Here is a 57671-nt window from a genome sequence, read left to right on the forward strand (position 1 = left end):
GCTCCCACATTTAATGCATTTCAAGTGAAGATTTGGGCTTAACCGTAAAAATGCGGGCGTGGCGGCAGGCTGACCTTGACGATCTGCTCACTGCTCTGCGCTTCAATACACGCATCCGCCGCAACCGCCGCCGCAAAGCCATCCCAGGCCGACGGCCCGCCGACTTGCCCGGCGCGCACGCTGTCGATGAAGGCTTGCAATTCGACGTCATAGGCGCCGATAAAGCGGTCCTTCCAATCCATCAGAATCGCATTCGACAGCTTGGCCCCGCTGCGCAGTTGCACCTGCGAAGGCTCCGGCAGTTTGGCGATGCCGGTCTCCCCCACCACCTCGCACTGGATGTCATAGCCGTACTGGCAGTTAACGAACACTTCCACATCAATGCGCGTGCCCTTGGCGGTTTCCAGCAGCACGATCTGCGGGTCGCGCAGGTGGGCCAGGGCCTTGCTCGATTTACGCGGGAATACCACTTGCACCGACACATAGTCGTCGTTGAGCAACCAGCGCAACACGTCCAGTTCATGGATCAAGGTGTCGGTGATCGCCATGTCGGTCTTGTAGTTCTCGCCCACCGTCGGGTTGCGATGCGCGCAGTGCAGCATCAACGGCTCGCCGATCTGGCCGCTGTCGATCACCGCCTTGAGAGCACGATAGCCTTCGTCGTACGGGCGCATGAAGCCCACTTGCACCAGGCGCTTGCCAAAGGCAATTTCGGCGTCGACGATTTTACGGCAGCCTTCTGCGGTGACGGCCAAGGGCTTTTCGCAGAACACCGGCTTGCCGGCGGCGATGGCCGCGAGCACGAATTCTTCATGGCTCGGGCCCCAAGAGGTCACCAAAATGGCCTCGACTTGCGGCGAGTTGATCAGCGCATGGCCGTCCGGATAAACCTCGGCGGTCAGCTTCAAGTCAGCGACGACCTTGGCGGCTTGCTCAAGGTTGATGTCGGTCACGGCCACCACCTGGCTGTTGAGCAGGGTCTGGCTGCAACGACGAATATGGTCACGGCCGATGGCGCCCGTACCGATAACACCCAGCTTCAAAGACATACCTTCACTCCTCTTGTTATTAGTACTGCCGGGCCTTGGCCAGCTGTTCATTGAGTTTTTTCGCCGCTGCATTGGTGCGCTCACTGGTGGACACCTGGGCCACACCCACCCGCCACCACGACAAGTAACCGTGGATCATGGTCTTGGGCAGTACCTTGATATCGATCAGCGTCGACACCGTTTGCGTGCGCGCATCGGCCAGGGCCGCTTCGAGTTGTTCCACGGTGCTGACTTTGTAGGTCTTGCAACCATAGGCCGCCGCGCTCATGGCGAAATCCACCGGCACCAGGCCGCCGTCGAGCTTGCCGCTGTCGGGGTCGCGGAAGCGAAATTCGGTGCCGAAGCTCTCCATGCCGTTGCCAATCTGCAGGTTATTGATGCAACCGAAGGCCATGTTGTCGAGCAGCACCACATTGATCTTGCGCCGTTCCTGGATCGAGGTGGCGAGCTCTGAATGCAGCATCATGTAGGAGCCATCGCCGACCAAGGCGTACACCTCCTTGGACGGTTCGGCCAGTTTCACGCCAAGGGCGGCATTGATCTCGTAGCCCATGCATGAATAGCCATACTCGACGTGATAGGTGTTGACGCCTTTGCTGCGCCAGCTGCGCTGCAAGTCACCGGGCAGGCTGCCAGCGGCGGCAACGATGATCGCGTCATCGGCCAGGGTGTCATTGAGCACGCCGAGTACGCGGCTCTGGGTCAGGCACGAGCCGGTCAGTTCGATAAATTCGCGCAGCACTGCGCGGTCCAGGTGGTCATCGACCTCAGGCACAAAGTCGTCGCCCTGGTAGTGCACCTGATACACGCGGTCCACTTCCGCGTCCAACTGGGCCTTGGCGTCGGTGGCCTGCTCGCCCCAGCCAGCGCGGTAGTCGCCCAAGGCATCGGCCAGCGCCTCAAGGGCGACTTGGGCGTCCGCCAGCACTTGTACACCGTCGAGTTTCAAGGCATCGCAAGGGCTGATATTCAGGTTGAGAAACTTCACTTCAGGGTGCTTGAACAGCGACTTCGACGCGGTGGTGAAGTCGGTGTAGCGCGTGCCGATGCCAATGATCAGGTCCGCTTCCGGGGCCAGCAGGTTTGCCGCCAGGCAGCCGGTCTCGCCGATACCACCGAGGTTCAGCGGGTGGCTTGAGACCACCGCGCTCTTGCCGGCCTGGGTTTCTGCGAAGGGAATATCAAAGCGCTCGGCAAATGCCTGCAACGCGGCATTCGCGCCGGCGTACTTGACCCCACCGCCGCAGATGATCAGTGGCTTGCGCTTGCCCCGGAAGGCGGCCAATGCGTCGCTGATCATCGCCGCCGTCGGCGGGCGACGCTCGATGCGGTGTACGCGTTTTTGCAGGAAATAGTCGGGATAATCCCAGGCCTCGGCCTGCACATCCTGCGGCAGGGCCAAGGTCACCGCGCCGGTTTCGGCCGGGTCGGTGAGCACGCGCATGGCGTGGATCGCCGCCGTCATCAACTGCTCGGGCCGGTTGATACGGTCCCAGTATTTGCTCACGGAGCGGAAGGCATCGTTGGTGCTGATGCTCAAGTCGTGGAATTGCTCGATCTGCTGCAACACCGGGTCGGGTTGGCGGCTGGCGTAGACATCGCCGGGCAACAGCAGCAACGGGATACGGTTGGCGGTGGCGGTTGCGGCGGCGGTCAGCATATTCGCCGCGCCGGGGCCGACCGATGAGGTGCACGCATAGATCTTGCGGCGCAGGTGTTGCTTGGCGAAACCGATGGCGGCGTGGGCCATGCCTTGCTCATTACGGCCCTGATGCACCACCAGGTCGCCGCTGTCCTGCTCCAGGGCCTGGCCCAGGCCCAGCACGTTGCCGTGGCCGAAAATGGTGAAAACCCCGGCGACAAACTTGCTCTGCACGCCATCGACTTCGATGTACTGGTTATCCAGAAACTTCACCAGGGCCTGGGCCATGGTCAATCTTGTTGTGGTCATCACTTGCACCTTGTGTGAATGCAGATCCATTGTTCAACAGAGATCTAATGTGGGAGCTGGCATCAGGTTCGGGGGTTTTGCAGGTGGGCGATGCTTGCCCCGATTGCCTGCTGAATATCCGCCGACGCATGCACGCTTTCCGCAAACGGCTCAAACGACAGGTAACCGCCGTACCCGCTGCTGAGCAAGGTGTCGATCTGCGCGGCATTGCCGAGAATATCGCCCTCGCCCACCAGCACGCGGTGGCCGTCGCGGATCGAATTCAGCGGCGCGTCACGGTCTTCGACGCCGGAGATATGCACCAGGCCGGTCAGTTGCGGGAAGAACTCCTGCTCGCTGGCCAGGTGATGGTGGAAGGTGTCGTGCACCAGGCGGAACACATCCAGGCCGCCAATCGACTGGATCGCATCCACCGCCACGCGTTTGCGGCGCAGCGCACATTCTTCGAAGCCGAGGGGCTCGATAAAACCGAGAATCCCGTACTCGCGCAGGATCGGCGCCAGCTCGCTCAACGCCGTGCGCAAACCGGCGGCGCGCTGGGCTTCGTTGCGCGTGTCGCCGCGCTCATTCAGCGGGCACATCACCAGGCCTTGCGCGCCGCATTCGCGGGCATAGGTGGCGAGCTTGATCGCCTGGGCGCGGCGCTCGTCATTCCACACATCAAAGGGGTACAGCGCGTTGATCGACAGCACCGTGATGCCCTGCACCGCGCACAATTCGCGCACGCGGCTGGCGGGTGTGCCGAATTCGATTTCGTCGCCGTTGAGGTCGTTGCGAATTTCGATGGCATCGCACTTGAGCGCGGCCGCCAACTGAATGAAATCCGGCAGGGACAGGTTGGGTGCGACCATGCGGTTAAGGGCAAAACGCAGCGGCGACTTCATTGTTGTTGTTCTCCGTTCAAACCGATTAGAGGTCCAGCAGCCAGCTGTGCTGTGGGTCGTTATGGAAATGCCAGGCGCGCTTGGGGCCGGCCATCACGTTCAGGTAATACGACTCGTAGCCGTACGGCACGCTGACCGGGTGGTAACCCTTGGGCACCACCACCAGGTCGCTGTTTTCCACGGCCATGGCCTGGTCGATGCTGCGGTCGTCGGTGTACACGCGCTGGAACACAAAGCCTTGCGGCGGGTTGATCTGGTGGTAATAGGTTTCTTCGAGAAAGCTCTGGTGCGGCAGGTCGTCGGTGTCGTGCTTGTGCGGCGGGTAGCTGGAGGAGTGCCCCGACGGCGTGCGCACTTCCACCACCAGCAGCGAATGGGCCGGCTCGCTGTCGGGCAGGATGTCGCACACATAACGGGTGTTGGCGCCCTTGCCGCGTACGCTGCGCTTGCACTGCTCGGGCCGGATCAGGCGCGGCTCAAAACCTGTGGCACCGGGCGCGGCGCACACCGCGATTTGCACGTCGCTCAATGCGGTAATCTGCGCATCGGTGCCGGGCGGCAAGTAGGCGGCAAAGGGTGATTTGTCTTCGAACACCGAGTGGCGATCACCGAGGTTCTGCCAGTTGAAGCCCTCGCCCTCGATATTCACCCGGCCGCTGAGCAGCACCAGGCACAACTCCTTATCACCGGCGGTCACCGGCAGGGTTTCACCGAGGCTCAGGCGGTAGGCGGCAAAGCCCACGTATTCCAGGCGCCCGGCTTCCAGGGCAACCATGGTTTGCCCGCGTTTGCTGCTTTTGACCAACAAGCTCATCACTCAAGTCCTCTCGTTGAGAAGCGCGCGCAAGGTGTCATAGCCCTTTTTCGCATAGATATAGCTGGGCGCCACGGCCGGGTCCTGCTCGGCTTCCACCACCAGCCAGCCTTCGTACTGGGCCGCCAGCAGCACATCGAGCAGCTCGGCGAAGTCGATATCGCCATCACCGGGCACGGTGAAGGTGCCGTTGACGATGCAATCAGGAAAGCTCCACATCTGGTTGCGCGCCAGTTGCACCACCGGTTTGCGCACGTCCTTGAAATGCACGTGGCAGATGCGCTCGATGTGTTTGCGCAGCACCTCTGTGGGCTCGCCGCCACCCATGTAGCAGTGGCCCGAATCGAACAGCAGGCCGACTTCCGGGCCGGTGCGGCGCATCAGCTGGTCAATGTCTTCAGGGGATTCAACGTACGCGCCCATATGGTGGTGGTAGGCCAGGCGCACACCTTGGGACAGGGTGAAGCGCGCCAGCTCAGTGAGTTTGTCGGCGTAGTCCTGCCAGGCCTGCTCGCTGTGAAAACGCGGGCGCTCGATCAAGCGCACCTTGGCGCCCTGGATCGAATCGGCGACTTCACCGTAGACCAGCACCTTGGCGCCGTTGAGTTTCAGCAGCTCGACATGGCTGGCGATGGCTTCGATTTCTTCCGCCACCGAGCGACGTGCCAGGCGGCTGGAATACCAGCCGGAGACCAGCGCCAGGTCATAGGGGCGCAGCACATCGCCGACGCCTTTGGCGTCCTTGGGGAATTTGCCGTTGAGTTCAAAACCTTCGTAGCCAATCTCCTTGCCTTCGCTCAAGGCGGTGCTCAGCGGCGTTTCACCGCCCAGGGCCGGCAGGTCGTCGTTGCTCCAGGAGATCGGGTTGATGCCAATTCGGATTGCGGGCATGGCTGCACCTTTTTGTTATTTTCAAAGTTGCATGAGTTCTGCTTTATGTGGGAGCGGGCTTTTGTGGGAGCTGGCTTGCCTGCGATAGCATCACCTCGACTCGGCAGTTAGACCGAGTCGCCTGCATCGCGGGCAAGCCCGACTCCCACAAAAAGCAGCTCCCACTTTTGATTGCATTTCAAGTTGAAGGCTATGTTTAGGTTCGGGCACTGCGCCAGGCATTGATGAGCTGCTCGAAGGTGTGTTGCACCTGCTCGATCAGCGTTTCATCATCAATCTCCCCCGCCATCCACGCGCGGCTGGGTTCCTGGAAGATCGTGCGGCCCACGGCGAACCCACGGCAGGTGCTGCTCTTGCTGGCTTGCTGGAAGCCATCGGCAAGGCATTCAGCCGAGGCATTCAGGCCCAGCAACACCACACCACGGCAGTACGGGTCGCGCTCCTGGATCAGTTCATCGAGTTTTTTCCACTCTTCAGCCGACTGCGCTTCGATTTTCCACCACGCCGGGTAGATGCCCAGGTTGTACAAGCGCTTGAGGCTGCGATAGAGCACATTCGGGTAGGTGGACGGGTGATCCTTGGGCGGAATGACCTCCAGCAGCAGTTCGTGACCGCTGACCAGCGAGGCCTCGTACACCGCCTTGAGCTGGGCTTCCTGCTCCAGGCGCAACATCGGCTCGTCGTCGGGGTGGTATTGCACCAGGCACTTGATGATTTGTTCCTGGGGCCAGGCAATCAGGTTGCTGCCCACCGAACGGCCGTGTTCGAACGCCAGCGGCCGCGAGTTCTGCACTTCCACCGGGCGCGCGATCCACCAGCCGCGCCCGCTGGCAGCATTGAGCGCGTCCTGGCCGAAACGCTGGTCGGCCAGCAGGCCCACATCGGCTTCAACGCCCTGCTCGCGCAACTTGGCTTCAACGCGTTCGACGGCCTGGATAAACAGCTGCTTGATGGCGCTGATGCGCGTTGCGTCCTGGCCGCCTTTTTGCGCCAGGTCCACCAACTGCCAGCGGTGGTCGAAGGCAAACACGAACAGCTGCTTCCAGGCTTTGCGCGGTACGGTGACACGGTGCAGGCGTTGCAGGGTCACGTCCTGGTCAGGTCGGGTGATGGGCACCGGGCTGTTGAACAGGTAATCGAGTTCGGCAGGCGTGGGCATGGCCGGCGCACAGGCGTGGCGCGACACCACCAGGCCGCCACAGGCATTCGCCAGTTGGCTGCAACGTTCATCGCTGGCATCGTTGAGCCAGCCGCTGAGGAAGCCCGACATAAACGCATCGCCGGCGCCCAGCACGTTAAGCACTTCAACCCGCACGCCCGGGTAGATGGCGCCGTCTTCGAGCCGCGCCGGGATCGCGCCGTGGATCACCGTGCAGCCCTGCGGGCCGAGCTTGACCACCAGGGTAGCCGGGGTCAGTTCACGCACAGTGCGCAGCGCGGTGAGCAAATCCTCACTGCCGCCGGCAATCAGGAACTCTTCTTCGGTGCCGACGATCAGGTCAAAACGCGGCAGGATTTTCTGCACATGCTGGCTGACGTTCTGGTCGGCGACAAACCGGGTTTCGCCGTCCGCCTTGCCCGCCAGGCCCCACAGCACCGGGCGGTAGTCGATATCGAGCACGCGCTTGACGTTGTGCTTGGCCGCGTAATCCAGGGCCTGGATGCTGGCCTTGTAGACGCCGTCGGTGGAGAAATGCGTGCCGGTGATCAGCAAGGCTTTGCTGGAGGCAATAAAGGCTTCGTTGATGTCTTCGGCGCGCAGGGCCATGTCGGCGCAGTTTTCGCGGTAGAACACCAGCGGGAAGGTTTCGCGGTCTTTAAGGCCCAGCAGCACCAGCGCGGTGAGGCGTTCCGGGTCGACCTTGATGCCGCTGACATCGCAGCCTTCACGGGCCAGGGATTCCACCAGGAAGCGGCCCATGTGGTCGTCGCCGACCCGGCTCAACATCGCCGATTTAAGCCCCAGCCGCGCAGTGCCGAAAGCGATATTGGCGGAGGACCCGCCGAGGTATTTGGCGAAGCTGGACACGTCCTCAAGCCGCGCACCCACTTGCTGTGCGTAGAGATCGACGCCCAGGCGCCCGAGGCAAATCAGATCCAATTGACGCCCACTGGCAAAACGAGTCTGGCCCATGCTGGCTCCTGTTATTTTTATCAGCCTGCGTGGTGCCGCCGAGGTGACGGCACACGCTCTTGGTGACAGCAGACTAGAACGTTCAGCAGCACCAATCAATATTTATTCCATAATTATTTTTAGTGGAATATTTTTTCCAATAAGCCAGCATAATGGCACGCCAGCCCTCCTGCATCGTTTCAGCAGGCCACGGCTGCCGTGATGCCGGGGTATTTTTTTGCGCCTACCCTGTAGACTTGCGCCCACCTATCAGCGCATCAGAAGAACAAGCCAAAAGGATTGCCCATGTCCCGCACCGATCCCGAGACCACCCTGGAAGCCACGCTCGCCAGCCCTCCGATCAATGCCGAGCGCCTGTTGCAGCTGATCACCGACGAATACGAAAGCCTGCCGCGCCAGCTCAAACGCATTGCCAGCTACATGAGCCAGCAGAGCGACCGGATCATGGTCGACCGCATCAGCGACATCGCCCGTGAATGCGAAGTGCACCCCTCGGCCATCGTGCGGTTCTCCCAGCGTTTCGGGTTCAGTGGTTTCAGTGAGATGCAGGCGTTGTTTCGCGAGGCCTACACCCACAAGACCACGCCGGTGCAGAACTACCAGCAGCGCATTCGCAGCATGATCGCCAACAAGTCGCAAAAAGCCAGCGGCGGCGACCTGGCGCGCGAGTGCGTGAATGCCACCCTGTCGGGCATCGAGCGGCTGGGGCTGGAACTGGATGATGTGGCGTTCGAGAAGGCCGTGGATCTGGTGGTCAACGCCGACAACATCTACGTGGTCGGTGTGCGCCGTTCCTTTGCGGTGGCTGATTACCTGGTCTACAACCTGCAGCACACCAACAAGCGCATTCACTTGATTTCCGGTTTGGGCGGCAGTTACCGCGAGCAGATGCGCAGTGTGCGTGCCAATGATCTGGTGATTGCGATCAGCTTTACGCCCTACGGTAAAGAGACTCAGCATTGCTTGCGGATTGCCCAGCACCATCAGGCCAAGACCTTGATCATCACCGACAGCAACCTGTCGCCGCTGGCCAAGCGGGCGAACGCGGTGTTGTTGGTGAATGAAGGGTCGTCGTTTGCGTTTCGCTCGTTGAGCGCCACCTTGTGCCTGTGCCAGGCGTTGTTTATTGCGGTGGCGTATCGGTTGGAGTTGAAGGTGGATGAGATTCATGAGCAGGTTGGGTTTGATGACTGAGTTGGTGGTGATGGACTTACCCACATACATAAAGCCAGTTCCTTCAGTTTGGTTAGTGTTTTGTTGTGGGGCGGCGTAGCAGGCGGTAGGCGGCGGGGATTACGAAGAGTGACAGCAGCGGCGCGGTGAGCATGCCGCCGACCATCGGCGCGGCGATGCGGCTCATGACTTCGCTGCCGGTGCCGCCGCCCAGCAAAATCGGCAGCAAGCCGGCGATGATCACGGCCACGGTCATGGCTTTGGGGCGTACGCGCAGCACCGCGCCTTCGGTGATGGCGGCCAGCAAGTCACCGTCCTTGCGCTCGGCCCAGGCGTTTTTCAGGTACAGCAGCATGATCACGCCGAACTCCGCCGATACACCGGCCAATGCAATAAAGCCCACGCCCGTGGCCACCGATAAATTGAAGCCAAGCCAGTACAGCAGCCACACGCCACCCGTTAGCGCAAAGGGCAACGTGGCGATGATCAACAACGCTTCGTCCACGCGGCGGAACGTCAGGTACAGCAACACAAAGATGATCAGCAAGGTCGCCGGCACGACCAGCTTCAGGCGTTCATTCGCCCTCTCCAGGAATTCGAACTGCCCCGAATAACTGAGGCTCATGCCCGGCTGCAAATGCACCTGCTGGTTGATTGCCTCACGCAGGTCTTTCACCACCGACGCCAAATCACGCTCGCGCACGTCGATATAGACCCAGCCGGAAGGCCGCGCGTTTTCACTTTTGAGCATCGGCGGGCCGTCGCTGACCTTGAGCCTGGCCACGGTGCCGAGGGTGATCTGGCTGCCTTGCGGCGCGTAGATCGGCAGGTTGTCCAGGGCCGTTACCGAATCGCGCCACTCCTTCGGGTAACGCAGGCTGATCGGAAAACGCGCCAGGCCTTCCACGGTTTCGCCGATGGTTTCACCGCCAATCGCGCCGGACACAATCGACTGCACATCGGCAATATTCAGCCCGTATTGCGCGGCGGCCGTACGGTCGATATCCACGTCGATATAGCGCCCGCCGGTCAAGCGCTCGGCGAGTGCCGAGCTCACGCCGGGCACGGTCCTGGCGACCTTTTCCACCGCCTGGGTCACTGCATCGATCTGCATCAGGCTGGTGCCTGCCACCTTCACGCCAATCGGGCTTTTCACCCCGGTGGCGAGCATGTCGATGCGGTTGCGGATCGGCGGGATCCAGATATTCGTCAGGCCCGGCACCTGCACCACACGGTCGAGTTCTTTCACCAACTTTTCCGGGGTCATGCCGGCGCGCCATTGGTCCCTGGGCTTGAACTCAATGGTGGTCTCGAACATCTCCAGCGGCGCCGGGTCGGTGGCGGTTTCGGCGCGACCGGCCTTGCCCAACACATGGGCCACTTCCGGTACGCTCTTGATCAGGCGATCGGTGCGTTGCAGCAACTCACCCGCGGTTTGCGTCGACAGACCCGGCAATGCCGATGGCATGTAGAGCAAGTCACCTTCATCCAGCGGCGGCAGGAACTCACCGCCCAGTTTCGACAGCGGCCACACCACGCTGGCGACCGTCAACAGCGCCAGCAGCAAGGTCATGCGTGGCCAGCGCAGCACGGTATCGAGGGCCGGTTGATAGAGCTTGATCAGGCCGCGATTGAGCGGGTTGCGCTGCTCGTCGGGGATACGCCCGCGAATCCAATAGCCCATCAGCACCGGGATCAACGTCACCGACAACCCGGCCGCGGCGGCCATGGCGTAGGTCTTGGTGTAGGCCAGCGGGCCGAACAGGCGCCCTTCCTGGGCTTGCAAGGTGAACACCGGGATAAACGACAGCGTGATGATCAGCAAACAGAAAAACAGCGCCGGCCCGACTTCCACCGCCGCCGCCGTCACCACCTGCCAATGCTCCTCGCCCTTGAGCGCGCGGTTGGGATGGGCGTGATGCCAGGCTTCGATTTTCTTGTGGGCGTTTTCTATCATCACCACCGCCGCATCCACCATCGCGCCAATCGCAATCGCGATGCCGCCCAACGACATGATGTTGGCGTTGATGCCCTGGAAACGCATGATGATAAACGCGATCAACACGCCCACCGGCAACGAGATAATCGCCACCAATGACGAGCGCAGGTGCCACAGGAAAATCCCGCACACCAGCGCCACTACCAGGAACTCTTCGAGCAGTTTGTGGCTGAGGTTGTCCACGGCACGGTCAATCAGTTTGCTGCGATCGTAAGTGGTGACGATCTCGACGCCGGGCGGCAGGCTGCTTTTCAGTTGCTCCAGTTTGGTCTTGACCGCCGCGATGGCCTCACGCGCATTTTTGCCGCTGCGCAGGATCACCACGCCGCCGACCGCTTCGCCCTCGCCGTCGAGCTCACTGATGCCCCGGCGCAGGTCCGGGCCTAGCTGAATCGTCGCCACATCGCCGAGGGTCACCGGCACATTGTTGCTGTCGAGGCGCAGCGCAATGGCGCGGAAATCGTTGAGCGTTTTCAAGTAACCGGAGGCGCGCACCATGTACTCGGACTCGCCCATGTTCAGTACCGAGCCACCGGTTTCCTGATTGGCCTTGCCGATGGCGTCCGCCACTTGCGCCTGGGTAATGCCGTGACTGGCCAGGGCCAGCGGGTCGAGTTGCACCTGATACTGCTTGACCTGCCCGCCGATGGTCGCGACTTCCGCCACATTCGGCAGGGTCTTGAGTTCGAACTTGAGGAACCAGTCCTGCAGCGCGCGCAACTGCGCCAGGTCGTGCTGGCCGGTGCGGTCCACCAATGCGTATTGATAGATCCAGCCGACGCCGGTGGCGTCCGGCCCCAGCGCGGGTTTGGCCGATGCGGGCAGCCGCGCCTGCAATTGGCTGAGGTACTCCAGCACCCGCGAGCGTGCCCAGTAGAGGTCGGTGCCTTCGTCGAACAGCACGTACACATAGCTGTCGCCAAAGAACGAGAAGCCGCGCACGGTCTTGGCGCCGGGCACCGACAGCATGGTGGTGGTCATCGGGTAAGTGACCTGGTTTTCGACAATTTGCGGCGCCTGGCCAGGGTACGGTGTGCGAATGATCACCTGCACATCGGAGAGGTCCGGCAACGCGTCGACCGGCGTGTTTTGCACCGCCCAAACGCCCCACGCGGTAACAAACAAGGTGGCGAGCAACACCAGAAAACGGTTGGCCACCGACCAGCGAATCAACAGGGCGATCATGGCTGGGCTCCGGGCTGCATGCCCATTTCAGAAGTGCCGGACGATGGCGATACTAAACCGCGTAAACTTGCTTCAGAATCCAGCAAAAATTGACCGGACGCGACCACCTGCTGGCCTTCCTGCAAGCCACTGCGAATTACGGTGTAGTCCTGGTTTTCCGCGCCCGCTTCAACCTCCACCGGCCGATAGTGCCCGCCCGCCTCGGCCAGCATCACCAGCACGCGTTTGCCGGTGCGGATCAACGCTTCGCTCGGCACCTGCAACACCGCTTGCACGCTGGTTTGCGCCAGGCGCACCTGGGCGGTCATGCCGGGGCGCAAGTGGCCGTCGGGGTTGGGCAGCTCGACGCGAACCTGCACGGTGCGGCTGTCCAGGGCGTTAGCGGGCAGAATCGCGCTGACGACGCCGTTAACGGCGCTCCCCGGCAACCCGACAAAGTGCGCCGTCACGGCTTGCCCTACCGCCAACGTGGCGCCTTGGGCTTGCGGCACCGCCACCTGCAACCAGACCCGCTCCAAGCCATTCACTCGCGCCAGAGTCTGCCCCGCCGCAACGGTCATGCCTTCGCGCACGTCCAGGGTTTGCAAGGCGCCGCTCAACGGCGTGGTGACAGTCAACACCGATTGCACCCGACCGCTGCGTTCCATCTGTGCGACAAGCCCGGCGGGCATACCACTCAGGCGCAGACGTTGGCGCGCGGCGCTCAATAAACCACTGTCACCGCTACGGCGCAGGGCAAGGAATTCTTCCTGGGCCGCCGCCCATTCGGGCACCAGAACGTCCGCCAACGGCGCGCCAGCCTTGAGTACATCGCCGGGCGCTCGCGCGTAAACCCGCTCGACAAACCCGGCAGCCCGCGCCTGTACAATCGCAACATCGCGGTCATTGAAAGCCAGGATTCCCGACAGCTCCAAAGTGGACGTCATCACACCTCGACTGACCGTCGCCAGGCGCACGCCGATGTTTTGGGTTTGGCGTGGGTCGATCTGCACCGTCGGCGAATCCGCCGCAGCGTTATCGGCATAGCGCGGCACCAATTGCATGTCCATAAAAGGCGACTTGCCGGGCTTGTCGAATTTCTGTTGCGGGTACATCGGGTCGTACCAATACAGCGCCTGTTTGTCGTTTTGGGCAGGCACCGATGCCGGGGGCTGCCATTGCGCCACGCCGTAGCCCGCGCCCAGGCCGAGCAACAGCAGCGCTGCCGCGATTCGATTATTCATTGTTGGGTTCCCCATAGGCGAAGTACAGCTGGGCGCCGGTCAAGGCCCGCTGCTCGATGGCATCAATCTGTTTGAAACGCGCATCGACCAGCTCACGGCGGGCGCTGACCACGCTGATCAAATCGCCTTTTCCCGCGCGATAACCGGCGAGGCTCAGGGCGACTTTCTCTTCGGCCAGCGGCACCAGGCTGTCCTGGCTGCGCTGCACCGCGCGGTCCAGGCGCTGGTAAACCGCCAGCGCGTCATCGAGCATCTGTGTGTGCTCGCGGGTGGCGGCTTCGCGCTCGGCGTCCAACTGGTCCAGCGCCGCCTGTTTGGCGGCGATGCCGGGGTTTTGTCGGCGGCCGGGGAATATCGGCAAGTCGAAGCTCAATTGCAGGCTGACCATATCGCCGTATTCGCGGCCACGGTGTTGGTAGTCCACCTCCCAACTCCAATCCGAAGTCTTTTGCGCCTTGGCTTCCTGCACACGCGCTTGCGCTTCGCGGGTGCGCGGCACAAAGGCTTGCAGTTCCGGATGCTGGTGCAGGTTGTGGCTGTAGCCATGGCTGTCGATGGTCCAGTTCGGCAGTTGCCCGCTGGGGGCTTCATTGGCGGCCGCGCCGATCCAGCGCTTGAGAGCGGCGCGGGCCTGGGCGCGTTGCTGGGTCAGTTCGTCTTCGCGCTCGGCCAGTTCGGCGGCTTCCTGCTTGGGCACCACGCTGTCGGCGGCCTGCCCGCGCCCACCGGCCAACTGCGCGCGCACGCTGTCTTGCAGCAGGCGGTTCTGTTGGTAGAAGTCCTGGAACAACGCCTGTTTGCGTTCCACCGCGTACGCGCGAATCCAGGCCTGGGCCGTGGCCTGGCGCACGTTGAGGCGTTCAATGCGCCCTTCGGCGGCCGCGGTTTGCACCGTGGCATCGGCCAGCTCGATGCGCGCCTTGCGCTTGTCGCGGCTGGGCACCTGTTGCTGGATACCGATCATTTGGTCGGTCATGTCATCGCCATACAACGTGCCGCGATTCGGCCCGCCGATGGGAAAATTCTGCAGGCCCACCACCAGTTTCGGGTCGGGCAGTTCGCCGGCCGGGATGGCCGCTTGGGTTGCCGCGTACAGTTTGGCCGCTTCGGCGGTCAGCGAAGGCGCGTTGTTTTGCGCCAGGCGCAGGGCGTCATCCAGGGTCAGCGCATGGGCAAGCGCAGGCCATGTGAGCACGCCCACCACCAGGGCGCGCAGGTAGGGGGAATTCATCTTGAAGATTCCTGATCGGTTCCACTGCGCGCCGCGTTATGCGGCCCACAGCAAGGCCATCCCGTGTGGGGGATGGGTCTTCAGGTGCAACCGGAATCAGGAACGGGGTGGGCGCCAGACGCCGGACGGCGTGCGGTCGGGGATGAAATCCGCAGAACGGCTGGCAGCCAGCGGATGCGCCAGGGGCAGCGGTGCCTTAAGCACCGCCAGGGAGAGTTGCAGCAGGCCGCCGGTCTTGCATTCCTGGCCAGGCTTGCAGGCCTTGCCATGGTCGGCGCCGTCCTGGCAGCAGTCCGGGGCCATGTCGGTCATCATCTGCATGCTCGACATTTTCATCGGGCAAGGCTCGGTGCTCGACGGCACACCCGCCATCCCGGTCAGGGGAAGCGTGAGGCTTAACAGCATGACCAGGATTAAACGCAGAAGGCGGCTCATGGGGCGCGAGTCTAGCCAAGCGCGAGTTATGCCGCTATTAACAATTGCGTGAGAAATCGGCCGTGATAACGGATCTGCGCCAGGGTCAATGCGGTGTAGCCGATGATCACCGCAGGCGGCAAACGGGCTTCCACGCAGAACTTGCCCAGCGGCTGCAACGTCAGCCCGACGGCGGCGGCGCGGGTGCAGAACTCGCTTTCCTCAATGCCGCTCGGCAACCACAGCACAAAGTGCAGCCCGGCTTGCTGACCGCTCACCGCGCACTCCGCTGGCAGACAGCCGAGCAACGCATCGCGCCGCGCCTGATACGCCTGACGCGAAGCTCGCAGGTGGCGCACAAAGGCGCCGCTGCCGAGGAATTCCACCAGCCCCAATTGATCGGTGGCGCCCACCGAGTGCCCGGTGAGTTGCAGGGTGCGCAGCAACGCTGGGCGCAACGCCTTGGGCACCACCATGAAACCCACACGCAAGCCGGGGAACAGGTTCTTGTTGAAGCTGCCGCAGTAGATGACTCGGTCGCCGGAGTCCAGGGATTTAAGCGCCGCCAGGGGCGCGCTGTTGTAGTTGTATTCGCTGTCGTAGTCGTCCTCGACCACCCAGGCGTCGGCGCGAGCGGCCCAATCCAGCAGCGCCAGGCGGTGCGAGACTGACAAGGTCATGCCCAATGGGGCCTGGTGCGCCGGCGTGACATAGGCCAGGCGCGCAGCGTCGGGCAATTGGGCGGTGTCCAGGCCTTCGGCCGTGACCGGGATCGCCAGGACATGCGCGCCGGCCAGGCTGAACAGGCGGCGCGCGGGTTTATAGCCAGGGTCTTCGACACAGGCGATGTCGCCAGGTTTGAGTACGGTGCGGGCGATCAGGTCCAGGCCGTGGCGAATGCCGGTGGTGACGATCACTTCATCCGCCTCGCAGTGCATGCCGCGGTAACTGCGCAGGTAGTCGGCGATCTGTTCGCGCAACGCGGGCAAGCCGGCAGGATGGGCAGCCTCCAACACGCCAGGCCCGGCGGCGAGCAGCCCACGGGAAATACAGCGCGCCCAGGCTTTGAGGTCGAACAGCCCGGCATCCGGGCGCCGCGCCACAAACGGCACATGGCTTTGCACGCCCGCCTCGGGCTGGTCAGGCACGGCCACGCGCCGTGGCGTTTCGCTCTGCGCCGGGGCTGCAATGAATTGCTCGGGAATCACCGCACACACCCGCGTACCGGAACCCGCGACCCGCTGCACATAGCCTTCGCTGTGCAAGCGTTCATAGGCCGCTTCCAACGTGCCACGCGACACCAGCCAGCGCTCCGCCAGGCTGCGGGTCGACGGCAAGCGGCTGCCGGCGGGCAGTTGTCGATTCAGGATGGCGGCGCGCAAGGCGTCGTAGGCGCCCTGCTGCTTGCCCCCGCCCAAGGTGTCCGGGCGCGGCAAGTCCAGGTTGGAGGCGGCTTTTCCTCGGCTCATAGTGGTCCATTCCCTTCAAGCATAAGTGGCCCAAAGGATTAAACCACAATACAGCTAGAGTTCGGGCTCTACTCTTTGCGAAGAAGACTCCCATGACTCAACGCGCCCTCTCCTTCGGCTTCTGGCTGGTGCTGCTGACCGTGCTCATCGCCCTGCCGCGCCTCACTCTGGACTTGCACCTGCCAGCGCTGCCCACCATGGCCGACCACTTGCGCGCCAGCGACAGCCAACTGCAACTGACCCTCACGGTGTACGCGATCGGCTCGGCGATTTCCCTGCTGGTCAGCGGCCCGTTGACCGACCGCTTCGGCCGTCGCCCGGTATTGTTGGCGGGCCTGTTCCTGTACGTGGTCGCGACCGTGGTCTGCGCACTCGCCGACAGCCTAGAGGTGCTGATCGTTGCGCGGCTGTTCCAGGCCTTGGGCGGTTGCTGCACCACGGTGATTGGCCGAGTGATCGTGCGCGACTATTTCGACCGCGACCAACAAGCGCGCCTGCTCGGCCTGATCTCCATGGCCATGGCCATCTCGCCAATGGCTGCACCGGTGCTGGGCAGCCTGATGCTGCCCTTTATCAGCTGGCGCGGGCTGTTTGCAGTGCTCGGCGTAATTGGCGCAGGCTTGTACCTCACGGTGTATCGCCGCCTGCCGGAAACCCGCCCACCGCAAGTCGCCGCCGCGCCGCCGAGCAACCTGCTGCGCCTCTACGGCCAACTGCTGCGAGACCGCTATTTCCTGCGTTATTCCCTGGCAATCGGCTGTGTGTACAGCACGTATTTCCCGTTTATCAGCGAGTCTTCGGCCCTGCTGCAACGCGGCTACCACCTGTCTGCCACGGCTTACGCGCTGGTATTCGCCGCGACGATCAGCGGCTACATGCTCGGCGCGAACCTGTTCCGGCGCCTGGTGCGGCGCTTTGAACCCGACCGTTTGATCAATGCCGCCATTGCCTTGAATGTGCTCGGCTGCGTGATGCTCGCAGGCGCCACCGTCGCGCTGCCACAGGCATGGCTGGCGATTGTGCTGCCGATGGTGGTGATCATGGTGTCGGTGGGGATGGTGATTCCAGCGTGTCAGCTGTCGGTGTTGCAGCCGTATGGCGCGATTGCCGGAACGGCGTCGGGGTTGTTCTTCTTCACCCAGATGTTTCTCACTGCCGTGAGCAGTTGGATCACCGGGTTGTTGTCGGACGGTACGTCGCTGCCCTTGGTGATCATGACCTCTGTGGCGAGCTTCCTACTTCTAGTGAGTTGGCTGACCTTACGCAAACCCAAATGTGGGAGCGGGCTTGCCCGCGATAGCGCCGTATCAGCCAGCACCTAGGTCACTGACAGACCGCCATCGCGGGCAAGCCCGCTCCCACATGTTTTAAAGCAATCAGTGCATGAAGATCGCGATCAGAATAATGACCGGGATAGGCACACCGAGGAACCACAGCAGTAATGAGCGCATCATGTTCTCCTTAATTAACGAACGTAGTTTTCAGTCTCGACATACACCACGGCATCCCGACGGCGACCGCCGAAGGTGGCTGCGAAGCTGGCGAAGAACGCACCGATCAGCAGGGTGATGAAGGTCCAGAGCGAGGTGTAGGCCGCGACTTTCGCTGCGGTATCGGCGGCTTGCTTGGCTTTGAGCTTGGCGTCTTCAACGGCTTTACGGGCGTCGCCGTAAACCTTGTCGATGCGCGCTTCGGCGTCGGCCTGGCTGAGGTTGGTGCGCTGGCTGATCAACTGGGCCAGGTAGGCACGGTCTTCAGGGGCCAGTTGGCCGTCATTGCTCAGGGTACGAGTGAAGATGCGTGCTACGACGCCATGCACCGCGTCATCGCTGACGGCCGCTGGGCGGTCATCGCGAAACAGGCTGTCGACGTAGTAGTCAAAGTCGCCGCTGTTGGCGCCTTTGGCTGCGCTGCCTGCCGCCTGGGTCAAGCCACTGGCCGCACCGGCAGCCACGCCTGCGCCGGCTTTAACGCCGCCGCTGACCACACTGCTGACCGAACCGACCACCAGCATTGCGGTGACCAGCGTGGCAACAGCCCACGCCAGGAACCCATGGGCGGTGTCGCGAAAGTACACCTCATCGCCGTGCATACTGGCCCACTTCACGCGCAACCGACCGGCGATATAACCGCCCAGGCCCGAAGCGACGATCTGGGTGAATGCCAGCCAGACAATCGTGGAAATGCCAAGCCCCTTGGCGCTGATACCGCTGTCGGCCCACGGCGACACCGCCGAAAAGCCCAGGCCGAAACCCAACAGCACGAGGATTAACGAGAGTGCAGCCGCCGCAGCGGCCCCGGCGAAAATCGCCCCCCAGGAAACCCCGGAGAGCGAACTTGACTCTTGCAGCGTGGATGAGGATGTGATCATTGTTGTTTTGCTCCCGGCAGGAAAAATAGTGTTACAAGTCTCAAAAGGGACAGTGCAGGCACCATGCCAGTCCGGCTAAAAAATAAACTTCTTATATTTCAACAAGATATAAATTTTGAACTAACTTGAACCATGCAAGTTGCAAGAAATGACTGTTTTGAGCGGGCGTAATGCATTCCTCGGCGAACACCTGACCTGTGGGAGCGGGCTTGCTCGCGAAGGCGGTGTGTCAGCTACTCATGAGCTGGCTGATACACCGCCTTCGCGAGCAAGCCCGCTCCCACACTGACTGTGTACCCAGGCATGAAACTTGTGTCAGTTTTGCCAAGATGAAGTTTAATTTAGGAAGCGTTCAGGCATTTCTTGGCAAAATGCCCCCACTTCTAGTGTGTATCGCTCACCAGGTAATCCTATGACCCGTATTTTGACCATCGAGGATGACGCCGTAACAGCCCGCGAGATCGTCGCCGAGCTGAGTAGCCATGGACTGGATGTGGACTGGGTGGACAACGGCCGTGAAGGCCTGGTCCGTGCTGTGAGTGGTGATTACGATCTGATCACCCTCGACCGAATGCTGCCGGAACTCGATGGCCTGGCCATCGTCACGACCCTGCGCACCATTGGGGTGTCGACGCCGATCCTGATGATCAGCGCCCTCTCCGACGTCGACGAACGCGTGCGTGGCCTGCGTGCCGGTGGCGACGACTACCTGACCAAGCCCTTCGCCTCCGACGAAATGGCCGCCCGCGTCGAAGTGCTGCTGCGCCGCAAAAGCACGGTCAAGGAGTTCGAAACCGCCCTGCGCGTGGCCGACCTCGAACTGAACCTGATCAGCCGCGAAGCCAGCCGCGCCGAACAGCCGCTGAGCCTGCTGCCCACCGAATACAAATTGCTCGAATTCCTGATGCGCAACACCGGGCAGATCCTGTCGCGGATGATGATCTTCGAAGAAGTCTGGGGTTATCACTTCGACCCGGGCACCAACCTGATCGATGTGCACATCGGTCGCCTGCGCAAGAAAATCGATCCACCGGGCCTCACGCCGCTGATCCGCACGGTACGAGGTTCCGGTTATGTCATTGCTGAACCCCTCTAAGGGCTGGCGCTCCTCCAGCAGCCGCTTGCTGGCGCTGTACAGTTCGCTGTTCGTGGCCTGGAGCTGCATCCTCATGGGGGTGCTGTATTACGAAGTGTCGGGGTATCTGGGCGACCTTTCGCGTCACTCGCTGATGCAGCGCCAGCACCTGTTTCAGCGCTTCGACGGCGAAGAACTGGTGGAAGCCCTGACCACCAGCATGACCTTCGACATGAAGGGCGTGGACGCCTACGGCCTGTTCGATGAGCAATTTCGACCGCTGAGCGGGCCGATCCGCGCCGTGCCGCCCGACCTGCCGCTGGACGGCAAGATCCACGCGCTGGCCAATTGTGTCGACTCCAACGACCCGAAACTGCCCAAGGACAGCTGCGACGCCGTGGCCACCCACACCGAAGACGGCCGCTGGCTGGTGCTGGTGCGCGCCAACGGCTCGCTGTTTGGCGTGACCCGCATTATCTGGCATGCCCTGCTGTGGGCGCTGTCTTTGACGATTATCCCCGGCGCGGCCGGCTGGCACTTGTTGCGCCGTCGCCCGCTGCGGCGTATTCGCGGGATTCAGGCAAGCGCCGAGGCCATCGTCGCCGGTGACCTGACGCACCGCCTGCCGCTGTCCGACCGGCGTGACGAACTGGACATGCTCGCGGCCATCGTCAACGCGATGCTCGACCGTATCGAGAAGCTGATGAACGAGGTCAAGGGCGTGTGCGACAACATCGCCCACGACCTGCGCACGCCGCTGACCCGCTTGCGCGCGCACTTGTACCGTATCAAGCAGGAAGCAGAACAGGACTCGGCCTACGCGGTAAAACTCGACGACGCGATCGCCGAAACCGACACCCTGATGGCGCGCTTTCGTGGGCTGTTGCGCATCTCGGAGTTGGAAGATCACCAGCGCCGCTCAGGCTTCCTGGTAATGGACCCGCTGCCACTGTTGCGCGAACTGCATGACTTTTACCTGCCGCTGGCGGAAGAAGGCGAATTGCAGCTGCGCCTCGAAGTGCCGGATTCGCTGCCGTGGATCACCGGCGACCGCGCGCTGCTGTTCGAAGCCCTGGCCAACCTGTTGAGCAACTCGATCAAGTTCTCGCCACCGGGCGGCGAAGTGATCTTGCGCGGGGTCAATGACGCGGGCAGCACGCGCATCGAAGTGCACGACTCGGGCCCGGGCATTCCGGCGGCAGAACGCGACGCGGTGTTCCAACGGTTTTATCGGGTGGATGAAAGCGACCAGCAAGGCGGCTTCGGGTTGGGCTTGTCAATTGTGGCGGCGATCATCAACTTGCACGGGTTCAAACTGGAAGTCGGCAGCAGCCAGCAAGGCGGCGCGTGCCTGGTGTTGGAGTGTCGACAGCAGTTGATGCCCGAATAGTCCAAACCCCACAAAACAGTGACAGATCGACAGATCGTACAGATCGTTCCCACGCTCCGCGTGGGAATGCAGCCCAGGACGCTCCGCGTCCCAACGCGTGACGCAGAGCGTCACAAGAGGCATTCCCACGCAGAGCGTGGGAACGATCATCAAACACCGATCAAAAAATGTGGGAGCGGGCTTGCTCGCGAATGCAGTGTGTCAGTCAACAGATTCATCGACTGATCCACCGCTTTCGCGAGCAAGCCCGCTCCCACATTGGACTTTCGGTGCCTGGGAGATCAAGCCGGGAAGTTAGCCCGCAGCGCCTCAAGCCCACCGCTGTACACCCCGGTAAACAGCTCTTGCACCGCCGCGTCCGTGGTCCCCGCCGCCGGGGTAAACACGCCGGACCAGGTGACTTTCGCCGACGCCTCCGTCAACGCCTCAACCTGCAACGTCGCCAGGTAAGCACTCACCGGAAACGGCGACTGTTCAATGGTGTAGCTGTAAGTGCGCGCCACATTGTCAAAGCTCTGCAGACGCTCGACCACCACGCCGCCATCCGCCGTTTCCAGATGCCGCACACGCCCGCCGTCACTGGCCTCGCTCTTGACGATAAACGGCAGCCAATCCGGCAGCGCGTTGAAGCCGCCAATCAATTGCCAGACCTGATCGGCCGAAACCGGAACCTCAATTACAGAAGAAGCTGTCGCCACAATAAATACTCCAAAAAAATAACAAGAATTCAGATCGCCATGCTGTCGACAACGCCACCGTCGACGCGCAATGCGGCACCTGTGGTTGCAGAAGACAGGGGTGAAGCAATGTACGCCACCAGGTTCGCCACTTCATCCACATTCGCTGCGCGCTGGATGATTGAGGTTGGTCGCGCATTACGCACAAACACATCCGCCTCTTCCCGCGCACTGCGCCCGGACTTGGCGGTGGCGTCCTTGAGCATCTGCTCCAGGCCGTCGGTAAAAGTCGGCCCCGGCAGCACCGCATTCACTGTTACACCGGTGCCGGCCAGGCGTTTGGCCAGGCCATGGGACACCGCCAGATTGGCGCTTTTGGTCACGCCGTAATTGATCATGTCCGCAGGCGTCGCCACACCGGATTCCGACGACAGGAAGATCACCCGCCCCCAGCCCTGCTCGACCATGCCCGGCACATAATGCCGCGCCAGGCGGACGCCGGAGATCACGTTAACTTCGTAGAAGCGCGTCCATTCACTGTCCGGCGCGTCGAAGAAATCCACATCATTGAAGATGCCCAGGTTGTTGACCAGGATGTCGGCGCGCGGTTCGGCGGCGAACAGTTTCTCGGCGCCTTCGGCCGTGCCAAGGTCCGCCACCAGGCCGCGCAGGTCTGCGCCCGGCACTGCCTGGCGAATGCTCGCCAACGCGTCATCGACCTTGCCCGCTTCCCGCCCGATCACCACCACGGTGGCGCCGGATTCAGCCAGCGCCTGGCTGATGCCCAGGCCAATGCCAGCGGTGCTGCCGCTGACGATGGCCACTTTGCCGCTTACGTCAATTTTCATCGGTGAATCCTCGAGTTAAAGCGGCAGAGGTGCGCGCGCCGAAATCAGCTGTGCATCGCGCAACGCCTGCCAGAAGGCTGCCGGAATCTTCTCTGACAACGCCGCGACGTCTTCGGCAATGCGCCCCGGACGACTGGCACCGGGAATCACGGCGGCGACTGCCGGGTGAGCCAGCGAAAACTGCAGCGCCGCGGCTTTCACGCTGACGCCAAACCCCTGGGCTGATCTGAGGCGCCCCGTCAACCACGGCGCGCACCCTATGCGAGCATCTTCGGCTGCTTGCCGTAGTACATGAGAGAGTCAACGTCTTCGTGGCGATAGGTGTCGTGGCGCTCGTAGTAGTTGTACACCACCGAGAGCTTTTGCTCGGTCACCGTCGGCTCGCTGTGGTGCAGGGTTTTGCGGCCCTGCATGATCAACAGCGAGCCTTTGGTGGCGTAGATTCGGCGGTACTGGATCCAGGGTTTTTCCTGGCTGGGGTGATGACGCTCGATCTGCATGCACAGCGGCGCTTCCTGGTTGGTGGTCAGGAACAGCAGGACGGTAATGCCGTTGGTGTCGTAGTGCAGCCCAAGGGTGCCGCCACCGGGCGGGTAGACCTTGATGTTGATATCGGAGAGTGGGTACGGCGACACCACGGTGTCGGTGTGGGTGATGAGGCTGATCAGCGGCACCAGGCTGTGGTAGATCGCGGTCAGTTCCGGCACATAACGCCGGATATCGTCGCCCTTGAAGAGGGTGTGGTTGTAGAGGCCACCCAGGTCCGACACTGCATCGGTGCCCAGCCCTTGGTGCTTCACCCAGTCGACGCCTTGCACCGCAATGATACTGTTGACCCGTTTGGCGAGCGTATCGCAGAGCTCATCGGGGATCAGCCCGCCGATGACGGTGGCGAGGTTGTAGAAGTAATCGTGACGGTGTTGATTGATATCGAACATAAGCATCCTCCCTGGACAAAGTTGTGCGGGGCGGAATTTACGTAAAGATTCCAGGGCTGGTAACTAACCGTACGGTCAGTAGTCAACCCGTCGCAAAAGTGCCGTGGAAAAGACCCTTCATCCTTCCCACATCAGCGCCTGTCGGTTACACGCCGCATGCTTCGCGCAGCCGCAGCCACACCATCCCCAGCGCCAGCAGCGGCGAACGCAACGCCTTGCCGCCCGGAAAGGTCATGTGCGGCACCTGGCTGAAAATATCCAAACCCTGGCTGTGACCGGCATGAATGGCCTCGGCCAACAACTTTGCGCACCAATGCGTCACGTTAAGCCCATGCCCGGAATAGCCTTGGGCGTAGAACACATTCGGGTACTGCTGCAAGCGCCCGACTTGGGGAAAACGGTTGGCAGTGATGCCGATCATGCCGCCCCACTGGAACTCAACGGCGGTGCCTGCCAGCTGCGGGAATACCTTGAGCATCTTCGGTTGCATATAGGCAGCGATGTCCGCCGGATCACGCCCGGAGTAGTGGCAGGCGCCGCCGAACAACAGACGCCGGTCGGCGGAAAGCCGGTAATAATCCAGCCCGACTTTCTGGTCACACAGCGCCAGGTTTTGCGGGATCAATTGCTCGGCGACGGCTTCGGATAACGGCTCGGTCGCGATGATGTAACTGCCCGCCGGCAGAACTTTGCCGCTCAAGCGTGGCTCCAGTTCCTCAAGATGAGCATTGCACGCCAGCACCAGATGAGTGGCGCGCACCGTGCCACCGGCGCAACGCACTTGCACGGTGTCACCATGGATCAGTTCCAGTACGTGGGTGTGCTCGAAAATCCGCACCCCGAGGGCTTCTGCCACCTGCGCCTCGCCCAGCACCAGATTCAGCGGGTGCAGGTGCCCGGAGCCCATGTCGACCAAGCCACCGGCATAGGCCGCCGAGTCAACAACCTGATGCATATCCTGTGGGCCGACCAGGCGGGTTTCATGGCGGTATCCAAGCGCCGCCAGGTGTTCCTGCTCGCCCTTGAACGCGGCGAACTGCACCGGGGTGTTGGCCAATTCGCAAAAGCCCCAGCGCAAATCGCAGTCAATGCGGTGCTGACGAATGCGCTCGCCCACCAGCGCCACCGACTCAATACCCGCCCGTTCCAGGTAACCCACGCCCTCCTCGCCCACGTACTTGGCGAACCCCGACACGTCATGGCCGATGCCGCGAATCAACTGCCCGCCGTTGCGCCCGCTGGCGCCCCAGCCGATGCGCCGGGCCTCCAGCAGGATCACCGAGAGCCCGCGCTGGGCCAGCTCGATGGCGGTGTTGACGCCGGTGAACCCCCCGCCGATCACACACACATCGGCGCTGAGGTCGGCGCCCAGCGATGGGCGCTCAGGCATGGCATTCGCCGAGGCCCGGTAGTAAGACCGGGCGTGGTCTTGGGACTGGATCATTTATTGGTCTTCACTTTGCTCCAGGCGCGGGTCATCAGGCGCATGGTCGCCGGGGTTGGCGTGGTGGAAATATAGAGTTTGTCGAGCACTTCCTGGGACGGGTACACCTCAGGGTTGTTCACCAGCTCCGGGGCCATGAACGGCTTGGCGGCCGGGTTGGCGTTGGCATAGCCCACCGAGGCACTGACCTTGGCGATCACTTCGGGGTCGAGCAGGTAATTGATAAACGCATGGGCTTCTTTCGGGTTGCTCGCGTCGGCGGGAATCGCCAGCAAGTCGAACCACAGGTTGGAGCCTTCCTTGGGAATCGAGTAGGCGATATTCACGCCGTTCTTGGCTTCCTTGGCGCGGTTGGCGGCCTGGAACACGTCGCCGGAATACCCGAAGGCCACGCAGATATCACCGTTGGCCAAATCCGAAATGTACTTGGAGGAATGGAAGTAGGTGATGTACGGCCGCAGTGTCAACAGCTTGGCCTCGGCCTGTTTGTAGTCTTCGGCGTTCTCGCTGCGCGGGTCCTTGCCCATATAGTTGAGGATCGCCGGGAACAGCTCATCCGCCGAATCGAGGAAGGCGACGCCGCACTCGTGCAGCTTCTTGATGTTCTCCGGCTCGAACAACACCGCCCACGAATCGATATGGTCGATGCCCAGCACCTGCTTGACCTTGTCGACGTTATAGCCGATGCCATTGGTGCCCCACAGGTACGGCACCGAATGCGCGTTGCCGGGGTCGTTTTTCTCCAGCAGCTTGAGCAACTTGGGGTCGAGGTTCTTGAAGTTGGGCAGCTGCGAGCGATCCAGTTTGAGGAATGCGCCGGCCTTCACCTGGCGGGCGAGGAAGTGGTTGGACGGCACCACCACGTCATACCCGGTGCGGCCGGCGAGCAGCTTGCCTTCCAGGGTTTCGTTGGAGTCGAACACGTCATAGATCACCTTGATCCCGGTCTTGGCCTGGAAATCGGCCAAGGTGGTCTCGCCGATATAGTCGGTCCAGTTATACACACTGACCGTCGGCGCAGCCTGGCCGGCACTGCTGAACGCCGCCACCAGGGCCAGCGGGAGAAGCTTTTTCACAAGACGCATATCGACACCCCTTTAGATTTTTTAGACGCTCAACAGCAGGAACTCACGCTCCCAGGAACTGATCACCCGCTTGAAATTCTCATGCTCGGCGCGTTTGACCGCGACGTAGCCGCGCACAAACTTGTCGCCCAGGTACTGCTTGACCGTGTCGCAATCCTCCATCCGCGCCAGGGCATCTTCGAGGGTGAACGGCAGGCGCAGGTTACGGCGCTCATAGGCGCGGCCTTCGACGGCGGCGCTCGGTTCGATCTGCTCGATCATGCCCAGGTAGCCGCACAACAAGCTGGCGGCAATCGCCAGGTAGGGGTTGGCATCCGCACCCGGCAGGCGGTTCTCCACGCGCATCGCGTCGGGGCTGGAGGTTGGCACGCGCAGGCCGACCGTGCGGTTTTCTTCGCCCCACTCGACGTTGACCGGTGCCGAGGTGTCCGGCAGGAAACGGCGGAACGAGTTCACGTTGGGCGCGAACATCGGCAGCAGTTTGGGGATGTACTTTTGCAGGCCGCCGATGTGGTGCAAAAACAGTGGGCTCATCTTGCCGTCGGCGTCGACAAACACCGGCTTGCCGGTGGCGATCTCCACCACGCTCTGGTGCAGGTGCATGGCGCTGCCCGGCTCATCGGCCACCGGCTTGGCCATGAAGGTCGCGGCCACATTGTGCTTCAGCGCGGCTTCGCGCAGGGTGCGTTTGAACACGGTGATCTGGTCGGCCAGGTCGAGGGCGTCGCCGTGGCGGAAGTTGATTTCCATCTGCGCCGGGCCGTCTTCGTGGATCAGCGTATCGAGGTCCAGGCCTTGCAGTTCGCACCAGTCATAGACGTCTTCGAACAGTGGGTCGAACTCGTTGGCGGCATCGATGGAGAACGACTGGCGACCGGTTTCGGCACGACCGGAACGCCCCACCGGGGTTTTCAGCGGCAGGTCCGGGTCTTCACAGCGTTGAGTCAGGTAGAACTCCATTTCCGGCGCCACAATCGGCTGCCAGCCCTTGTCGGTGTACAGCTGCAGGACTTTCTTCAGCACGTTGCGCGGCGACAGCTCAATCGGGTTGCCCTGCTTGTCGAAGGTGTCGTGGATCACAATGGCGGTGGGCTCGATGGCCCACGGCACCACATACGTGGCATTGGCCACCGGGCGGCAGATCATGTCGATGTCGGCCGGGTCGAGCAGGTCGTAGTAGATATCGTCATCGACAAAGTCCCCGGTTACCGTTTGCAGCAACACACTTTCCGGCAGGCGCATGCCTCGCTCATGCAGGAACTTGTTGGTGGGTGCAATCTTGCCGCGTGCGATGCCAGTCAAATCACTGATCACGCATTCGACTTCGGTAATCTTGTGTTCTTTCAGCCAGGCGTGCAGCTGATCGAAGGGGGCGTTCATAAAGACCTCGTCATGGGTTGGGTGCATGCGCCGGCTTGTACTCTCGACACATTGAGGTCTATCTTGGGCCAGCCTTGAAACGGCATCTATCCACTTTGCACGAACCACAACGCACCAATAGAGTGCGCACGGATCACCCATGACACAGGCAACAGCTTTGCGCGTACAGGCCTTCACCACCGGTGATGTGGCCGCTCAATGCAGTGCGACACCCGGTTGGGTGCAGCAGTACCAGCAGATGTCCCCAGGGCATTTTGCCGGGCAGATTCGCTACCTCGACCTGCAAGGTGTCGAGGTCTACGAGGAATGCATGAACACCCGCGTGGAGCAGCATTTCAACGCGCCGCCCGGCTCGTTGGCATTCTGTTTCGACGGCAGCGACAACGCGCTGTACATGCTCAATGGCGAAAGCCGCAACACCTGGATCACCCCGGAAAACTACCGCGAAGTGGCCGTGGTGTTCGGCCCGCAATTCGTGCAGCGCCATGGCCTGGATGTGGCGAAACTCGAAGGCCTGTTCATGGCGCCGCTGACCTGCCAGCAGAATGCGCTGTTCACCCGCTGGCTCAGTGGCACCCTCACCCGCCTGGCCGCGACCGTCGACCCGATCAGCCGCGATGCGCTTACCCAGCAACTGCTCGATGACTGTCTGTTTATCCTCGACAACGCCTGCGTATGCCTGGACCGCAATTCGTTGCAACGGCGCGGTGAAGAACGCCGGTTGATGGCGCGTATCGGCGAATGGGCGGCGGACGCGCCGGACGAAACCGTCAACCTGCTGGAACTCGCGCAGATTGCCGGCGTGCCGTTGCGCCAATTGCAGCAGGGCTTCAAGACCTACACCGGCATGAGCCCGGCGCAGTGGCTGCGGCTGCGGCGGCTGAATGGCGCGCGGCGCGAGCTGCTGACCGCAGCCGACACCACCGTGGCCGAAGTGGCGATGAACTGGTCGTTCTGGCATTTGGGGCGGTTTTCCAACAGTTACCGGGCGCTGTTCAAAGAGCTGCCCAGCGAAACCCTCAAACGCTCCTGAGGAAATGCAATACCCCTGTGGGAGCGGGCTTGCTCGCGAATGCGGTGGGTCAGTTAAAAATGAGCTGACTGACCCACCGCATTCGCGAGCAAGCCCGCTCCCACATTGGGTTCTCGGTACATCAGGTAGGGATGTGTGCTGCTTTTGACCCAAGCCAGCGCCCACATTTGACAGAACCATTCTCAATAACTTGTAAAACCTCACACATACCCCTAGCTTATGCGCCCTCTCCGCCCCGCGCTTATAGGCCCTGCCCCATGGTTTTGCGTTTTCGTCCTGTCGTCACTTCACGTTTCGCCCTCAGCCTGCTGCTCAGCGGTGGCATCGGCAACAGCCTGGCAGCCGAGATAGAACTGCCGGCGGTGAACGTCCAGGGCCAGGATGAGTCCGGGTATCGCGCGGATACCGCCTCGGTCGGTGGTTTCAACGAAGCCCCGCTGCTCGACACCCCCGCCTCGATCACCGTGATCAACGCCGCCATGCTCAAGGACCAACAAGCCCGCCTGCTCAGTGAAGTGCTGCGCAACGATGCCTCGGTCGGCGACAGCTATGCCCCCATCGGTTACTACGAAAACTTCGTAGTGCGCGGCTTCTCGTTGAACGCAGCGAGCAGCTACAAAATCAACGGGCGCACCATCACCGGCGAGCAGAACGTCGCCCTCGAAAACAAGCAGCAAGTGGAAGTGCTCAAGGGGCTGGCGGGTTTGCAGAGCGGGATTTCCGAGCCCAGCGGCGTGATCAACTACGTGACCAAGCGCCCGGAAGATGTGCGCTCGGTGGCGGTGTCCACCGATGACCGTGGCAGCGGTTACATCGCCACCGATGTCGGCGGCTGGTTTGGCAGCGAGCAACAGTTTGGCCTGCGTGCCAACGTCGCCCATGAAGACCTTAATTCCTATGTGGAACACGCCAATGGCCAGCGCGATTTTGTGTCGCTGGCCTTCGACTGGAACATCAGCCCCGACGCGCTGCTGCAACTGGATGCGGAGTACCAGAACAAGCAACAGCGCTCGGTGCCGGGTTATCAGTTGTTAGGCGGCACTGAGGTGCCGCACGATGCGTCGCCGAAGAAACTGCTGGGGCACCAGAGTGGTTCGCACCAGGTGGGAATCGATTCACTGAACCTTAATGGCAAGTTTGAATACCGCTTCAGCGATCAGTGGAAAGGCAGCGTGAGTGCGGCGCGCAGCAAGGTGGTGATTGATGATTACAGCTCTTTTGCGTGGGGCTGTTATTACGTAGGCACCTGCAACGCCAACACCTTCAGCCCTAAGGGCGACTACGACATCTACGACTACCGCAGCCCCGACGACACCCGCCGCGACGATGAAGTGCAGGCCGCCATGACCGGGCTGTTCGACACCGCAGGCCTGGGCCATGAACTGACCTTCGGCACCAGCGCGTTTCGCCGGGTGATCGACAAGCGCGAAGCGGTCAACGAGTGGATCGGCAGCAGCAACATCAACGAAGACGCTCCGACTTTCACGCCCACCGACAAACCGCTGAACGACAGACACCGCAACCTCGACAGCCGCCAGTACGGCCTGTTCGTCACCGACCGCATTCGCTTCAACGAGCAATGGCAAACCATCCTTGGTGGCCGCGAAGTGCGCCTGGATGAAAAAGCCTTCGATGTGAACGGCACCGAAGCGCGCCACACCCAGCAATACGTATTCCTGCCCCAAGCCGCGCTGATCTACAAGCCGATTGAAAACGTCTCGCTCTACACCAGCTACAGCAAAGGCCTGTCGCTGGGTGGCACAGCGCCCTGGTTTGCCACCAATCAAAGTGAAACCCTGGCCCCAACCGTCTCACGGCAACTCGAAGCCGGGGTGAAATACGACTGGCGCCGCATCAGCTTCGCCGCCGCCGTATTCCAGACACGCCAGGCCTACCAGTACGCCAAGCCGGATGGCGCGGGCAACTTCACCTACGTGCAACAAGGCCAGCAAAAGAACACCGGGGTTGAATTGTCAGCCAATGGCTGGGCCACCGACCGCCTGCAGATTGCAACGAGCGTGGCGGCGATTCGCGCACGGGTAAACGACAGCGGCACGCCGGACTACGAAGGCCACCAGGCGATCAACGTGCCCAAGCTGCGCGCCAGTGTGTACGCCGACTACGCGTTGCCGTGGGTCAATGGCCTGGCCGTACTGGGCGGCGTGCAATACAGCGCCAAGAAGTACGCCAACCGCACCGGCAATGTGGAGGTGGGGGATTATGCGGTGGTCAATGTCGGCAGTCGTTACACCACCAGGGTTGACGGCTATGAAACGGTGTTTCGCCTGAGCGTCGACAACCTGTTCGACAAGCGCTACTGGCGCGACGCCGGCGAATACATGGGCGATGACTACCTGTTCCAGGGCGCGCCGTTAACGGCGCGCTTGAGTGCATCGGTCAACTTCTAGTTACTTGGGCATCTTGCGAAAGCCCACCGCCAGGCGGTTCCAGCTGTTGATGGTGGCAATGGCCACGCTGAGGTCGACCTGTTCTTGCGCGCTGAACTCGGCGGCGAGTGCGTTGAAGTCTTCATCGGGAGCATGGGTCTGGCTGATCAGCGTCAGGCTTTCGGCCCAGGCCAGCGCGGCGCGCTCACGCGGGGTGAAGAATGGAGTTTCACGCCAGGCGGACACGGTGTACAGGCGGCGCTCGGTTTCGCCGCCCTTGCGGGCATCGGTGGTGTGCATGTCCAGGCAGAAGGCACAGCCGTTGATTTGCGAGACGCGCAGGCGCACCAGTTCCAGCAGCGGCAGCTCGATAGACAGTTTGCCGACGGCGGTTTCCAGGGCGAGCATGGCTTTCATGGCGTCTGGGGAAGCGGTGTAGAAATCGGTACGGGTTTGCATGGTGATACTCCAGAACGGTGGGGATTGGTCGCTAGAGTAGTCACCGCTGTTGTCAGGAGAAATATCCAATTATGGGGAAGATCAGGTAGCCAATGTGCTCAGGCCGCCATGACTCAAACCGACAAATACCGGCTAATGCTTGCCTCGTCGACCCGATCCCGCGTCTCTTCAACCACAAACCGCCCCTTCTCAATCACCAAAAACCGATCCGCGATCTCCAACGTAAACGACAACACCTGCTCCGACACCACAATCGTCAGATCGCGCAAATGGCGGATTTCCTTCAACGTGCGGGCAATGTCCTTGATGATCGACGGTTGAATCCCTTCTGTCGGCTCATCCAGCAACAGCACTTTGGGATTCGTCGCCAGCGCCCGCGCTATCGCCAACTGCTGTTGCTGGCCGCCCGACAGGTTGCCGCCCTTGCGCGACTGCATGTCATGCAGCACCGGAAACAGCGCATACAGATCTTCCGGCACCTTGCCGCGTGCCGACGCCGGCAGCCCGGTCTGGATATTCTCCAGCACCGTCATGCTCGGGAAAATCATGCGCCCCTGGGGCACATAGGCAATCCCGCGCGCCACGCGCTCATGGGTTTCCAGTGCCGACACGTCGTGCCCGTCCACACTGACCTGGCCCTTCCACTGAGGAAGGATGCCCATCAGGCTCTTGAACAAGGTGGTCTTGCCCATGCCATTGCGGCCCATCACCGCGACGATCTCGCGCTTGGCCACAGTCAATTGCAGATCGTGAAGGATCTGGCTCTGCCCGTAACCACAGGACAACTGGTCGATCTTGAACATGCCGGACTCCTCAGTGGCCCAAATACACTTCGATGACTTTCGGGTTGCTTTGCACCGACTCCATGCTGCCCTCGGCCAGCACCTTGCCCTGGTGCAGCACCGTGACTTTATGCGCGATGCTTTTGACGAACTCCATGTCGTGCTCGATCACCAGCACCGAGCGGCCCTGGCTGATGCGGTTGAGCAGCTCGGCGGTTTGCGCGCGCTCGTTGACGCTCATGCCCGCCACCGGTTCATCGAGCATCAGCAATTCCGGGTCTTGCATCAGCAGCATGCCGATTTCTAGCCACTGCTTTTGCCCGTGGGACAGCAGGTCGGCCTGCTGTTGCAGCAAGTCACCGAGGAAGATTTCCCGCGCCACTTCTTCCACCCGCGCAACCACTTGGGCGCTGCGCTTGAAAAACAGTGCGCCCCAGACCTTGCGCCCGGCGGGATACGACATCTCGAGGTTTTCAAACACCGTGAGGTTTTCGTAGATCGACGGGTTCTGGAACTTGCGCCCCACGCCCGCCCGCACGATGTTGTATTCGCGCATTTTGGTCAGTTCCTGGCCGTCGAACTGGATGCTGCCGCTGGTGGCGCGGGTCTTGCCGCAGATCAGGTCGAGCACCGTGGTTTTGCCGGCGCCGTTGGGGCCGATCACCACGCGCACTTCGTTGCGGTCGATGTACAGGTTGAGGTTGTCGACCGCCTTGAAGCCGTCGAACGACACGGTGAGGCCTTCGATGGCCAACACCGGTTTTTTCATTTCAAAGCCGACGGCGGTCATGGTTGGGTCTCCAGGATTTTGCTTTTAGCCACAGGCTTGAGCGGGGCTTTCACCACGGGTTTGCGCCGCAGCAATTTCGCCAACGCCTGGCGCCCGTGGCTCTCCCACAAACCGGCCAAACCGTTGGGGAAGTACATGACCACGGCGATAAACAGCCCGCCCATCAAGTACAGCCACAACTCGGGGAAGGATTCGGAAAAATACGTCTTGCCGTAGTTCACCAGCAGCGCGCCATACACCGCGCCGAGCAGCGACATGCGCCCGCCCACTGCGGCAAAAATCACCATCTCGATTGACGGCACGATGCCGACGAACGACGGCGACATAAAGCCCACCTGCAAGGCAAACATCGCCCCGCCAATCGCCGAAAACGCGGCGGCCACGCAGAACACGAAGATCTTGAAACTGGCCACGTCGTAGCCGGAAAACCGCACGCGTTCTTCCTTGTCGCGCATCGCCATCAGCAACCGGCCCAGCTTGGAGGCGAGGATAAAGCGGCCGATAAAGATGCAGCCAAACAGCAAGCCGGCGTTGATGAAGTACAGGATCATTTTCGCGCTGTCGGTGCGCAGGTCCCAGCCGAGCAGGGTCTTGAGGTCGGTGATGCCGTTGACGCCACCGGTCAGGCCTTGCTGACCGACAATCAGCACCGTCAGGATCAGCGCAATCGCCTGGGTGACGATGGAGAAATACACATCGCCCACGCGCCGCTTGAACAGCGCCAGGCCGATGATAAATGCCAGCAACACCGGCACGGCGATCACCGCAAACAGGGTAAAGCTGAAGCTGTGGAACGGTTGCCACAGCCAGGGCAGTTCGGTGATCTGGTTCCAGTCCATAAAGTCCGGAATGCCCGGTGTGGACTGGATCCTGGTGCTCTCAGGGTCCGACGCTTCCAGCTTGAGGAACATCGCCATGCAGTAGCCGCCCACCCCGAAGAACACGCCCTGCCCCAGGCTGAGAATGCCGCCATAGCCCCAGCACAACACCAGGCCCACCGCGACGAACGCGTAGGTCAGGTACTTGCCGACCATGTTCAGCCGAAACGCGTCGAGGGTCAGGGGGAATACCACCAGAATCAGGAGTGCCAACAGCACAATGCCGATCAGGTTTTGCTGGCCGCCCAGCAGCTTGTCTAAAGCCTTCATCTGCTCGCCTCTACTTGCGTACTTTGATGGAGAACAGCCCTTGCGGGCGCAGCATCAGGATCAGAATCACTGACGACAAGGTCAGCACCTTGGCCATCGAACCACTGAGGAAAAACTCCGACAGCGACTGGGTCTGGGCAATCACGAACGCCGAGGCGATGGTGCCGAACAGGCTCTGCGCGCCGCCGAACACCACCACCAGGAAGGTGTCGACGATGTACTGCGAACCCGCCGTCGGCCCGGTGGAACCGATGGTGGTAAAGGCCGCACCGGCAACACCGGCGACGCCGCAGCCGAGGGCGAAGGTCATGCGGTCGACCTTGCGTGTGTTGATGCCCACTGCGCGGCTCATCAGGCGGTTCTGCACCGTGGCGCGCACCTGCAGGCCCCAGCGTGAGCGGTACAACATCAGGAAGATCGTACCCGTCAGCAGCAAGGTCAGGCCCATCATGAACAGGCCGTTGCGCGGGATTTCGATGGCGTCGGTGAAGTTCACCGAGCCCATCAGCCAGGCCGGTGGTTCGGCGCTGACTTCGCGGGCACCGAACACCGAGCGAAAGGTTTGCTGCATCACCAGCGACAGGCCCCAGGTGGCGAGCAAGGTGTCCAGCGGGCGCTTGTACAACCGGCTGATCATCGCCCATTCCACCAGCCAGCCGACGGCACCGGCGACGAGGAATGACAGGGCGATGGCGAAGAAAAAGTAATAGGGTTGAAAGCTCGGCGCAAAGTGCGCGGTGAGGCTGGAACACACGTAGGTGGTGTAGGCGCCGATGGTCAGGAATTCACCGTGGGCCATGTTGATCACGCCCATCTGGCCAAAGATGATGGCCAGCCCCAATGCCATCAGCAACAGCACGCAGAACACGGACAAGCCGTTGAACCCCTGCATCGCCGCGATGGCTCCAAATTCCGATAGCCATTCCATGATGATGGTCTCCTGAGCGGGAGGATAAAGTGTGAGCCTGGAACTCGGTTTGCCTAATGTGGGAGCGGGCTTGCTCGCGAATGCGGTGTGTCAGTACCGGATGTATTCACTGATTCACCGCTTTCGCGAGCAAGCCCGCTCCCACATTTAGATCGATGCCAGACCTGAAGTTACTGGTAGCCTTTAGGGAAAGGATTCGGCTCGATCAGATCCGACTCATAGATCACCTTGAACTGCCCGTTTGGCTGCACTTCACCGATGCGCGACTTGCTCCACAGGTGGTGGTTTTCGTGGATCTTCACGTAGCCTTCCGGCGCGGTTTTCAGTTCGATACCCGGGGACGCTGCGACGACTTTATCCACGTCGAAACTGCCGGCCTTCTCCACCGCCGCTTTCCACAACCACGGGCCGAGGTACGCCGCCTGGGTCACGTCGCCGATCACCGCGTCCTTGCCGTATTTGGCCTTGAAGGCTTCGACGAAGGCTTTGTTGTTGGGGTTGTCCAGGCTCTGGAAGTACTTCATCGAGGCATAGAAACCGGCCATGTTTTCGCCGCCGATGCCGAGCAGTTCGTCTTCGGTGACCGACAGGGTCAGCAGGGTTTGTTTGGACGAGTTCACGCCTGCCGCATTCAACTGTTTGTAGAACGCGACGTTGGAGCCGCCCACCACTGCGGCGAACACCACGTCCGGTTTCTTCAGCTTGACCTTGTTGATCAGCGAGCCGAACTGGGTATTGCCCAGCGGGTAGTAGTCTTCGCCGACCACGGTGCCGTGCAGCACGTTTTCAATGTGCTTGCGCGCGATCTTCATCGAGGTACGCGGCCAGATGTAGTCCGAGCCCACCAGGTAGAAGGTCTTGGCGCCTTTGGTCTTGGCGATCCAGTCGAGGCTGGCGAGGATTTGCTGGGTCGCTTCTTGCCCGGTGTAGATCACGTTTTTCGACTGTTCCAGGCCTTCATAGAAGGTCGGGTAGTAGAGCAGACCGTTTTCTTTTTCGAAGATCGGCAGCACGGCTTTGCGCGAAGCCGAGGTCCAGCAGCCGAACACGGCGGCGACCTTGTCGTTGACCAGCAACTTCTTGGCTTTTTCCGCGAAGGTCGGCCAGTCGGAAGCGCCGTCTTCCTGAATCACCTTGATCTGGCGCCCCAGGATCCCGCCCGACGCGTTGATCTGTTCGATGGCCAGGCGTTCGGCCTGGATCGAGCCGGTCTCGGAAATCGCCATGGTGCCAGTGGCCGAGTGCAACTGGCCGACGGTGACTTCGGTGGGGGTCACGGCCAGGCCTTCGTTATCGGCCAGCACGCCCTGGCTGAACAGAGCGGCCGCCAGTAAGGACAAGGCCAACAGCGGTTTGGAGCGAATCAATCGTGGTGCCATGGGGCGACTCCTCTGCAATGAGGGGTTCAGCATGGCGGCAGCAAGCCTGCGCGGGTATACGCAGCCTGACGTAACGGCGTACGTCATTTGACGTATGCCACATTGCACCAATGCAGGGCAGGATCGCGTCGCCGAATTCAATGGAAATCGAATGTGGGAGCGGGCTTGCTCGCGAATGCGTTGTATCAGTCACTGATGTATAGCCTGACCCACCGCATTCGCGAGCAAGCCCGCTCCCACATTTGGATCTGCGGCATCTGCCAGGGCATGGAACTTGCTCATTCAACCACGGCCCTTCTGCGGAGTCCTCCACCGTGCACCCTCCATCCGGCACCCAGCGCATCGTCAAGATCCGCCGCGACTACAACACCTGGGTCGCCGACGAGACCATGGAAGACTACGCCCTGCGCTACACACCCAAGTCGTTTCGCAAATGGTCGGAACTGCGCATCGCCAACACGGCCTTGGGTGCGGTTTCATTCCTGGCGCTGGAAGCCATCGGCGGCGTGCTGGCCTTGAGTTACGGCTTTACCAACACCTTCTGGGCAATCCTCACCGTCAGCCTGGTGATCTTCCTCACCGGCCTGCCCATCAGCTATTACGCCGCCCGTTACGGCGTGGACATGGACCTGCTGACCCGAGGCGCGGGCTTCGGCTATATCGGCTCGACCATTACCTCGCTGATCTACGCCAGCTTCACCTTCCTGTTTTTCGCCCTTGAAGCGGCGATCATGGCCCTGGCCCTGGAGCTGTATTTTCACATCCCGCTGGCCATCGCCTATGTGATCTGCTCGCTGCTGGTGATTCCGCTGGTGGCCTACGGCGTGACCCTGATCAGCCGCCTGCAGCTGTGGACGCAACCCCTTTGGCTGCTGTTGCTGGTGCTGCCCTACGGTTTCGTCTGGTGGAAAAACCCCGACGCCTTCAGCGACTGGACCAGCTTTGTCGGGCGCAGCGGCGACAGCGGCGGGTTCAACCTGTTGGCGTTCTGCGCCGCCTGCACCGTGGCGCTGTCGCTGGTGACGCAAATCGGCGAACAGGTCGACTACCTGCGCTTCCTGCCGGAAAAAACCGCCGCCAACCGCAAACGCTGGTGGGCCGCCCTGCTCTGCGCCGGGCCCGGCTGGATCATCCCCGGCGCGCTGAAGATGTTCGCCGGGGCGTTCCTCGCCTTCCTCGCGCTGCAACATGAAATCCCCATGGAGCGCGCCGCCGAGCCGACCCAGATGTACCTCGTCGCGTTCCGCTACGTGTTCAGCTCGCCGGAATGGGCGCTCGGCGCGATGGTGCTGTTCGTGGTCATCTCGCAGATGAAGATCAACCTGACCAACGCCTACGCCGGTTCCCTGGCCTGGTCGAATTTCTTCGCCCGCGTCACCCACAGCCACCCTGGCCGCGTGGTGTGGCTGGTGTTCAACGTGGCCATTGCGCTGATGCTGATGGAGCTGGGCGTGTTCGATGTGATCGACCAGGTGCTGGGGCTTTACGCGAACATCGCGATTGCCTGGATCGGCACACTGGTGGCCGACCTGGTGATCAACAAGCCGCTGGGCCTGTCGCCCAAACATATCGAGTTCAAGCGCGCGCACCTTTACGACATCAACCCGGTAGGCGTTGGCTCGATGCTGATTGCCTCGTTGCTGTCGATCCTCGCCCACTTCGGCCTGTTTGGTGCCCTGGCCCAGGCCGCGCCGCCGTTCGTGGCGCTGGGTACGGCGCTGATCATGGCGCCGCTGCTGGCCTGGCTGACCAAAGGCAAGTACTACATCGCGCGCACCAGCGATCTGCACTTGATTCACCCGGTGGCGCCCGCCACCCACGCGGTGTGCGGGCTGTGCAGCAACCCGTTCGAAACCGCCGACATGGCGTTCTGCCCGGCCTACAGCACGCCGATCTGTTCGCTGTGTTGCTCGCTGGACGCGCGTTGCGGTGACCGTTGCAAGCCCCATGCGCGTCTGGTCACGCAGTTCGAAGGCGTATTGCGCTGGCTGCTGCCCAACACCTTGATGCCGCGCCTGCACACGCGGCTGGCGCACTACTTGGGGCTGTTATTGGTGCTGGTGCTGTTGCTGGCCGGCGCCCTGGCGTTGATTTACGTGCAGGCCGCCCAAGGGCTGCCGCATTCCGAGACCTTGTATCAGGCGTTTTTCAAGGCCTTCCTGACCCTGTCGGTACTGGCCGCCGTGCTCGCCTGGTGGGTGGTGCTGACCCGCGAAAGCCGCCGCGTCGCCCAGGAAGAATCCGACCGCCAGACCCTGCTGCTGATGCAGGAAATCGACGCCCACAGCCTCACCGACCAAGCCCTGCAACAGGCCAAGGAAGCCTCGGAAGCTGCGAACGCCGCCAAAAGCCGTTACGTCACCGGGCTGTCCCACGAGCTGCGCACACCGCTGAACAGCATCCTCGGGTTTACCCAGATCCTGCAGCGCGACACCGCCATGCCCGACCAGCACCAGGACGCCCTGGCGACCATCCTGCGCAGCGGCTCGCACCTGTTATCGCTGATCGATGGCCTGCTCGACGTGGCCAAGATCGAGGCCGGCAAATTGCGCCTGGAGCTCACCGAAATCCCCTTCCCCGAACTGATCCACGACCTGGAGCAGATGTTCACCCCGCAAGCCCAGGACAAAGGCCTGCGCTTTCGCCTCGACTGCGTCGGCAAAATCCCGGCGGTGGTGCGCGGTGACGAAAAACGCGTGCGCCAGATCCTGATCAACCTGCTCGGCAACGCGGTGAATTTCACCGACAGCGGCGAGGTGTGCCTGCGTGTCAGCTACCGGCGCGAGACCGCCAACTTTGAAATCATCGACACCGGCATCGGCATTGATCCGGGGCAGATCGAGCGGATTTTCCAGCCGTTCGAACGCGGCGATTTGATGCGCCAGGACAAGGGCGTCGGTTTGGGGCTGACCATCACGCGCATGCTCACCGCCTTGATGGGCGGCGAGTTGCGCGTCACCAGCGAACTGGACAAAGGCACGTGCTTTCAGGTGCGGCTGTTCCTCTCGCAAGTGCGCGCGCCGCAAGCCGTGGTGCACGTAGAACACGACATCATCGGTTATAAAGGTGCGCGCCGACGCATCCTGGTGGTGGACGACCATGTGGACCATCGCAAAGTGCTCAGCGGCATGCTCACGCCGCTGGGTTTTGAAGTGATCCAGGCCAGCAATGGCCAGGACGCCATCCGCCAGGTGGCGCTGCTGGCGCCGGACCTGATCCTGATGGACCTGTCGATGCCGACCCTGGATGGCTGGGAAACCAGCCGCTTGATCCGGCGTAACGCGCTGTCCAGCGCGCCGATCATCGTGATCTCGGCCAACGCCTTTACCGACGACCGCGAACGCAGTATCGCCGCCGCCTGCAACGACTACCTGGCCAAGCCGGTGCGCACCCCGGAGCTGCTCGGGCGCCTGCAACTGCACCTGGATTTGCAGTGGCTGCGCCGCACCAAGACCTTCACGCCGCCGGCGCCACCCAGCGTACTGCCCAGCCCGGAAGACCTCGCCGCCCTCGCCGAACTCAGCGCCATCGGCTACGTGCGCGGCCTGCATGAAAAACTCGACACCATCCTGGAGCATCAGCCGGACGCCGCGCCTTTCATCAACAAAGTGCGCGGTTTACTCAAGAGCTTCCGCCTGGATGAACTCAACCGAACCCTCAAGGAGGCCGAAGATGAATGCGCTCACCCGCAGCACTGAACCCGGCGTAGTGCTGATCGTCGATGACACCCCGGACAACCTGGCCATGCTCTCCGACGCCCTCGACGACGCGGGCTACATGGTGTTGGTGGCGCTGGACGGCCTCAGCGCGTTGAACCGCGTGCAACGCAGGCGCCCGGACCTTATCCTGCTGGACGCAATGATGCCCGGCCTGGACGGTTTCGAAACCTGCCGCAGGCTCAAGGCGCAACCGGCCAGCGCGGATATCCCGGTGGTGTTCATGACCGGGCTGACCGACAGCAAGCATGTGGTGCAAGGCTTTGAGGTGGGTGGCAGTGATTACGTGACCAAGCCGATCCAGACCGATGAAGTGCTGGCACGGGTCGCGGCGCATTTGCGCACGTCACGGATTTTGCTCTCGGCGCGCGCGGCGTCACAGCCGAGTGTGTTGACGCTGGAGGACGCATCGGCGCAACGGCTGTTATCCGCCCGGTTTCAACTGACCGAGCGCGAGGTGGAGGTGCTGCGTTGGGTGGCGTGCGGGAAAACCAATCGGGATATCGGCGATATCCTGGGGTTGAGCCCCAGGACAGTGAACAAGCATTTGGAGCATGTGTATGTGAAGCTCGGCGTGGAGACCCGTACGGCCGCGACGTCAGTAGCCTTAGCCGCCATCTGAATGTGTATGAGGCTTGTGTGGGAGCGGGCTTGCTCGCGAATGCGGTGTATCAGTTGAAATAGCCTTAGCTGACCCGCCGTATTCGCGAGCAAGCCCGCTCCCACAGTTGGATCTCAGTACATCAGGCAGAGGGTGTGCTGATCTGTATTGCCCTAAAACCTCAGGCTGCACTCGGTCAATGTGGGAGACCCGCACGGCCGCGACGTCAGTCGCACTGGCCGCAATCTGAATGTGTGTAGGGCTTTTGTGGGAGCGGGCTTGCTCGCGAATGCGGTGTATCAGTTGAAATAGCCTTAGCTGACCCACCGTATTCGCAAGCAAGCCCGCTCCCACAGTTGGATCTCAGTACATCAGGCAGAGGGTGTGCTGATCTGTATTGCCCTAAAACCTCAGGCTGCACTCGGTCAATGTGGGAGCTGGCTTGCCTGCGATGGCATCGACTGGTTATGCCTGATACACCGAGTTGCCTGCATCGCAGGCAAGCCAGCTCCCACAGGAAAGCCGATCTTCATCAGGGCTGAAATGGGTTATCCACCAAAAGTCTGCGAGGGCCGGCGCAGGGTCGGATCAAAGGGGTTGATCCTTGGCCCGATCGCCGCCGCCTCACGCTTGAGCAACTCCACCACCATCGGCAACCGGCTCGGCCCCAGCCGGTCACTGATGGTCGCCACACTCAACGCCGCCACCGCGTGCCCGTCGCGGTTCAGGATCGGCACCGCCAGCCCCGCCATGCCTTCCAGCACCCCCGTGTTGCGCGCCGCGTAGCCCAGGCGCCGCACATTCTCGACCTCCGAACGCAGCAGCACCTCGTCATACAGGTGAAAGTCCTTGAGCCGTGGCAGGTTGTAGCGGATCACCGTTTCCCGCTCTTCCTCGGGCAAAAACGCCAGGATCGCCAAACTGCCCTGCCCCACGCCGAGTGCCACGCGGCCACCGATGTCGCCGGTAAAGGTGCGGATCGGGTACGGCCCTTCGCTGCGGTCCAGGCAGATCGCATCAAAGCCGCTGCGCGCCAGCAGGAACAGCGAATCGCCCAACGATGCACTCAAGCGCAACATGCTCGGCCGCACCAGGTCGCGCAGGTTGCCGGTCTTGCCCGCGTTGGCCGCCAGGGCGAAGAACTCCAGGCTCAGGCGATAGCGCTTGCTGCGTGCGTCCTGCTCGACCATGCCTTCGTCCATCAGGCTGCGCAACAGACGGTGGGTGGTCGGTTGGGACAGGCCGACCTGTTGCGCCAACTGGGTCACGCGCTCGCCGCCTTCCGGCACTTCGCCCAGGGTACGCAGCAGCGCGAACAAACGCGACACGCTGCCGGCACCGACTTCTTTGCCGCTGTCATTCCGCTCAGTGGAATCCATAACACTTAATCTCGGTATAAATTCTGGTGAATGAATAAATCTGAAAACAATAGTCCGTTGAATGAAATTCCATCTTCCGCCCATCCTAGTCTTCGTCCTAATCTGCGTCCACAGGGGCGAAATGAACAACAAACGGCAGCCGACTCAAGATCGAGCGCCAACGCACCGGCAACACCTCATTCGCATCTGCCCAAAACAAAAAAGCGCGTTTCGACGCGACTCAAAAAAGGTGGAACGCAGACATGGCATTTCTCCAACTCAACGCCTTGAGCAAACGCTACGGCGCCGTCGATGCGGTGGTCGCCACCGACCTCGCGGTGGAAAAAGGCGAGTTCGTTTCCCTGCTCGGCCCTTCAGGCTGCGGCAAAACCACCACCTTGCAGATGATTGCCGGCTTCGTCGACGTGAGCGGCGGGCAAATCCTGCTCGACGGCCGCGACATCACCCACGCCAAACCCGCCAGCCGCGGCTTGGGCGTGGTGTTCCAGAGCTACGCGCTGTTCCCGCACATGAGCGTGCGCGACAACGTCGCCTTTGGCCTGAAGATGCGCAAAGTGCCGGCCGCCGAGATCGCCAGCAAGGTCAAAACCGTGCTGGAACTGGTGCGCCTGGCCCCACACGCCGAGCGCTACCCGCGTGAGCTGTCCGGCGGCCAACGCCAGCGCGTGGCCCTGGCCCGCGCGCTGGTGATCGAGCCGCCGGTGTTGCTGCTGGATGAACCACTGTCCAACCTCGACGCCAACCTGCGCGAAGAAATGCAGTTTGAAATCCGCCGCATCCAGTGCGCCGTGGGCATCACCACCTTGATGGTCACCCACGACCAGGCCGAGGCGCTGTCGATCAGCGACCGCGTGGTGGTGATGCAGGCCGGGCGTGTCACACAGATCGACGCGCCGTACACGCTCTACGAACACCCGCGCACGCGCTTCATTTCAGACTTCGTCGGCAAGGCCAACCTGCTGCCCGGCGACTACGACGAACTCGGCACCCCGCAAGTACGCCATGCCAGCGGCGACGGCGAGCTGACCCTGAGCCTGCGCCCGGAAAAAATCACCTTGGTGGCTGCCGGCACTGGCCGCGTGCAAGGCAAAGTCCTCGACAGCTACTTCTTCGGCAGCCAATGGCTGTACCGCGTCCACACCAGCCTCGGCGAAATCACCGTGGTGCGCAGCAACGACGGCAGCGCGCCGCTCGGCTGCGGCGCGGCGGTGGGCCTGGACTGGCACGCCGGCTTGCTGCGCGTGCTGGCGGCAGATGAGGTGCACGCATGAGTCGCGGTTATCTGTTGTCGTTGCCGGCCCTGGCGCTGTTTACCGGGCTGTTGATTCTGCCGCTGATCATGACGCTGGTGCTGTCGTTCAACGTGTTCGACTACCAGGTCGGCGTGAAGGCCGATGAGTGGACCTTCGCCCATTACCTGTCGCTGTTCAGCGATGCTTACTTCTACGAGATCTTCTGGCGCACCTTCTGGATCAGTGCGCTGGTGACCTTGCTCTGCGTGGTGATTGGCGTGCCCGAGGCCTACATCCTCAGCCGCATGGGCACACCGTGGCGCTCGATCTTTTTGATTCTGATCCTCACGCCGCTGTTGATTTCGGTGGTGGTGCGCGCCTTCGGCTGGAGCTTGCTGCTGGGTGCCGACGGGCTGGTCAACCAAGTGATCCAGGCGCTTGGCGGGCGGCCGGTGAAACTGCTGTACACGCCGTTTGCAGTGATCATCGCACTGGTGCACGTGATGCTGCCGTTCATGATTATTCCGGTGTGGACCTCGCTGCAAAAACTCGACCCGTCGGCGGAACAGGCGGCGCTGTCGCTGGGCGCCAGCCAGGCCACGGTGATGCGCAAGATCGTGTTGCCGCAGGTGATGCCCGGCGTGCTGTCCGGCACCTTGATTGTGTTCGGCCTGGCGGCCAGCTCGTTTGCGATCCCCGGCCTGCTCGGCGGGCGGCGCCTGAAAATGGTCGCCACGGTGGTGTACGACCAGTACCTCTCGGAACTCAACTGGCCCATGGGCGCGACCATCGCGGTGGTGCTGCTGTTGGTCAACCTGCTGATCATGCTGAGCTGGAACCGCATGGTCGAAAGCCGCTACAAAAAGTCCCTGGGGGTTTAAGCGCATGTCCAGAAACGGTCCTTTGGCCCTCGGCTTTCACGGCCTGGTGGTGCTGTTCATGATGGCGCCGCTGGTGGTGGTGTGCCTGGTGGCCTTCACCCCGGAAAACACCTTGAGCCTGCCCACCTCGGGCTTCTCGCTGCGCTGGTTTCGCGCGGTGTTCGAGCGTGCCGACTTTATTCAGGCGTTCTATAACAGCCTGATCCTGGCGTTTACCGCCGCCACGTTGGCCACGCTGATCGCAGTACCGGCAGCCCTGGCGATCAGCCGTTATCAGTTCCCGGGGCGCAACTTTTTCAGTGCGTTGTTCCTCTCGCCAATCATCATTCCGCACCTGGTGCTGGGCGTGGCGATGCTGCGTTTGTTTGCGCTGATGGGCGTGAATGGCAGCTTCACCTGGCTGATGCTCGCCCACGTGGTGATCATCACCCCGTACGTGCTGCGCCTGGTGCTGGCAGCGGCGATTGGCATTGACCGCAGTGCCGAGCAGGCGGCGGAGTCGCTGGGAGCCAGCCGCTTTACGCTGTTTCGCCAGATTACCTTGCCGATGATTTTGCCCGGCGTGGCCGGCGGCTGGTTGCTGGCGTTCATCAACAGTTTCGATGAGGTGACGCTGTCGATTTTCGTCAGCTCGCCGGCCACGCAAACCCTGCCGGTGCGCATGTACGTGTACGCCACCGAGTCCATCGACCCGATGATGGCGGCGGTGTCGGCGCTGGTGATTGCGCTGACCGCAGCGACGATGATTCTGCTCGACCGGGTCTACGGCCTGGACCGCGTGCTGGTGGGGAAACATTGATGGCGCTGTTCAAACGATTGGCCGAAACCCAGCGCCCGGCGGTGGCCTTCACCCTGGACGGGCAACCGGCCACGGGCTTGCTTGGCGACACGTTGCTGACCGCCGTGCTGACCTGCGCCGAGCACCTGCGCGGCAGCGATTTCAGCGCCGAACGCCGTGCCGGTTTCTGCCTGATGGGCGCCTGCCAGGATTGCTGGGTGCGCCTGGCAGATGGGCGCCGCGTGCGCGCCTGTTCGACGTTATTGGAAGAAGGCCAGGCGATCAGCCGTGATCCGGGGCGCCAAGCATGAAGCCGATTGTGATTGTGGGCGCAGGCCCGGCCGGCATCAGCGCGGCGCGCACCCTGCTCGACCATGGCATCAAGCCTTGCCTGGTGGATGAAAGCCTGCGTGGCGGCGGGCAGATTTATCGGCGCCAGCCGGCCAATTTCCAGCGCTCGGCCAAGCAACTCTATGGTTTTGAAGCCAGCAAGGCCGAGGCCGTGCACCGCACGCTGGATGAGCTGGCGCCATTGATCGACTACCGCCCGCAAACCCTGGTGTGGAACGCCGAGGACGGGCGCCTGGACATGCTCAACGACGGCCGTGCCGAGAGCCTCGAGTACGCGCAACTTATCGTCGCCACCGGCGCCACCGACCGCATTCTGCCGGTGCCCGGCTGGACCTTGCCCGGCGTCTACAGCCTGGGCGCGGCGCAGATCGCCTTGAAGTATCAAGGCTGCGCCATCGGTGAGCGCGTGGCGTTTTGCGGCAGCGGGCCGTTGCTGTACCTGGTGGCGTATCAATACGCCAAGGCTGGGGCCAAGGTGGTCGCGGTGCTCGACAGCGCACCGTTCAGCGCGCAATGCCGCGCCTTGCCGGCGCTGCTCGGGCAACCGGCGACGTTGGCCAAAGGTGTGTATTACCGCGCCTGGCTCACGGCCCATGGCATCCCCGTGCATCAGGACGCGACGCTCACGCAGATCGACGGTGAGCAACGCGTCAAAGGTATTCGCTGGGGCAAGCACACCTTGGACTGCGATGCCGTGGCCTTCGCCCATGCCTTGCGCAGCGAGACGCAACTGGCGGATTTGCTTGGCTGTGAGTTTGCCTGGAACAGCTTGAACCGCGCCTGGCTGCCGCAACGCGACAGCGCCGGGCGCAGCAGCATCAACGGCGTGTACCTGGCAGGCGATGGCGCCGGAATCATGGGCGCCGATGCCGCGCAAATGGCCGGTGAACGCGCGGCGTTGGCGGTATTGCAAGACGCGGGCATTGCCATTGATCAGCGCCGCGCCGCCGTCCTTGAGCAGCAATTGGCGAGCATTCAGCGCTTTCGCCATGGCCTGGAAACCGCCTTCCCCTTCCCCGAACACTGGGCCGCGCAGGCGCCGGATGCGCTGATCCTGTGTCGCTGCGAGGAAGTCAGCGTCGGCGATGTACGCGCCGTGGTGGATGAAGGCCACTGGGAAATCAATCGGGTCAAAGCCCATTGCCGCGTCGGCATGGGCCGTTGTCAGGGGCGCATGTGCGGGTTGGCGGCGGCGGAAATTGTCGCTGAGCGCAGTGGCCGTGAAGTTGAAAACGTCGGGCGCCTGCGCGGCCAGGCGCCGATCAAGCCGCTGCCGTTTGGCGTGGAGGTGCAGCCATGATTGACGTGATCGTATTGGGCGGCGGCATCGTCGGCGCGTCGGCGGCGTTGATGTTGGCGCACAAAGGTCAGCGCGTGGCATTGGTAGAGCGCGACTTTTGCGGCTCGCATTCCAGCGGTGTGAACTACGGCGGCGTGCGCCGTCAGGGTCGGCCCTTGCATCAATTGCCGTTGTCGCAGCGCGCTCACCAGCTGTGGGCGGACCTGCCGGGGTTGATCGGCATTGACGGCGAGTACGTGCGCTCCGGGCATTTGAAATTGGCGCGCAGCCATGGGGATTTTGCCGCGCTGCAAACCTATGCCGAGCACACCCGAGGCTTTGGGCTGGGCTTGCAGTTGCTGGATCACGCCGAGCTGCGCGCGCGGTTCCCGTGGGTCGGCGATATCGCAGTCGGCGCTTCACTGTGCCCTGAAGACGGGCACGCCAACCCACGCCTGGTGTCGCCGGCCTTTGCCCGCGCCGCGCAGCGTCATGGCGCCGATATCTACGAGCAAGCCGAAGTGATTCGAATCGAACACGACGGCCAGCAGTTCCAGGTGTATTGCGCCAACGGCCTGCACCTGCAGGCGCCATGGCTGCTCAACTGTGCCGGCGCGTGGGCCGGCAGCGTTGCCGCGCAATTTGGCGAACCGGTGCCGATCACCTCGGCGCACCCGGCGATGCTGGTCACCGAGCCACTGCCGGTGGTGATGAACGTGAGCACCGGTGTTGAAGGCGGCGGGATTTACGCGCGCCAGGTCGCCCGTGGCAATTGCATCCTCGGCGGCGGCCGTGGCTTTGCGCTGGGCCCGCTGACGGCGCGTCCGGGGCAGGCGGCGGTGCTGGAGATTTTGCGCAACGCCGGCGAGTTGTACCCGTTTCTCAAGGGTGCCCAGGCGATACGTACCTGGAGCGGCACCGAAGGTTACCTACCCGATCATGAACCGGTGATCGGCCCCAGCAGCACCCAACCTGGCCTGCTCCACGGTTTCGGCTTTGCCGGCGCCGGGTTCCAGCTCGGCCCGGCGGTCGGTGAAGCCCTGGCAGAGCTCGTCTGCAGCGGGGCCAGCCGCCAACCCATCGAAGCGTTTTCCATCCGTCGTTTCCAAGCCTGAGAGGAAAAACACCCATGCACACACGTATCGCGCTGTCCTGCTTGACCCTCGCGTTGCTCGCAACCACAGCGCATGCCGCGCCCACGCTGTACCTGGGCATGAACGGCGGCACCATGGAGCGGGTGTACGCCGACAAGGTGCTGCCCGCGTTCGAGAAGGCCAATAACGTCAAGGTGGTGATCGTGCCCGGCACCTCGTCGGACATTCTCGCCAAGGTCCAGGCCAACAAAGACAACCCGCAAATGCACGTGATGTTCCTCGACGACGGCATCATGTACCGCGCTATTTCCATGGGCCTGTGCGACAAACTCACGCCGAGCGCGCCATTGGAGCAGATTCCGGCCAAGGCCAGGATCAAGGACGAAGCCGTGGCCGTGACCCTCGGCGTCACCGGCCTGGGCTACAACGCCAAGATGTTCAAGGAGAAAGGCTGGGCGGCGCCCACCTCGTGGATGGACCTGGCCGACCCGCGTTTCAAAGACAAGGTGGTGTTCCAGTCCCTGGCCTCCTCGACCTTCGGCCTGCACGGCTTCTTGATGTTCAACCGCATCCAGGGCGGCTCCGAAACAAACGTGGAGCCGGGCTTCAAGGCCTGGCCAAAAACCATCGGCCCCAACGTGCTGGAATACATCGCCAGCTCGGCGAAGATCTCCGAGATGGTGCAAACCGACGAAGCCGCGATCTTCCCGCTGACCCCGACCCAGGTCACCACGCAGAAACTGCTCGGCATCCCGATGGAATATGCGCAACCAAAGGAAGGCGCGGTGGTGCTGAACGTGGCCGAGTGCGTGATCGCGCGTAATGACCAGCCGGAACTGGCGCAGAAACTCGCAGCCTTCTTGCTGACCGCCGAAGCCCAGGCGCCGGCGTTGGAAGAAGGCGACCAGATTCCGTCCAACCCGACCACACCGACCACTGATAAAACCCGCGCGCGGGTGGAGGCCATGCAGGGTTACCTGCAGACGGCGATTTCGATTGATTGGGACCAGGTGAATCAGGCACGGCCGGAATGGAATGCGCGCTGGAGCCGCTCGATCGAGCGCTGATGATCGTTCCCACACTCTGCGTGGGAACGCCGCCTGGGACGCTCTGCGTCCCATCACACGAGTGACGCGGAGCGTCACGGAATGCATTCCCACGCGGAGCGTGGGGACGATCACTTGGGACCAGGTCAGTCAGGCCTGATGATCGTTCCCACGCTCTGCGTGGGAACGCCGCCTGGGACGCTCCGCGTCCCATCACACGAGTGACGCAGAGCGTCACGGGATGCATTCCCACGCGGAGCGTGGGGACGATCACTTGGGAGCAAGTCAGTCAGGTCTGATGATCGTTCCCACGCTCTGCGTGGGAACGCCGCCCGGGACGCTCTGCGTCCCATCACACGAGTGACGCGGAGCGTCACGGGATGCATTCCCACGCGGAGCGTGGGGACGATCACTTGGGACCAGGTCAGTCAGGCCTGATGATCGTTCCCACGCTCTGCGTGGGAACGCCGCCTGGGACGCTCTGCGTCCCATCACACGAGTGACGCAGAGCGTCACGGGATGCATTCCCACGCGGAGCGTGGGGACGATCACGTGGGACCAAGTCAGTCAGGCCTGATTATCGTTCCCACGCTCTGCGTGGGAACGCCGCCTGGGACGCTCTGCGTCCCATCACCAGAGTGACGCAGAGCGTCACGGGATGCATTCCCACGCGGAGCGTGGGGACGATCACGTGGGACCAGGTCAGTCAGGCCTGATGATCGTTCCCACGCTCTGCGTGGGAACGCCGCCTGGGACGCTCCGCGTCCCATCACACGAGTGACGCAGAGCGTCACGGGATGCATTCCCACGCGGAGCGTGGGAACGATCAGGGGGTAATCGGCAGCGCGCGTTTGTGCGCGGTCTTGCTGTAGGCGCCTTCCACAATCGCCCTCACCCGCTCACTCACCGGCTCGCCCATCAAGTAGGCATCAATCTCGGCATAGGTGCAGGTGTAGGCATGCTCGTCCAGCTTGCCCGGGACCAAGTCTTCCAGGTCGGCGGTCGGCGGTTTGTGTACCAGGTTGGCCGGTGCGCCCAGCGATGCAGCCAACAGGCGCACCTGGGTCTTGGTCAGGCCCGACAGCGGTGCCAGGTCGCAGGCGCCGTCGCCGAACTTGGTGAAAAAACCCATCAACGCTTCAGCGCCATGGTCGGTGCCGACCACCAAACCGTTGTGCAGGTTGGCCACGGCGTATTGCGCGATCATCCGCGTGCGTGCCTTGACGTTGCCCTTGGTGAAATCGACATGGGCGGCGCTGGCTTCGGTGGCGGTGAGGCTGGCCATCAGGCCGTCGACGCTGGCGGCGATGTTCAGGGTGTCGATATGGTCCGGGGCGATAAAATCCAGCGAGGCCTGGGCGTCGCTTTCATCGGCCTGAGTCTTGTACGGCAGGCGCATGGCGATAAACCGCGCAGGGTAGCCTTCGCCACGCAACTGCTCCACGGCCAACTGGCACAAGCGGCCCGCCGTCAGGGAGTCGACACCGCCGCTGATGCCCAGCACCAAAGCCTTGCAACCGGAGTTGCGCAAGGTGGTCTTGATGAAGTCGATACGCCGTTGAATCTCCTGCGGCTCGCCGCCCTTGACCAGCTTACGGTTGATATTCAGTTCCTGCGCGATACGTTCCTGCATGTCACACCTCTTTGTGGTCTGCATTGACCTGTGGGAGCGGGCTTGCCCGCGAAGACGGCGTGTCAGTCAACCCATTCAATACTGACCCACCGCTTTCGGGAGCAAGCCCCCTCCCACAGAAAACACCTTCGCCGCGTACTGCAAAAACGAGGCGTCTTCGCAGACGTTCTTGATCGGGTCATCGGAAAACTTCACCACCGGCTCGCCGTGTACGCGCACCAGCTTCATGACGATACTCAGCGGCTCCACACCCTCGACATCGCAGGCCAAGCTGGTGCCCATGCCAAAGCCGAACCTGGCCTTGCCACGGATGTGCCGCAGGATCGGCAGGCATTTTTCGAAGTTAAGGCCGTCGGAGAACATCAGGTCCTTGGTCATCGGGTCGATGCCCAGCTGTTTGTAGCGGGCCAGGACTTTGTCGGCCCAGGCGATAGGGTCACCGGAGTCCTGACGCAGGCCGTCGTAGAGCTTGGCGAAGTACAGGTCGAAATCCTTGAGGAAAAAATCGGTGCTGATGCAGTCGGTCAAGGCGATGCCGAGGCGGCCACGGTATTCGCGCACCCAGTTTTCCAACGCCGCATTTTGGCTTTCGCGCAGGCGCCCCAGTTGCTGGTGCACCATCAGCCATTGGTGGGCCATGGTGCCGATCAGTGGCAGGTCGAATTCGTAGGCCAAGTGGGCGTTGCTGGTGCCGATGAATTGGCCGGGGAAGTCGCGGCGCATGATGTCCACCACTTCACGCTGGGCCTTGAACGACAGGCGCCGGCGCGTGGAGAAGTCAGAGACGCGCAGGTCGGCCAGCTCGTCGCGGCTGAGGTTTTTCTCCAGCCAGTCGAACTTCTGGTAGAGCTTGCGGGTGACGTCTTCGAGGGTCACGTCGGGGTATTTGTCGCGGTTGCGCAGCTCACTGACCAGCGCCAGCACCGGCTGCTCGAACATGATGCAGTGCAGCATCGGCCCGACCACGCGGATGTTCAGTTGGCCGTCGACCTCGCTGACATGGATGTAGCGCAGGTTGAAGCGGAACAGGCCGAGAAAGCGCTCGTAATCCGGGGTCAGGTATTCGCGAAAGCGTGGGTTGAACAGAAAGCGCAACTCGCCTTCGCGCATGTGCAGGCTGGCGAGTTTTTCCAGTTCGTCGCGCAACTGCGGGATCAAGTGGCCGAGTTTTTCCTTGGAGCGGACGATGAAGTTGTATTCGACGTCGACATTCGGGTGCTGGTGCAACACGGCCTGCATCATGGTGAAGGTGTAGTAGTCGGTGTCGAGCAGGCCCTGAATCACCGGGGACTCGTAGTCGTAGGCACTTTCCATGGTGTTTCTCCTTAACGCGTGGCCATCGCGGCCAGTTCTTCGCGGGTGCTGCTGATGACAGCACCGGCCTTGAGCAACTCATTCACCGCCTGTACGCCGCCCTCTTCGCTGATCCCTCGGCAGGCCGGCAAGTGCAGGACCACCTCCAGGCCAGCCTTGAGCAGTTGCAACGCGGTGGTCTTGACGCAGTAGTCCAGGGCCAGGCCACCGACGATCACACGGCGCACGCCTTGGGCTTTCAAATACTCGATGACGCCAGTCGACAGTTTGTCGTGCAGGTCGTGGTAGCAGGCACCGTAGGGGTGCAGGTCGGGTTCGACGCCTTTCCAGATGAAGTAGTCGTAGTCATACGGCGTGGGCAATTCGTCCAGCAAGGTAAACCCTTCCGTGCCCGGCACGCAGTGGCTGACCCAGGTGACATCGGCGTGGGCAAGGCCAGTGGGTTGCAGCATTTCGCTGTGCTGCGTGACCACCCACGGGGCATGCGGGGTGTGCGCGTCTTTGCTGCCGACGCGATGCCCGGCCAGGCTGGCCATGTAGTTGAGTTCGGCACCGATCTGATCACCGCCCGCCACCGGCAACTCGTTGGGGCACAGGGGCGTGAAGCTCTTCTGGGCGTCGACGTCGAATGAAGCAATGGCAGTTTTCGAGAGGGTCATGACGGTTCTCCTGTGGCCTGGAAACAGAAGTACACGTCATGTACTTTCATTGCAAGAAACATTTAGTTATCTATGCTGGAGCCAGTACATGACATATCTGTTCGATCCGTTAGACTGTGCGCCACCGCTGTTCAGAAGGATGTCACATGCCACTTAGCGCCTACCTCCACACCGTCGACCTGTGCGTGCTGTTCTATTGCCGCGCCTCCGGTGAATTGAAGCTGCTGCTGAACAAGCGCGAAGCCGAGCCCTTCGCCGGGCATTGGGCGTTACCGGGCGTGGTGGTGAACGGCGGCGTGCAAGATCTGAGCCTCAAGGATGCGGTGGAGCGTTTGCGGGCCAGTGACAAGGTCGGTTTTGAGCTGGCGTGGAGTGAGCAGGTCGGCACCGTGGGTGATGCGTTTCGCGACCCACGCTGCTGGTCGTCGTCCACGTACTACCTGGCGATTGTGGCGCAAGCGCCGGCGCTGGCTGAGCATCAAGGCTGGTTTGCGCTGAACGCCGTGGCCGATGGCGATATCAAGTTGCCGTTCGATCACAACCTGATTGTCGCTGCGGTGCAGGAGCGGCTGTTGTCCAAGTCGCTGTACAGCAATGTGCCGCTGATGTTTCTGGGCGATGAATTCAGCGCGCCGGAAGCCACCACGATCTTTTCCCTGGTGCTGGCACGGCCGGTGTTGAAGACCAGTATTCGTCAGCGCTTGTTGAAGCTGACTGAGGCGGGGTATTTGCGTGAGACGGGGCGCAAGAAGCAAGGCGACGGCGGCCGGCCCCAGGCGACGGTGGAGAACCTGAAGCCGGGGGAAGTGTATTTTTTTGATCGCAGTTTTGCTGACTGACTCGGTATTTACCAACAATGAAGATCCCATGTGGGAGCGGGCTTGCTCGCGAATGCGGTGGGTCAGCCAATACATCCGGTGACTGACACACTGCTTTCGCGAGCAAGCCCGCTCCCACATTTTTTGATCTGTGTAGGGCCTTAGCTCATCCAGTTGCCGCCATCGACGTTATAGGTTTGGGCGACTACATAGTCGGCCTCTTTGGAAGCCAGGAAGACAGCCATCCCGGTCAAATCCTCCGCCGTGCCCATCCGCCCAAAAGGCACCTCCGCCCCCACCCGCTTCTTCTTCTCACCCGGCGCCAAGCCTTCATGCTTGGCAAACAGCGCATCCACGCCATCCCAATGCTCGCCGTCCACCACGCCGGGGGCGATGGCGTTGACGTTGATGCCTTGCTGGATCAGGTTCAGCCCCGCCGATTGCGTGAGGCTGATCACCGCAGCCTTGGTCGCGCAATAGATCGCCACCAACGGTTCGCCCCGCCGCCCGGCCTGGCTGGCCATGTTGATGATCTTGCCGCCGTGGCCCTGGCTGATCATCTGCCGGGCCGCGGCCTGCAGGGTGAACAGCGTGCCGGCGACGTTGATCGAGAACAGCCGTTCATAGCTGTCGCGAGTGATGTCGACAATCGGCGCCAGGTCGAACAGCGCAGCGTTGTTGATCAGGATGTCGAGCTTGCCGGCATGGCTTACCACGGCGGCAATCGCGGCGTCGATGGAGGCTTGGTCGGTGACGTCCATTGCGACGGCATACGCCTGCGGGCCCAGCTCAGCCGCTGTTTCCTCGGCGCGTTGCAGGTTGATGTCGGCGATGGCAACGGTTGCGCCCTCGGCGATATAGGCCTGGGCAAAGGCGCGGCCGATGCCGCGCGCCGATCCGGTGATCAGCGCGCTTTTACCTTCGAGTCGTTTCATGCAGAAGTCCTGTTTATTTGGGATAGCCGGCGCGTTTCATCTCGCGCTCGGTGGTGGACTGAGCTTCCAGCAACGCCTGGTCAACCGTCATGCCGCCGGTGAGCGCCGCCGAGAACAGCTTGCCGACCGAGGTGCCGATAGCCTGGAATTCCGGGATGGTCACGTACTGGATGCCCACGTACGGCACCGGTTTGGCCGAGGGGTGCGCAGGGTCGGCGTGCTTCATCATCTCCAGCGTCACCTGGGCAAACGGCGCGGCTTTCAGGTAGGCCTCGTTGTAGGTGGACTGGCGGGTGCCTGGCGGTACGTTGGTGATGCCTTCTTTATCGGCGACCAACTGGATGTAGTCCTTGGAGGTTGCCCAGGTGATGAACGCCTTGGCAGCGTCTTTGTGCTTGGAGGTCGCCGGAATCGCCAGGGACCAGGCGTAAAGCCAGGAAGAGCCTTTGTCGGTGACTTCAGTTGGGGCGGCGGCAAAACCTACGTCGTCGGCGACCTTGCTCTGGCTTTTGTCGGTGGTGAAAGAGCCGGCGACGCTGGCGTCGACCCAGATCGCGCATTTGCCGCTGTTGAACAGCGCCAGGGTTTCATTGAAGCCATTGCTGGAAACGCCGGGCGGGCCGTAGTTTTTCAGGGTGTTGACGTAATAGTTGGCCGCCGCCGTCCACTCGGGGCTGGTCAATTCCGGCTTCCACTGCTCGTCGAACCAGCGCGCGCCGAAGGCGTTGGCCATGGTGCTCAGCAGCGCGATGTTCTCGCCCCAGCCGGCCTTGCCGCGCAGGCACATACCGTATTGGTCTTTGTCTTTTACCGTGAGCTTGGCGGCGAACTCTCCGAGCTGGGTCCAGGTCGGGTGCGCGGGCATGCTCAAGCCGGCCTGTTTGAACAGGTCGGTGCGGTAGTAGGTCACGGTGCTTTCGCCGTAGAACGGCAAGGCGTACAGGGTGTTGTTGACCGACAGGCCCTGGCGCACTGCCGGGAAAATATCCTCGGCGTCGTAGTCGGCGGGCAGTTGGGTCAGGGGTTCGAGCCAGTGCTTGGCGCCCCATAACGGCGTCTCGTAGGTGCCGATGGTCAGCACGTCGAACTGGCCACCCTGGGTGGCGATATCGGTGGTGAGACGCTGGCGCAGCACGTTTTCTTCCAGCACCACCCAGTTGAGCTTGATGTCCGGGTGCTGCTGCTCAAAGACCTTGGACAGGCGCTGCATGCGGATCATGTCGCTGTTGTTGACGGTGGCGATGGTGACGGTATCGGCGGCGTAGCTGGGCATGGCCAAGGCCAGGCCGGACAGCAGAAATAGCGCTTGCGGGAGCTTGAACATGGCGGTTTCCACCTGTTGTTTTTGTTGTTGAGCGCTGATTACAGCAGCTTGGCCCGGCACTCACAAACGCGTGGCGAATGCTCGGCTGATACTTTTTTAACCTGGGCGTGCGGATCAAAAAAGTATCAGTACCAGGCGAAACCGGGGGTAGCGCGCCCGTTGCCAACCGGCGTATTTTGCAGTGATTCCATAAGTAAAAGAGGCATCAGCATGCCCCTCAACCGCGCCAAGCTGTTCGAGCATCGCCCTGCCGAACTTGAAGTCATCCTGCCCGAGCCGGACCAGTGTTTTCGCTGGTTCGAACATGACTACCCGTATGACCTGGCGCGCTGGAACCACCACCCCGAGTTCGAAATCCACCTGATCCGCCAAGGCAGCGGCAAGCTGGTGGCGGGCGACTATATCGGCGCGTTCAGTGCCGGGCATGTCGCGCTGATCGGCCCGGATTTGCCCCACGACTGGATCGGCGACCTGGCCCCCGGTGAATACCTGACCGGCCGCGACGTGGTGCTGCAATTTGACGGCGCCGCCCTCCTCGCCCTGCGCAACACCCTGCCGGAACTCGGCGACTTGCAGCCGCTGTTCGAACTTGCCCGGCGCGGCCTGCAGTTCAGCGGCGACACCGCCGTGCACGCCGCGCGCTTGATGGAAGACATCGGCAACGCCCACGGCCTGCAACGGCTGATCCTGTTCCTGCAACTGCTCAACACCTTGAAAAGCGCCCCGGCAACCCACGTGCAGGCGCTGGCCAGCCCCTGCTACGCGCCCACCCTGGATGCGCGAAGTGCCGAGCGCATCAACAAAGCCTTTGATTACCTGATGACCGAGCTGACCGGCGACGTGCGCCTGTCGGTCATCGCCCAACAGCTGGAGATGAGCGAACCGGGCTTTTCGCGCTTCTTCAAGCGCAACACCGGCCACGGCTTTATCGACCTGATGCGCAAGTTCCGCGTACAGCGCGCCTGCCGGCTATTGCTGCAAAGCGACATGTCGGTGGCGGACATCTGCTTTGAAGTGGGCTACGCCAACCTGTCCAACTTCAACCGGCATTTTCGCATCGAAATGAACCAGACACCGAGCGAGTATCGGCGCGAAACGGCGATGCATTTGTTTAACCGCATCGAGAAAATGACACCCAGTCATTTTTGATCAAAAGGTCGATTAATTTCGCTTTTTTCCCTTTTATTCAAGCCATTGAGCAAAGTTGGTACAGCCTATGCAAACGTTTGCGGAACGAACTTGGTCGGCAAGTTCTCCTTAACCCGAGAAATCGGGTCTAACCGCGTACGAATAGGGATTTTCAATGCACCCCACCTCAAGGCGTCCTGCTTCCTTTGGCGTTTCCTTGCTACTGGCCGCCGTTACGGGAGTACTCAGCGCACCCATTTTGGCGCAGGAAAAACCCGCCGATGACTCAGCACAGGGCGAAACCCTGGCCCCGGAAGCCAGCCCGACGAAAAAAGGCGCGTACCTGTCGGAATGGTTTAACCAGGACCTGACCCTGATCGGCAGCAAAGACATCAGCTTCGGCCCCAAGCCGCAAGATGACGTGTACCTGGAATACGAGTACTTCGGCCGTAAAGGCCCGTTCGAGTTGTACGGTTATATCGACGTGCCGAAGATTCTCGGCATCGGTAACAGTAATGACAAAGGCGCGTGGGACCATGGCTCGCCGGTGTTCATGGAGCACGAGCCGCGCATCTCCATCGACTACCTGGCGGGGCGCAGCCTGGCCATCGGGCCGTTCAAGGAATGGTATGTAGCGTTTGACTGGATCTACGACCACGGCAGCAACAAGTCGAACCGTGCCAACACCCTGTACAGCGGCTTGGGCACCGACATCGACACGCACTCGCGGGTCAACCTGTCGGCCAACTTCTATGGGCGCTACCAGTGGGAAAACTATGGCGCGAGCAATGAATACCAGTGGGATGGCTACCGCGCGCAAATGAAGTACATCGTGCCCATCAGCAAGTTCGACAACGGCGCGTCGCTGACCTACATCGGCTTCACCAACTACGATTTCGGCTCGGACCTGCACAAGGACAACCCGGCACGCACCGCCAATTCCGTGGTGGCCACCAACGTGCTGCTGTACTC

At 61.9% G+C, this 57671-nt stretch carries 49 protein-coding genes and 1 pseudogene (1 of these 50 cut by a window edge); 19 read left to right on the forward strand and 31 right to left on the reverse strand.

What is annotated here, in order from left to right; genetic code table 11:
- Positions 1–38 precede the first annotated feature (38 nt).
- The 6 genes from HX783_RS21935 to iolC all read right to left on the reverse strand — a co-directional run bounded on the left by HX783_RS21935 (position 39) and on the right by iolC (position 7723).
- The gene (locus HX783_RS21935; protein ID WP_177018209.1) at positions 39–1049 is read right to left on the reverse strand and encodes a Gfo/Idh/MocA family protein; all 1011 of its coding nucleotides are present in this window, start codon (positions 1047–1049) and stop codon (positions 39–41) included.
- A gap of 19 nt (positions 1050–1068) precedes the next feature.
- Positions 1069–3000: a 3D-(3,5/4)-trihydroxycyclohexane-1,2-dione acylhydrolase (decyclizing) gene (iolD, locus tag HX783_RS21940; protein WP_177018210.1), complete on the reverse strand. Its 1932-nt coding sequence runs from the start codon at positions 2998–3000 to the stop codon at positions 1069–1071.
- Positions 3001–3062: 62 nt separating this feature from the next.
- A complete protein-coding gene (locus tag HX783_RS21945; protein WP_177018211.1) occupies positions 3063–3884 on the reverse strand; it encodes a TIM barrel protein in 822 nt (273 codons plus the stop codon).
- Between the two features lie 25 nt (positions 3885–3909).
- Entirely contained in the window at positions 3910–4698 is a 789-nt protein-coding gene (iolB, locus tag HX783_RS21950) for a 5-deoxy-glucuronate isomerase (protein WP_177018212.1), read from the reverse strand.
- Positions 4699–4701: 3 nt separating this feature from the next.
- The gene (gene iolE / locus HX783_RS21955; RefSeq protein ID WP_177018213.1) at positions 4702–5589 is read right to left on the reverse strand and encodes a myo-inosose-2 dehydratase; all 888 of its coding nucleotides are present in this window, start codon (positions 5587–5589) and stop codon (positions 4702–4704) included.
- 196 nt (positions 5590–5785) lie between these two features.
- Complete coding sequence (gene iolC / locus HX783_RS21960; RefSeq protein WP_177018214.1) at positions 5786–7723, reverse strand: 5-dehydro-2-deoxygluconokinase; 1938 nt, start codon at positions 7721–7723, stop codon at positions 5786–5788.
- Between iolC and HX783_RS21965 the strand changes: the two genes are divergently transcribed.
- Complete coding sequence (locus tag HX783_RS21965; RefSeq protein ID WP_177018215.1) at positions 7722–7925, forward strand: hypothetical protein; 204 nt, start codon at positions 7722–7724, stop codon at positions 7923–7925. The two genes, iolC and HX783_RS21965, sit on opposite strands and share 2 nt — an antisense overlap.
- Positions 7926–8008: 83 nt before the next feature.
- A complete protein-coding gene (locus HX783_RS21970) occupies positions 8009–8917 on the forward strand; it encodes a MurR/RpiR family transcriptional regulator (protein WP_159957305.1) in 909 nt (302 codons plus the stop codon).
- Positions 8918–8969: 52 nt separating this feature from the next.
- Here the strand turns inward: HX783_RS21970 and HX783_RS21975 are convergent, their stop codons facing one another.
- The 5 genes from HX783_RS21975 to HX783_RS21995 form a co-directional block, all read right to left on the reverse strand.
- On the reverse strand, positions 8970–12080 hold the full coding sequence (locus HX783_RS21975; RefSeq protein WP_177018216.1) for an efflux RND transporter permease subunit: 3111 nt from the start codon (positions 12078–12080) through the stop codon (positions 8970–8972).
- Positions 12077–13303, reverse strand: coding sequence for an efflux RND transporter periplasmic adaptor subunit (locus tag HX783_RS21980; protein ID WP_177018217.1), 1227 nt, complete (start codon positions 13301–13303; stop codon positions 12077–12079). Before HX783_RS21980 ends, HX783_RS21975 begins: the two co-directional genes overlap by 4 nt.
- Positions 13296–14534: a TolC family protein gene (locus tag HX783_RS21985; protein ID WP_177018218.1), complete on the reverse strand. Its 1239-nt coding sequence runs from the start codon at positions 14532–14534 to the stop codon at positions 13296–13298. The genes HX783_RS21980 and HX783_RS21985 overlap by 8 nt, the downstream gene beginning before the upstream one ends.
- 96 nt (positions 14535–14630) lie before the next feature.
- On the reverse strand, positions 14631–14969 hold the full coding sequence (locus HX783_RS21990; RefSeq protein WP_159957313.1) for a hypothetical protein: 339 nt from the start codon (positions 14967–14969) through the stop codon (positions 14631–14633).
- A gap of 26 nt (positions 14970–14995) precedes the next feature.
- Complete coding sequence (locus tag HX783_RS21995) at positions 14996–16417, reverse strand: PLP-dependent aminotransferase family protein (RefSeq protein WP_177018219.1); 1422 nt, start codon at positions 16415–16417, stop codon at positions 14996–14998.
- 92 nt (positions 16418–16509) lie between these two features.
- Here HX783_RS21995 and HX783_RS22000 point away from each other — a divergent pair, with 92 nt between their 5' ends.
- The gene (locus HX783_RS22000) at positions 16510–17739 is read left to right on the forward strand and encodes a multidrug effflux MFS transporter (protein ID WP_177018220.1); all 1230 of its coding nucleotides are present in this window, start codon (positions 16510–16512) and stop codon (positions 17737–17739) included.
- A 143-nt stretch (positions 17740–17882) separates the two neighbouring features.
- Here HX783_RS22000 and HX783_RS22005 read toward each other — a convergent pair whose 3' ends face one another.
- Positions 17883–18788, reverse strand: coding sequence for a hypothetical protein (locus tag HX783_RS22005; protein WP_177018221.1), 906 nt, complete (start codon positions 18786–18788; stop codon positions 17883–17885).
- Between the two features lie 412 nt (positions 18789–19200).
- Between HX783_RS22005 and HX783_RS22010 the strand changes: the two genes are divergently transcribed.
- The gene (locus HX783_RS22010; protein ID WP_003219726.1) at positions 19201–19884 is read left to right on the forward strand and encodes a response regulator transcription factor; all 684 of its coding nucleotides are present in this window, start codon (positions 19201–19203) and stop codon (positions 19882–19884) included.
- Positions 19862–21253: a HAMP domain-containing sensor histidine kinase gene (locus HX783_RS22015; RefSeq protein ID WP_177018222.1), complete on the forward strand. Its 1392-nt coding sequence runs from the start codon at positions 19862–19864 to the stop codon at positions 21251–21253. Before HX783_RS22010 ends, HX783_RS22015 begins: the two co-directional genes overlap by 23 nt.
- 281 nt (positions 21254–21534) lie before the next feature.
- Here the strand turns inward: HX783_RS22015 and HX783_RS22020 are convergent, their stop codons facing one another.
- The 7 genes and pseudogenes from HX783_RS22020 to HX783_RS22050 form a co-directional block, all read right to left on the reverse strand.
- Positions 21535–21951, reverse strand: a complete 417-nt coding sequence (locus HX783_RS22020; protein WP_159957323.1) for an SRPBCC family protein — start codon at positions 21949–21951, stop codon at positions 21535–21537.
- A gap of 29 nt (positions 21952–21980) precedes the next feature.
- Positions 21981–22778 carry an SDR family NAD(P)-dependent oxidoreductase gene (locus tag HX783_RS22025; RefSeq protein WP_177018223.1) on the reverse strand — a complete coding sequence of 266 codons (798 nt, stop codon included), beginning with the start codon at positions 22776–22778 and terminating at the stop codon, positions 21981–21983.
- Between the two features lie 15 nt (positions 22779–22793).
- Positions 22794–23000: pseudogene (locus tag HX783_RS22030) on the reverse strand (aldo/keto reductase); the annotation flags it as partial.
- 35 nt (positions 23001–23035) lie between these two features.
- Positions 23036–23716 (reverse strand): hypothetical protein, encoded by a 681-nt coding sequence (locus tag HX783_RS22035; protein WP_177018224.1) that lies wholly within the window; start codon positions 23714–23716, stop codon positions 23036–23038.
- Between the two features lie 145 nt (positions 23717–23861).
- A complete protein-coding gene (locus HX783_RS22040; RefSeq protein WP_177018225.1) occupies positions 23862–25160 on the reverse strand; it encodes an FAD-binding oxidoreductase in 1299 nt (432 codons plus the stop codon).
- A complete protein-coding gene (locus HX783_RS22045; protein WP_177018226.1) occupies positions 25157–26245 on the reverse strand; it encodes a polyamine ABC transporter substrate-binding protein in 1089 nt (362 codons plus the stop codon). The genes HX783_RS22040 and HX783_RS22045 overlap by 4 nt, the downstream gene beginning before the upstream one ends.
- Positions 26246–26266: 21 nt before the next feature.
- Positions 26267–27625 (reverse strand): glutamine synthetase family protein, encoded by a 1359-nt coding sequence (locus HX783_RS22050; protein ID WP_159957331.1) that lies wholly within the window; start codon positions 27623–27625, stop codon positions 26267–26269.
- Positions 27626–27764: 139 nt separating this feature from the next.
- Here HX783_RS22050 and HX783_RS22055 point away from each other — a divergent pair, with 139 nt between their 5' ends.
- Both HX783_RS22055 and HX783_RS22060 read left to right on the forward strand, forming a co-directional pair.
- A complete protein-coding gene (locus tag HX783_RS22055) occupies positions 27765–28658 on the forward strand; it encodes a helix-turn-helix domain-containing protein (RefSeq protein ID WP_177018227.1) in 894 nt (297 codons plus the stop codon).
- A 257-nt stretch (positions 28659–28915) separates the two neighbouring features.
- Positions 28916–31066 (forward strand): TonB-dependent siderophore receptor, encoded by a 2151-nt coding sequence (locus HX783_RS22060; protein ID WP_177018228.1) that lies wholly within the window; start codon positions 28916–28918, stop codon positions 31064–31066.
- On the opposite strand, the gene HX783_RS22065 is transcribed toward HX783_RS22060, so the two are convergent.
- From HX783_RS22065 to urtA, 6 genes are all read right to left on the reverse strand, one after another.
- On the reverse strand, positions 31067–31504 hold the full coding sequence (locus tag HX783_RS22065; RefSeq protein ID WP_159957336.1) for a carboxymuconolactone decarboxylase family protein: 438 nt from the start codon (positions 31502–31504) through the stop codon (positions 31067–31069).
- A gap of 113 nt (positions 31505–31617) precedes the next feature.
- Positions 31618–32307, reverse strand: coding sequence for an urea ABC transporter ATP-binding subunit UrtE (urtE, locus tag HX783_RS22070; protein WP_177018229.1), 690 nt, complete (start codon positions 32305–32307; stop codon positions 31618–31620).
- Positions 32308–32317: 10 nt separating this feature from the next.
- Positions 32318–33076, reverse strand: coding sequence for an urea ABC transporter ATP-binding protein UrtD (gene urtD / locus HX783_RS22075; protein ID WP_177018230.1), 759 nt, complete (start codon positions 33074–33076; stop codon positions 32318–32320).
- Positions 33073–34224 carry an urea ABC transporter permease subunit UrtC gene (gene urtC, locus HX783_RS22080; protein WP_159957342.1) on the reverse strand — a complete coding sequence of 384 codons (1152 nt, stop codon included), beginning with the start codon at positions 34222–34224 and terminating at the stop codon, positions 33073–33075. Before urtC ends, urtD begins: the two co-directional genes overlap by 4 nt.
- Before the next feature lie 10 nt (positions 34225–34234).
- Positions 34235–35152 carry an urea ABC transporter permease subunit UrtB gene (urtB, locus tag HX783_RS22085; RefSeq protein ID WP_177018231.1) on the reverse strand — a complete coding sequence of 306 codons (918 nt, stop codon included), beginning with the start codon at positions 35150–35152 and terminating at the stop codon, positions 34235–34237.
- A gap of 170 nt (positions 35153–35322) precedes the next feature.
- On the reverse strand, positions 35323–36531 hold the full coding sequence (gene urtA, locus HX783_RS22090) for an urea ABC transporter substrate-binding protein (protein ID WP_065906042.1): 1209 nt from the start codon (positions 36529–36531) through the stop codon (positions 35323–35325).
- Between the two features lie 314 nt (positions 36532–36845).
- Here urtA and HX783_RS22095 point away from each other — a divergent pair, with 314 nt between their 5' ends.
- Positions 36846–40229 (forward strand): ATP-binding protein, encoded by a 3384-nt coding sequence (locus HX783_RS22095; protein WP_177018232.1) that lies wholly within the window; start codon positions 36846–36848, stop codon positions 40227–40229.
- A complete protein-coding gene (locus HX783_RS22100) occupies positions 40204–40869 on the forward strand; it encodes a response regulator (protein ID WP_177018233.1) in 666 nt (221 codons plus the stop codon). Before HX783_RS22095 ends, HX783_RS22100 begins: the two co-directional genes overlap by 26 nt.
- 527 nt (positions 40870–41396) lie before the next feature.
- Here the strand turns inward: HX783_RS22100 and HX783_RS22105 are convergent.
- Positions 41397–42227, reverse strand: coding sequence for an IclR family transcriptional regulator (locus HX783_RS22105; protein ID WP_177018234.1), 831 nt, complete (start codon positions 42225–42227; stop codon positions 41397–41399).
- Between the two features lie 242 nt (positions 42228–42469).
- On the opposite strand from HX783_RS22105, the gene HX783_RS22110 reads away from it, so the two are divergent.
- Genes HX783_RS22110 through HX783_RS22140 form a run of 7 tightly spaced genes read left to right on the forward strand, consistent with a single transcriptional unit; the run spans position 42470 to position 48909 of the window.
- Positions 42470–43498, forward strand: coding sequence for an ABC transporter ATP-binding protein (locus HX783_RS22110; protein WP_159957350.1), 1029 nt, complete (start codon positions 42470–42472; stop codon positions 43496–43498).
- Positions 43495–44340, forward strand: coding sequence for an ABC transporter permease (locus HX783_RS22115; RefSeq protein ID WP_159957352.1), 846 nt, complete (start codon positions 43495–43497; stop codon positions 44338–44340). The genes HX783_RS22110 and HX783_RS22115 overlap by 4 nt, the downstream gene beginning before the upstream one ends.
- 4 nt (positions 44341–44344) lie before the next feature.
- On the forward strand, positions 44345–45139 hold the full coding sequence (locus HX783_RS22120) for an ABC transporter permease (protein WP_053256614.1): 795 nt from the start codon (positions 44345–44347) through the stop codon (positions 45137–45139).
- On the forward strand, positions 45139–45429 hold the full coding sequence (locus tag HX783_RS22125) for a (2Fe-2S)-binding protein (RefSeq protein ID WP_177018235.1): 291 nt from the start codon (positions 45139–45141) through the stop codon (positions 45427–45429). The genes HX783_RS22120 and HX783_RS22125 overlap by 1 nt, the downstream gene beginning before the upstream one ends.
- Positions 45426–46769: an NAD(P)/FAD-dependent oxidoreductase gene (locus HX783_RS22130; RefSeq protein WP_177018236.1), complete on the forward strand. Its 1344-nt coding sequence runs from the start codon at positions 45426–45428 to the stop codon at positions 46767–46769. The genes HX783_RS22125 and HX783_RS22130 overlap by 4 nt, the downstream gene beginning before the upstream one ends.
- A complete protein-coding gene (locus HX783_RS22135; RefSeq protein ID WP_177018237.1) occupies positions 46766–47863 on the forward strand; it encodes an FAD-binding oxidoreductase in 1098 nt (365 codons plus the stop codon). Before HX783_RS22130 ends, HX783_RS22135 begins: the two co-directional genes overlap by 4 nt.
- A 14-nt stretch (positions 47864–47877) precedes the next feature.
- Positions 47878–48909: an ABC transporter substrate-binding protein gene (locus HX783_RS22140; protein WP_177018238.1), complete on the forward strand. Its 1032-nt coding sequence runs from the start codon at positions 47878–47880 to the stop codon at positions 48907–48909.
- Between the two features lie 805 nt (positions 48910–49714).
- Here HX783_RS22140 and nadE read toward each other — a convergent pair.
- The 3 genes from nadE to HX783_RS22155 all read right to left on the reverse strand — a co-directional run bounded on the left by nadE (position 49715) and on the right by HX783_RS22155 (position 52494).
- Positions 49715–50521 carry an ammonia-dependent NAD(+) synthetase gene (gene nadE / locus HX783_RS22145; RefSeq protein WP_177018239.1) on the reverse strand — a complete coding sequence of 269 codons (807 nt, stop codon included), beginning with the start codon at positions 50519–50521 and terminating at the stop codon, positions 49715–49717.
- Between the two features lie 75 nt (positions 50522–50596).
- Positions 50597–51835, reverse strand: coding sequence for a nicotinate phosphoribosyltransferase (pncB, locus tag HX783_RS22150; protein ID WP_177018240.1), 1239 nt, complete (start codon positions 51833–51835; stop codon positions 50597–50599).
- Between the two features lie 11 nt (positions 51836–51846).
- Complete coding sequence (locus HX783_RS22155) at positions 51847–52494, reverse strand: nicotinamidase (RefSeq protein WP_159957374.1); 648 nt, start codon at positions 52492–52494, stop codon at positions 51847–51849.
- A gap of 146 nt (positions 52495–52640) precedes the next feature.
- On the opposite strand from HX783_RS22155, the gene HX783_RS22160 reads away from it, so the two are divergent.
- Positions 52641–53333: an NUDIX hydrolase gene (locus HX783_RS22160; RefSeq protein WP_177018241.1), complete on the forward strand. Its 693-nt coding sequence runs from the start codon at positions 52641–52643 to the stop codon at positions 53331–53333.
- 140 nt (positions 53334–53473) lie between these two features.
- On the opposite strand, the gene HX783_RS22165 is transcribed toward HX783_RS22160, so the two are convergent.
- Together HX783_RS22165 and HX783_RS22170 are read right to left on the reverse strand one after the other, a co-directional pair.
- Complete coding sequence (locus HX783_RS22165; RefSeq protein WP_177018242.1) at positions 53474–54247, reverse strand: L-iditol 2-dehydrogenase; 774 nt, start codon at positions 54245–54247, stop codon at positions 53474–53476.
- A gap of 13 nt (positions 54248–54260) precedes the next feature.
- Positions 54261–55520, reverse strand: a complete 1260-nt coding sequence (locus HX783_RS22170; protein ID WP_371317703.1) for a sugar ABC transporter substrate-binding protein — start codon at positions 55518–55520, stop codon at positions 54261–54263.
- 261 nt (positions 55521–55781) lie between these two features.
- On the opposite strand from HX783_RS22170, the gene HX783_RS22175 reads away from it, so the two are divergent.
- Together HX783_RS22175 and HX783_RS22180 are read left to right on the forward strand one after the other, a co-directional pair.
- Positions 55782–56720, forward strand: a complete 939-nt coding sequence (locus HX783_RS22175) for an AraC family transcriptional regulator (protein WP_177018244.1) — start codon at positions 55782–55784, stop codon at positions 56718–56720.
- A 154-nt stretch (positions 56721–56874) separates the two neighbouring features.
- Positions 56875–57671, forward strand: partial view of a nucleoside-specific channel-forming protein Tsx gene (locus HX783_RS22180; RefSeq protein ID WP_106579636.1) — the 5' portion only. It continues 151 nt past the right edge of the window; only the first 797 of its 948 coding nucleotides appear in the window; it begins with the start codon at positions 56875–56877; its stop codon lies beyond the right edge, outside the window.

Source organism: Pseudomonas sp. D2002, from assembly GCF_013385735.1.
GTDB lineage: Bacteria > Pseudomonadota > Gammaproteobacteria > Pseudomonadales > Pseudomonadaceae > Aquipseudomonas.

Coding starts and splice junctions, on each gene's coding strand:
- HX783_RS22000 (WP_177018220.1), top strand. CDS start 16,510: ATGACTCAACGCGCCCTCTCCTTCGGCTTCTGGCTGGTGCTGCTGACC.
- HX783_RS22135 (WP_177018237.1), top strand. CDS start 46,766: ATGATTGACGTGATCGTATTGGGCGGCGGCATCGTCGGCGCGTCGGCG.
- HX783_RS22035 (WP_177018224.1), bottom strand. CDS start 23,716: ATGTTCGATATCAATCAACACCGTCACGATTACTTCTACAACCTCGCC.
- HX783_RS21985 (WP_177018218.1), bottom strand. CDS start 14,534: ATGAATTCCCCCTACCTGCGCGCCCTGGTGGTGGGCGTGCTCACATGG.
- HX783_RS22005 (WP_177018221.1), bottom strand. CDS start 18,788: ATGATCACATCCTCATCCACGCTGCAAGAGTCAAGTTCGCTCTCCGGG.
- HX783_RS21935 (WP_177018209.1), bottom strand. CDS start 1,049: ATGTCTTTGAAGCTGGGTGTTATCGGTACGGGCGCCATCGGCCGTGAC.
- HX783_RS21995 (WP_177018219.1), bottom strand. CDS start 16,417: ATGAGCCGAGGAAAAGCCGCCTCCAACCTGGACTTGCCGCGCCCGGAC.
- HX783_RS22155 (WP_159957374.1), bottom strand. CDS start 52,494: ATGACCCTCTCGAAAACTGCCATTGCTTCATTCGACGTCGACGCCCAG.
- HX783_RS22065 (WP_159957336.1), bottom strand. CDS start 31,504: ATGCAAACCCGTACCGATTTCTACACCGCTTCCCCAGACGCCATGAAA.
- HX783_RS22125 (WP_177018235.1), top strand. CDS start 45,139: ATGGCGCTGTTCAAACGATTGGCCGAAACCCAGCGCCCGGCGGTGGCC.
- HX783_RS22130 (WP_177018236.1), top strand. CDS start 45,426: ATGAAGCCGATTGTGATTGTGGGCGCAGGCCCGGCCGGCATCAGCGCG.
- HX783_RS21970 (WP_159957305.1), top strand. CDS start 8,009: ATGTCCCGCACCGATCCCGAGACCACCCTGGAAGCCACGCTCGCCAGC.
- HX783_RS22105 (WP_177018234.1), bottom strand. CDS start 42,227: ATGGATTCCACTGAGCGGAATGACAGCGGCAAAGAAGTCGGTGCCGGC.
- HX783_RS22140 (WP_177018238.1), top strand. CDS start 47,878: ATGCACACACGTATCGCGCTGTCCTGCTTGACCCTCGCGTTGCTCGCA.
- HX783_RS21990 (WP_159957313.1), bottom strand. CDS start 14,969: ATGAGCCGCCTTCTGCGTTTAATCCTGGTCATGCTGTTAAGCCTCACG.
- iolD (WP_177018210.1), bottom strand. CDS start 3,000: ATGACCACAACAAGATTGACCATGGCCCAGGCCCTGGTGAAGTTTCTG.
- urtB (WP_177018231.1), bottom strand. CDS start 35,152: ATGGAATGGCTATCGGAATTTGGAGCCATCGCGGCGATGCAGGGGTTC.
- urtA (WP_065906042.1), bottom strand. CDS start 36,531: ATGGCACCACGATTGATTCGCTCCAAACCGCTGTTGGCCTTGTCCTTA.
- HX783_RS22100 (WP_177018233.1), top strand. CDS start 40,204: ATGAATGCGCTCACCCGCAGCACTGAACCCGGCGTAGTGCTGATCGTC.
- HX783_RS21965 (WP_177018215.1), top strand. CDS start 7,722: ATGCTGGCTCCTGTTATTTTTATCAGCCTGCGTGGTGCCGCCGAGGTG.
- HX783_RS22040 (WP_177018225.1), bottom strand. CDS start 25,160: ATGATCCAGTCCCAAGACCACGCCCGGTCTTACTACCGGGCCTCGGCG.
- HX783_RS22055 (WP_177018227.1), top strand. CDS start 27,765: ATGACACAGGCAACAGCTTTGCGCGTACAGGCCTTCACCACCGGTGAT.
- urtC (WP_159957342.1), bottom strand. CDS start 34,224: ATGAAGGCTTTAGACAAGCTGCTGGGCGGCCAGCAAAACCTGATCGGC.
- pncB (WP_177018240.1), bottom strand. CDS start 51,835: ATGGAAAGTGCCTACGACTACGAGTCCCCGGTGATTCAGGGCCTGCTC.
- HX783_RS21945 (WP_177018211.1), bottom strand. CDS start 3,884: ATGAAGTCGCCGCTGCGTTTTGCCCTTAACCGCATGGTCGCACCCAAC.
- HX783_RS22010 (WP_003219726.1), top strand. CDS start 19,201: ATGACCCGTATTTTGACCATCGAGGATGACGCCGTAACAGCCCGCGAG.
- iolC (WP_177018214.1), bottom strand. CDS start 7,723: ATGGGCCAGACTCGTTTTGCCAGTGGGCGTCAATTGGATCTGATTTGC.
- HX783_RS22175 (WP_177018244.1), top strand. CDS start 55,782: ATGCCCCTCAACCGCGCCAAGCTGTTCGAGCATCGCCCTGCCGAACTT.
- urtE (WP_177018229.1), bottom strand. CDS start 32,307: ATGTTCAAGATCGACCAGTTGTCCTGTGGTTACGGGCAGAGCCAGATC.
- HX783_RS22045 (WP_177018226.1), bottom strand. CDS start 26,245: ATGCGTCTTGTGAAAAAGCTTCTCCCGCTGGCCCTGGTGGCGGCGTTC.
- HX783_RS22165 (WP_177018242.1), bottom strand. CDS start 54,247: ATGAAACGACTCGAAGGTAAAAGCGCGCTGATCACCGGATCGGCGCGC.
- iolE (WP_177018213.1), bottom strand. CDS start 5,589: ATGCCCGCAATCCGAATTGGCATCAACCCGATCTCCTGGAGCAACGAC.
- HX783_RS22025 (WP_177018223.1), bottom strand. CDS start 22,778: ATGAAAATTGACGTAAGCGGCAAAGTGGCCATCGTCAGCGGCAGCACC.
- HX783_RS22115 (WP_159957352.1), top strand. CDS start 43,495: ATGAGTCGCGGTTATCTGTTGTCGTTGCCGGCCCTGGCGCTGTTTACC.
- iolB (WP_177018212.1), bottom strand. CDS start 4,698: ATGAGCTTGTTGGTCAAAAGCAGCAAACGCGGGCAAACCATGGTTGCC.
- HX783_RS21980 (WP_177018217.1), bottom strand. CDS start 13,303: ATGAATAATCGAATCGCGGCAGCGCTGCTGTTGCTCGGCCTGGGCGCG.
- HX783_RS22120 (WP_053256614.1), top strand. CDS start 44,345: ATGTCCAGAAACGGTCCTTTGGCCCTCGGCTTTCACGGCCTGGTGGTG.
- HX783_RS22160 (WP_177018241.1), top strand. CDS start 52,641: ATGCCACTTAGCGCCTACCTCCACACCGTCGACCTGTGCGTGCTGTTC.
- HX783_RS22110 (WP_159957350.1), top strand. CDS start 42,470: ATGGCATTTCTCCAACTCAACGCCTTGAGCAAACGCTACGGCGCCGTC.
- HX783_RS22015 (WP_177018222.1), top strand. CDS start 19,862: ATGTCATTGCTGAACCCCTCTAAGGGCTGGCGCTCCTCCAGCAGCCGC.
- HX783_RS22060 (WP_177018228.1), top strand. CDS start 28,916: ATGGTTTTGCGTTTTCGTCCTGTCGTCACTTCACGTTTCGCCCTCAGC.
- urtD (WP_177018230.1), bottom strand. CDS start 33,076: ATGACCGCCGTCGGCTTTGAAATGAAAAAACCGGTGTTGGCCATCGAA.
- HX783_RS22170 (WP_371317703.1), bottom strand. CDS start 55,520: ATGCCCAGCTACGCCGCCGATACCGTCACCATCGCCACCGTCAACAAC.
- HX783_RS21975 (WP_177018216.1), bottom strand. CDS start 12,080: ATGATCGCCCTGTTGATTCGCTGGTCGGTGGCCAACCGTTTTCTGGTG.
- HX783_RS22050 (WP_159957331.1), bottom strand. CDS start 27,625: ATGAACGCCCCCTTCGATCAGCTGCACGCCTGGCTGAAAGAACACAAG.
- nadE (WP_177018239.1), bottom strand. CDS start 50,521: ATGCAGGAACGTATCGCGCAGGAACTGAATATCAACCGTAAGCTGGTC.